This window comes from Synechococcus sp. MU1617 (assembly GCF_020514235.1).
Taxonomy (GTDB): Bacteria; Cyanobacteriota; Cyanobacteriia; order PCC-6307; family Cyanobiaceae; genus Parasynechococcus.
Genome location: NZ_VTLB01000005.1, coordinates 56,802 through 114,472, shown reverse-complemented (window position 1 = coordinate 114,472; position 57,671 = coordinate 56,802). Strand labels below are relative to the sequence as shown.

The 57,671-nt window shown below is 57.6% G+C and carries 51 protein-coding genes, 2 tRNA genes and 1 pseudogene (2 of these 54 cut by a window edge); 39 read left to right on the top strand and 15 right to left on the bottom strand.

Going from position 1 to position 57,671, the window contains the following annotated elements; translation table 11 throughout:
• Positions 1 to 151 carry the 3' end of an N-acetylmuramoyl-L-alanine amidase gene (locus tag FZZ90_RS10805; RefSeq protein WP_226425806.1) on the top strand. The gene continues 695 nt to the left of window position 1, outside the view, so the window shows 151 of its 846 coding nt (coding positions 696-846); its start codon lies off the left edge, out of view; it ends in the stop codon at positions 149 to 151.
• Here the strand turns inward: FZZ90_RS10805 and hemF are convergent.
• Entirely contained in the window at positions 148 to 1,236 is a 1,089-nt protein-coding gene (gene hemF, locus FZZ90_RS10800; protein WP_226425805.1) for an oxygen-dependent coproporphyrinogen oxidase, read from the bottom strand. The genes FZZ90_RS10805 and hemF overlap by 4 nt on opposite strands.
• A 115-nt stretch (positions 1,237 to 1,351) precedes the next feature.
• Here hemF and FZZ90_RS10795 point away from each other — a divergent pair, with 115 nt between their 5' ends.
• From FZZ90_RS10795 to FZZ90_RS10760, 8 genes are all read left to right on the top strand, one after another.
• Positions 1,352 to 2,428, top strand: coding sequence for an Mrp/NBP35 family ATP-binding protein (locus FZZ90_RS10795; protein ID WP_226425804.1), 1,077 nt, complete (start codon positions 1,352 to 1,354; stop codon positions 2,426 to 2,428).
• Between the two features lie 2 nt (positions 2,429 to 2,430).
• Positions 2,431 to 3,669 (top strand): rod shape-determining protein RodA, encoded by a 1,239-nt coding sequence (gene rodA, locus FZZ90_RS10790; RefSeq protein ID WP_226425803.1) that lies wholly within the window; start codon positions 2,431 to 2,433, stop codon positions 3,667 to 3,669.
• Positions 3,666 to 5,015: a sensor histidine kinase KdpD gene (locus tag FZZ90_RS10785; RefSeq protein WP_226425802.1), complete on the top strand. Its 1,350-nt coding sequence runs from the start codon at positions 3,666 to 3,668 to the stop codon at positions 5,013 to 5,015. The genes rodA and FZZ90_RS10785 overlap by 4 nt, the downstream gene beginning before the upstream one ends.
• A 102-nt stretch (positions 5,016 to 5,117) precedes the next feature.
• On the top strand, positions 5,118 to 5,549 hold the full coding sequence (locus FZZ90_RS10780; protein WP_011363412.1) for a photosystem I reaction center subunit II PsaD: 432 nt from the start codon (positions 5,118 to 5,120) through the stop codon (positions 5,547 to 5,549).
• Positions 5,550 to 5,609: 60 nt separating this feature from the next.
• Positions 5,610 to 7,127, top strand: coding sequence for an anthranilate synthase component I family protein (locus FZZ90_RS10775; RefSeq protein WP_226425801.1), 1,518 nt, complete (start codon positions 5,610 to 5,612; stop codon positions 7,125 to 7,127).
• Positions 7,124 to 8,266 carry a glutamate--cysteine ligase gene (gene gshA, locus FZZ90_RS10770; protein ID WP_226425800.1) on the top strand — a complete coding sequence of 381 codons (1,143 nt, stop codon included), beginning with the start codon at positions 7,124 to 7,126 and terminating at the stop codon, positions 8,264 to 8,266. The genes FZZ90_RS10775 and gshA overlap by 4 nt, the downstream gene beginning before the upstream one ends.
• A gap of 32 nt (positions 8,267 to 8,298) precedes the next feature.
• Complete coding sequence (gene ppc, locus FZZ90_RS10765; RefSeq protein WP_226425799.1) at positions 8,299 to 11,292, top strand: phosphoenolpyruvate carboxylase; 2,994 nt, start codon at positions 8,299 to 8,301, stop codon at positions 11,290 to 11,292.
• A gap of 6 nt (positions 11,293 to 11,298) precedes the next feature.
• Positions 11,299 to 11,754: an N-acetyltransferase gene (locus tag FZZ90_RS10760; protein ID WP_226425798.1), complete on the top strand. Its 456-nt coding sequence runs from the start codon at positions 11,299 to 11,301 to the stop codon at positions 11,752 to 11,754.
• A 17-nt stretch (positions 11,755 to 11,771) separates the two neighbouring features.
• On the opposite strand, the gene FZZ90_RS10755 is transcribed toward FZZ90_RS10760, so the two are convergent.
• Positions 11,772 to 11,845: transfer RNA gene (locus FZZ90_RS10755), tRNA-Arg, on the bottom strand.
• Positions 11,846 to 11,927: 82 nt separating this feature from the next.
• Between FZZ90_RS10755 and recF the strand changes: the two genes are divergently transcribed.
• Together recF and speD are read left to right on the top strand one after the other, a co-directional pair.
• Positions 11,928 to 13,043 (top strand): DNA replication/repair protein RecF, encoded by a 1,116-nt coding sequence (gene recF / locus FZZ90_RS10750; RefSeq protein WP_226425863.1) that lies wholly within the window; start codon positions 11,928 to 11,930, stop codon positions 13,041 to 13,043.
• Between the two features lie 31 nt (positions 13,044 to 13,074).
• The gene (speD, locus tag FZZ90_RS10745) at positions 13,075 to 13,542 is read left to right on the top strand and encodes an adenosylmethionine decarboxylase (protein ID WP_226425797.1); all 468 of its coding nucleotides are present in this window, start codon (positions 13,075 to 13,077) and stop codon (positions 13,540 to 13,542) included.
• 16 nt (positions 13,543 to 13,558) lie between these two features.
• Here speD and larE read toward each other — a convergent pair whose 3' ends face one another.
• Positions 13,559 to 14,386 carry an ATP-dependent sacrificial sulfur transferase LarE gene (larE, locus tag FZZ90_RS10740; RefSeq protein ID WP_226425796.1) on the bottom strand — a complete coding sequence of 276 codons (828 nt, stop codon included), beginning with the start codon at positions 14,384 to 14,386 and terminating at the stop codon, positions 13,559 to 13,561.
• A gap of 53 nt (positions 14,387 to 14,439) precedes the next feature.
• On the opposite strand from larE, the gene FZZ90_RS10735 reads away from it, so the two are divergent.
• The 3 genes and pseudogenes from FZZ90_RS10735 to FZZ90_RS12895 form a co-directional block, all read left to right on the top strand.
• Positions 14,440 to 15,588 carry a cob(I)yrinic acid a,c-diamide adenosyltransferase gene (locus tag FZZ90_RS10735; RefSeq protein ID WP_226425795.1) on the top strand — a complete coding sequence of 383 codons (1,149 nt, stop codon included), beginning with the start codon at positions 14,440 to 14,442 and terminating at the stop codon, positions 15,586 to 15,588.
• Between the two features lie 173 nt (positions 15,589 to 15,761).
• On the top strand, positions 15,762 to 19,073 hold the full coding sequence (locus tag FZZ90_RS10730; protein ID WP_226425794.1) for a hypothetical protein: 3,312 nt from the start codon (positions 15,762 to 15,764) through the stop codon (positions 19,071 to 19,073).
• 1,649 nt (positions 19,074 to 20,722) lie between these two features.
• Positions 20,723 to 21,436, top strand: a pseudogene (locus FZZ90_RS12895) (putative Ig domain-containing protein); the annotation flags it as partial.
• Positions 21,437 to 21,526: 90 nt separating this feature from the next.
• Here the strand turns inward: FZZ90_RS12895 and FZZ90_RS10720 are convergent.
• Together FZZ90_RS10720 and FZZ90_RS10715 are read right to left on the bottom strand one after the other, a co-directional pair.
• Positions 21,527 to 21,832, bottom strand: coding sequence for a hypothetical protein (locus tag FZZ90_RS10720; protein WP_226425872.1), 306 nt, complete (start codon positions 21,830 to 21,832; stop codon positions 21,527 to 21,529).
• A 474-nt stretch (positions 21,833 to 22,306) separates the two neighbouring features.
• Complete coding sequence (locus tag FZZ90_RS10715) at positions 22,307 to 22,573, bottom strand: hypothetical protein (RefSeq protein ID WP_226425871.1); 267 nt, start codon at positions 22,571 to 22,573, stop codon at positions 22,307 to 22,309.
• Positions 22,574 to 22,585: 12 nt separating this feature from the next.
• Here FZZ90_RS10715 and FZZ90_RS12890 point away from each other — a divergent pair, with 12 nt between their 5' ends.
• The 4 genes from FZZ90_RS12890 to FZZ90_RS10695 are packed head-to-tail and all read left to right on the top strand — an operon-like array spanning position 22,586 to position 36,943.
• The gene (locus FZZ90_RS12890; protein WP_226425862.1) at positions 22,586 to 32,092 is read left to right on the top strand and encodes a putative Ig domain-containing protein; all 9,507 of its coding nucleotides are present in this window, start codon (positions 22,586 to 22,588) and stop codon (positions 32,090 to 32,092) included.
• A gap of 5 nt (positions 32,093 to 32,097) precedes the next feature.
• Complete coding sequence (locus tag FZZ90_RS10705) at positions 32,098 to 32,859, top strand: peptidyl-prolyl cis-trans isomerase (protein WP_226425792.1); 762 nt, start codon at positions 32,098 to 32,100, stop codon at positions 32,857 to 32,859.
• A complete protein-coding gene (locus FZZ90_RS10700; protein WP_226425791.1) occupies positions 32,859 to 35,813 on the top strand; it encodes a peptidase domain-containing ABC transporter in 2,955 nt (984 codons plus the stop codon). Before FZZ90_RS10705 ends, FZZ90_RS10700 begins: the two co-directional genes overlap by 1 nt.
• Complete coding sequence (locus tag FZZ90_RS10695) at positions 35,810 to 36,943, top strand: HlyD family secretion protein (RefSeq protein ID WP_226425789.1); 1,134 nt, start codon at positions 35,810 to 35,812, stop codon at positions 36,941 to 36,943. Before FZZ90_RS10700 ends, FZZ90_RS10695 begins: the two co-directional genes overlap by 4 nt.
• Positions 36,944 to 36,948: 5 nt before the next feature.
• Here FZZ90_RS10695 and moeB read toward each other — a convergent pair whose 3' ends face one another.
• Both moeB and FZZ90_RS10685 read right to left on the bottom strand, forming a co-directional pair.
• Positions 36,949 to 38,085, bottom strand: coding sequence for a molybdopterin-synthase adenylyltransferase MoeB (gene moeB, locus FZZ90_RS10690; protein ID WP_226425787.1), 1,137 nt, complete (start codon positions 38,083 to 38,085; stop codon positions 36,949 to 36,951).
• The gene (locus tag FZZ90_RS10685; protein ID WP_255613813.1) at positions 38,078 to 38,497 is read right to left on the bottom strand and encodes a M67 family metallopeptidase; all 420 of its coding nucleotides are present in this window, start codon (positions 38,495 to 38,497) and stop codon (positions 38,078 to 38,080) included. Before FZZ90_RS10685 ends, moeB begins: the two co-directional genes overlap by 8 nt.
• Before the next feature lie 97 nt (positions 38,498 to 38,594).
• On the opposite strand from FZZ90_RS10685, the gene FZZ90_RS10680 reads away from it, so the two are divergent.
• Complete coding sequence (locus tag FZZ90_RS10680) at positions 38,595 to 38,981, top strand: CAAD domain-containing protein (protein ID WP_226425784.1); 387 nt, start codon at positions 38,595 to 38,597, stop codon at positions 38,979 to 38,981.
• Between the two features lie 3 nt (positions 38,982 to 38,984).
• Here FZZ90_RS10680 and FZZ90_RS10675 read toward each other — a convergent pair whose 3' ends face one another.
• Positions 38,985 to 39,872, bottom strand: coding sequence for a fructosamine kinase family protein (locus FZZ90_RS10675; protein ID WP_226425783.1), 888 nt, complete (start codon positions 39,870 to 39,872; stop codon positions 38,985 to 38,987).
• A gap of 51 nt (positions 39,873 to 39,923) precedes the next feature.
• Between FZZ90_RS10675 and crtD the strand changes: the two genes are divergently transcribed.
• On the top strand, positions 39,924 to 41,426 hold the full coding sequence (gene crtD / locus FZZ90_RS10670; RefSeq protein WP_226425782.1) for a C-3',4' desaturase CrtD: 1,503 nt from the start codon (positions 39,924 to 39,926) through the stop codon (positions 41,424 to 41,426).
• Here crtD and FZZ90_RS10665 read toward each other — a convergent pair.
• Positions 41,410 to 42,291: a prephenate/arogenate dehydrogenase gene (locus tag FZZ90_RS10665; protein WP_226425781.1), complete on the bottom strand. Its 882-nt coding sequence runs from the start codon at positions 42,289 to 42,291 to the stop codon at positions 41,410 to 41,412. The two genes, crtD and FZZ90_RS10665, sit on opposite strands and share 17 nt — an antisense overlap.
• An 83-nt stretch (positions 42,292 to 42,374) precedes the next feature.
• Here FZZ90_RS10665 and FZZ90_RS10660 point away from each other — a divergent pair, with 83 nt between their 5' ends.
• From FZZ90_RS10660 to FZZ90_RS10650, 3 genes are all read left to right on the top strand, one after another.
• Entirely contained in the window at positions 42,375 to 43,820 is a 1,446-nt protein-coding gene (locus FZZ90_RS10660; RefSeq protein ID WP_226425780.1) for a helicase, read from the top strand.
• A 35-nt stretch (positions 43,821 to 43,855) separates the two neighbouring features.
• On the top strand, positions 43,856 to 44,104 hold the full coding sequence (locus FZZ90_RS10655; protein ID WP_226425779.1) for a DUF2839 domain-containing protein: 249 nt from the start codon (positions 43,856 to 43,858) through the stop codon (positions 44,102 to 44,104).
• Positions 44,105 to 44,171: 67 nt separating this feature from the next.
• The gene (locus FZZ90_RS10650; protein ID WP_226425777.1) at positions 44,172 to 44,516 is read left to right on the top strand and encodes a DUF1815 family protein; all 345 of its coding nucleotides are present in this window, start codon (positions 44,172 to 44,174) and stop codon (positions 44,514 to 44,516) included.
• 2 nt (positions 44,517 to 44,518) lie between these two features.
• Here FZZ90_RS10650 and recA read toward each other — a convergent pair whose 3' ends face one another.
• The 6 genes from recA to FZZ90_RS10620 all read right to left on the bottom strand — a co-directional run bounded on the left by recA (position 44,519) and on the right by FZZ90_RS10620 (position 49,770).
• A complete protein-coding gene (recA, locus tag FZZ90_RS10645) occupies positions 44,519 to 45,640 on the bottom strand; it encodes a recombinase RecA (protein ID WP_226425775.1) in 1,122 nt (373 codons plus the stop codon).
• An 86-nt stretch (positions 45,641 to 45,726) separates the two neighbouring features.
• Complete coding sequence (locus FZZ90_RS10640) at positions 45,727 to 46,476, bottom strand: HAD family hydrolase (RefSeq protein WP_226425770.1); 750 nt, start codon at positions 46,474 to 46,476, stop codon at positions 45,727 to 45,729.
• 9 nt (positions 46,477 to 46,485) lie between these two features.
• Positions 46,486 to 46,557 (bottom strand) — tRNA-Gln (locus tag FZZ90_RS10635).
• A gap of 90 nt (positions 46,558 to 46,647) precedes the next feature.
• Complete coding sequence (locus FZZ90_RS10630; RefSeq protein ID WP_226425769.1) at positions 46,648 to 48,288, bottom strand: AAA family ATPase; 1,641 nt, start codon at positions 48,286 to 48,288, stop codon at positions 46,648 to 46,650.
• A 22-nt stretch (positions 48,289 to 48,310) separates the two neighbouring features.
• Positions 48,311 to 49,342, bottom strand: a complete 1,032-nt coding sequence (locus tag FZZ90_RS10625; protein WP_226425767.1) for an LdpA C-terminal domain-containing domain — start codon at positions 49,340 to 49,342, stop codon at positions 48,311 to 48,313.
• Entirely contained in the window at positions 49,309 to 49,770 is a 462-nt protein-coding gene (locus FZZ90_RS10620; protein WP_006850745.1) for an NAD(P)H-quinone oxidoreductase subunit N, read from the bottom strand. Before FZZ90_RS10620 ends, FZZ90_RS10625 begins: the two co-directional genes overlap by 34 nt.
• Before the next feature lie 381 nt (positions 49,771 to 50,151).
• Here FZZ90_RS10620 and rplC point away from each other — a divergent pair, with 381 nt between their 5' ends.
• The 16 genes in view from rplC to rplR are tightly spaced (at most 40 nt apart) and all read left to right on the top strand, a layout consistent with a single transcriptional unit that may run on beyond the window.
• On the top strand, positions 50,152 to 50,808 hold the full coding sequence (gene rplC / locus FZZ90_RS10615; protein ID WP_226425766.1) for a 50S ribosomal protein L3: 657 nt from the start codon (positions 50,152 to 50,154) through the stop codon (positions 50,806 to 50,808).
• Positions 50,808 to 51,443 (top strand): 50S ribosomal protein L4, encoded by a 636-nt coding sequence (gene rplD / locus FZZ90_RS10610; RefSeq protein WP_226425765.1) that lies wholly within the window; start codon positions 50,808 to 50,810, stop codon positions 51,441 to 51,443. The genes rplC and rplD overlap by 1 nt, the downstream gene beginning before the upstream one ends.
• Entirely contained in the window at positions 51,436 to 51,738 is a 303-nt protein-coding gene (locus tag FZZ90_RS10605; protein WP_006850625.1) for a 50S ribosomal protein L23, read from the top strand. The genes rplD and FZZ90_RS10605 overlap by 8 nt, the downstream gene beginning before the upstream one ends.
• A 15-nt stretch (positions 51,739 to 51,753) precedes the next feature.
• Positions 51,754 to 52,617, top strand: a complete 864-nt coding sequence (gene rplB, locus FZZ90_RS10600; protein ID WP_226425763.1) for a 50S ribosomal protein L2 — start codon at positions 51,754 to 51,756, stop codon at positions 52,615 to 52,617.
• A gap of 35 nt (positions 52,618 to 52,652) precedes the next feature.
• Complete coding sequence (gene rpsS, locus FZZ90_RS10595) at positions 52,653 to 52,928, top strand: 30S ribosomal protein S19 (RefSeq protein WP_006849645.1); 276 nt, start codon at positions 52,653 to 52,655, stop codon at positions 52,926 to 52,928.
• A gap of 3 nt (positions 52,929 to 52,931) precedes the next feature.
• Positions 52,932 to 53,297, top strand: coding sequence for a 50S ribosomal protein L22 (gene rplV, locus FZZ90_RS10590; protein WP_226425761.1), 366 nt, complete (start codon positions 52,932 to 52,934; stop codon positions 53,295 to 53,297).
• Between the two features lie 20 nt (positions 53,298 to 53,317).
• Complete coding sequence (gene rpsC / locus FZZ90_RS10585; protein ID WP_226402143.1) at positions 53,318 to 54,046, top strand: 30S ribosomal protein S3; 729 nt, start codon at positions 53,318 to 53,320, stop codon at positions 54,044 to 54,046.
• Between the two features lie 16 nt (positions 54,047 to 54,062).
• The gene (gene rplP / locus FZZ90_RS10580; RefSeq protein WP_006851743.1) at positions 54,063 to 54,539 is read left to right on the top strand and encodes a 50S ribosomal protein L16; all 477 of its coding nucleotides are present in this window, start codon (positions 54,063 to 54,065) and stop codon (positions 54,537 to 54,539) included.
• Between the two features lie 2 nt (positions 54,540 to 54,541).
• Entirely contained in the window at positions 54,542 to 54,751 is a 210-nt protein-coding gene (rpmC, locus tag FZZ90_RS10575; RefSeq protein ID WP_006850073.1) for a 50S ribosomal protein L29, read from the top strand.
• Between the two features lie 17 nt (positions 54,752 to 54,768).
• The gene (rpsQ, locus tag FZZ90_RS10570) at positions 54,769 to 55,065 is read left to right on the top strand and encodes a 30S ribosomal protein S17 (RefSeq protein WP_006850241.1); all 297 of its coding nucleotides are present in this window, start codon (positions 54,769 to 54,771) and stop codon (positions 55,063 to 55,065) included.
• Positions 55,062 to 55,427: a 50S ribosomal protein L14 gene (gene rplN, locus FZZ90_RS10565; protein ID WP_006851211.1), complete on the top strand. Its 366-nt coding sequence runs from the start codon at positions 55,062 to 55,064 to the stop codon at positions 55,425 to 55,427. Before rpsQ ends, rplN begins: the two co-directional genes overlap by 4 nt.
• Before the next feature lie 2 nt (positions 55,428 to 55,429).
• Positions 55,430 to 55,786: a 50S ribosomal protein L24 gene (gene rplX / locus FZZ90_RS10560; RefSeq protein ID WP_226425760.1), complete on the top strand. Its 357-nt coding sequence runs from the start codon at positions 55,430 to 55,432 to the stop codon at positions 55,784 to 55,786.
• A gap of 40 nt (positions 55,787 to 55,826) precedes the next feature.
• Entirely contained in the window at positions 55,827 to 56,366 is a 540-nt protein-coding gene (gene rplE / locus FZZ90_RS10555; RefSeq protein WP_011363383.1) for a 50S ribosomal protein L5, read from the top strand.
• A gap of 19 nt (positions 56,367 to 56,385) precedes the next feature.
• On the top strand, positions 56,386 to 56,787 hold the full coding sequence (gene rpsH, locus FZZ90_RS10550; RefSeq protein ID WP_006850769.1) for a 30S ribosomal protein S8: 402 nt from the start codon (positions 56,386 to 56,388) through the stop codon (positions 56,785 to 56,787).
• A 14-nt stretch (positions 56,788 to 56,801) separates the two neighbouring features.
• Positions 56,802 to 57,341 carry a 50S ribosomal protein L6 gene (rplF, locus tag FZZ90_RS10545; RefSeq protein ID WP_226425759.1) on the top strand — a complete coding sequence of 180 codons (540 nt, stop codon included), beginning with the start codon at positions 56,802 to 56,804 and terminating at the stop codon, positions 57,339 to 57,341.
• A gap of 33 nt (positions 57,342 to 57,374) precedes the next feature.
• A protein-coding gene (gene rplR, locus FZZ90_RS10540; protein ID WP_114987264.1) for a 50S ribosomal protein L18 crosses the window boundary here: on the top strand, positions 57,375 to 57,671 show its 5' portion. The gene runs 72 nt beyond the window's last position; only the first 297 of its 369 coding nucleotides appear in the window; the start codon lies at positions 57,375 to 57,377; its stop codon lies off the right edge, out of view.

Here is a 57,671-nt window from a genome sequence, read left to right as displayed (position 1 = left end):
TGGCGGTCCGCGTCGCGGCATCGGAATTCTTGAAATCGCCATGCTTGAGCCCCCCCTGGAGACGAAACTGAGGGATCCGAGCTCAAGGGAGCACACGGTGAACTGCCTTGCCGAGCGCGTGGTGAATGCGCTCGTCCAAGGCGTCAGTTAGTTGATCGCGCCATGGGGGCGGCAGCGCTCATCGAGCGAGGCATCACCGAGCCAATCCTGAGGCTTGGTGAACAGTTCAGTTAGCAGGGCCTCCCGTGATCCAGCCTCTGCGGTGTAGCCGTACTCCCAACGCACCAGCGGGGGCAGAGACATCAAGATCGACTCCGTCCGTCCATTGGTCTGCAGGCCAAAGATCGTGCCGCGGTCCCAAACCAGGTTGAACTCCACATAACGGCCCCGGCGATAGAGCTGAAAGTCCCTCTCGCGATCGCCATAGGCCATCGGATGACGCTTCTCGACGATGGGGGCATAGGCGGGCAAGAAGGCTCTGCCATTTGCCTGCCCCAAGGAGAACAGCTGCTCCCAACTCAACGGCCGAGCTCCCAAACGGGCTGACACCTGAGCCGCAGGACCGGAGGGATCCTGGCCCTTGTAGAGCGTGCCGTTGGCATCTTGGTAGTCGTAAAAGATGCCGCCAACGCCGCGGGTTTCATCGCGGTGCTTCAAATAGAAGTACTCATCGCACCAGGGCTTGAAGACCTTGTGCAGATCCGGGTGAACCGAATCACAGGCCGCCTGATGGGTGCGATGGAAGTGACGGGCGTCGTCGAGGAAGGGGTAGTAGGGGGTCAGGTCGGCACCCCCGCCAAACCACCACACTGGGCCAGCCTCGAAGTAGCGGTAGTTGAGGTGAACCGTCGGGATGTAGGGATTGCGCGGATGCAGCACCATCGAGGTTCCCGTGGCGAACCAGGGATGTCCCTTCGCTTCCGGACGCTGCTTGAGGATCGACGGGGGCAGTTCTTCCCCTTGAACCTCGGAGAAATTCACGCCGCCTTGTTCGAAGACGCGGCCCTCACGCATCACCCGGGAGCGCCCACCACCCCCTTCAGGCCTGACCCAACTTTCCTCAACGAAGCGGCCTTCACCATCAAGCGCTTCAAGGCCCGCACAGATTTCGTCCTGAAGCCCCATCACCATCGCCCGGGCCCGTTCTCTGGAATCGCTGGGGGGCAGTTCAAGGGGAGGCTTGCTGACACCCACGTCCTGGCGTCCGAGGACGCGGCGAATCAGGGAGCGAACCATGTGTCAGAGACTGGAGACATCGAAACCTAACCAGGTCACCCCAGACCTGGACAAGCATCCGTCAGGGACTGTCACGGGCGGCGCCCCTAGGATCCGGCTTGCCTTGATGAAACGGATGACCCCGGTCGAGCAGGCCAACCAAGCCCTCCAGCAAGTCAAAGATGCCGGCAGTGGCAAAACGGCCCTGGAGCTCGGCTGGATCGAACAGATTCGTATCACCCCTCCTCGGGCAGTGTTTCGCCTCAGCCTTCCAGGCTTCGCCCAAAGCCAGCGTGACCGCATCGTGGCTGAGGCACGGGGCGCTCTGATGGCGCTCGATGGCATTGATGACGTGCAGATCGAGATCGGCCAACCGCCAAGCCAGGGGGGCATTGGCCAAGCCGGCCATGGTCAGCCGGCTGAACGCCAGTCGATCCCCGGCGTCCGCCAGGTGATTGCAGTGAGCAGCGGCAAGGGCGGCGTCGGCAAGAGCACCGTCGCCGTCAATCTGGCCTGCGCCCTCGCCCAGTCCGGCCTGCGGGTGGGACTCCTTGACGCCGATATCTACGGGCCGAACGCACCCACCATGCTGGGCGTCGCAGACCAAACGCCGGAGGTACAGGGCAGCGGCGATCAGCAGCGGATCGTCCCGATCGAGACCTGCGGCATCGCCATGGTGTCGATGGGTCTGCTGATCGACGATCACCAACCTGTGATCTGGCGCGGCCCGATGCTCAACGGCATCATTCGGCAGTTCCTGTATCAGGCCGAATGGGGTGAGCGGGACGTTCTCATCGTTGATCTGCCGCCCGGCACCGGTGATGCGCAGCTCTCCCTGTCCCAAGCAGTGCCGATGGCCGGTGTTGTGATCGTGACCACCCCCCAACAGGTTTCGCTGCAAGATGCCCGACGGGGTCTCGCCATGTTCCGGCAGATGGGCATTCCCGTCCTCGGCGTGGTGGAGAACATGAGCGCCTTCATCCCTCCGGACCGTCCCGACTGCCGCTATGCCCTCTTCGGCAGTGGCGGCGGCGCCCAACTCGCCGCGGACTACGACGTTCCCCTACTGGCTCAGATCCCCATGGAAATGCCTGTGCAGGAAGGCGGTGACACGGGACGACCGATCGTGATCAACCGCAGCGACTCCGCCAGCGCCGCTGAGTTCAAGGGCCTCGCTGAAGCTGTGCTCCAGGCCGTCACTCAGCCCGTCTGACGATGTTCAGCCGACGTGACCGCCGCAGATCGCACCGGGAGTGGGTGCTCTGGGGTGTTCCGCTCGGGATGATCACCATCGCAGGGGTGCTGATCGCCAGCACCCAACGCCAGGCGGACTATGCCGACTGGTATCACCACTGGATCACCGCGGCCTTCGGAGTGCTGCTGGCGCTGGGACTGGAACGGCTGCCGCTGCAGCGTCTCCAGCCTCTTTTGGTTCCCGTCTACGCCCTAACAGTGATCAGCCTTGTGGCGGTGCGCGTCATTGGAACTACAGCGCTGGGCGCCCAACGCTGGATCAGCATTGGCGGGGTTCATGTTCAACCATCGGAATTCGCCAAGATCGCAGCGATCCTGCTCGTGGCAGCGGTGTTGTCGCGACACCCAGTGGAACGACCGATTGATCTAATGCGCCCGCTCGGGGTAATCGCGGTGCCTTGGCTGCTGGTGTTCATCCAGCCTGATCTCGGCACATCGCTCGTGTTCGGCGCCCTGATGCTCACGATGCTGTATTGGTCGGGGATGCCAATCGAGTGGGTAATTCTGTTGTTATCACCCCTGGTGACGGCCCTGCTCTCAGGCCTTCTCCCGTGGGCCATGGGCCTCTGGATCCCGCTGATGGTGGTTCTTGCCTACCGCTCCCTGCCCTGGAAACGGCTGGCGGCGACAGCAACCCTGGCCGTCCACGGCGCCATGGCGGCTGTGACGCCATGGCTCTGGATGCATGGTCTAAAGGACTATCAACGGGACCGTTTGGTGCTTTTCCTCGACCCCAGTCAGGATCCATTGGGCGGGGGCTATCACCTGCTCCAGAGCACCGTGGGCATTGGTTCAGGCGGCGTCTTGGGCACAGGTCTTCTTCAAGGACAACTGACCAAACTTCGTTTCATCCCTGAACAGCACACCGATTTCATCTTCAGCGCCCTGGGCGAGGAAACCGGTTTTGTTGGCTGTCTTCTGGTGGTTCTTGGCTTTGCAGCCTTGATGGCTCGATTGCTCCAGATCGCGCGCAATGCCCGCACCGACTTCGAATCACTCGTGGTGATCGGGATCGGCACGATGCTGATGTTCCAGGTGGTGGTCAACATCTTTATGACCATCGGCCTGGGCCCCGTCACAGGGATCCCCCTGCCCTTCCTCAGCTATGGACGCTCAGCCATGGTGGTGAACTTCATCGCGCTCGGCCTCTGCCTGTCGGTGGTCCGGCAAAGCCGTCGCTCCTTGGCGCAACTCCGTTGACCGGGCCATCCTTCACCGACCTGCGGCAACGACTTGCGCAGGACGTGCCCCAGGGCCGCTGCGATGAGATTGGTGTCCGGCGGCTTTGGTGGGCTGCTCTGGAAACCCTGCAACAGAACCTGCTCGAGCAGGGCATTGAAGGCGGAATCTGGCTGGCTGCCCCCCTGCCGGCTCTCTATGAACCGGAGTTGCTCAAACATCTGCAGGGATGGGTGTGGGCTCCAGATCAACTGGATCAACTGAGTCCGCATCCAACGGCACTGCCGGGACGGTCCAGCAGCGATGAGCACGGCCCCCTGCGGGGATTCCAACGCTTGTCCCTGCGCTCCGACGACGGGGATGACCCCCTGCTGCTGGTGATCACGCCCGAGGTCCAGGTGGCCCTTGCCCTGCATGGACAAGCCCAGAAGCGTCAGCTGCTGATGCGTTGCGACCCGGCAACGCTCAGTGACATTCTGGTTCTCCTGGGGCGGCGGTTGGAGCACCAGTCACCAGCGCAGGCCGAGCAGCTGCGCAAAGCGCTCGAATCGATCGGCTCCCTGCAGAGCAATGGAGCCTGGTCAGAACAGTTCTGGCCACGTCTCACCGAGCGGCTCACCGCCACAGCCCCCGGGCTGATGCTGCAACCCATCCAGGCTGAGCGCCCACCGGAAACTCCCAGCCATGGCGATCTGAATTTGCTGGAAGCGATCACCCATGAGGTGCGAACACCTCTAGCAACGATCAGAACACTGATCCGCTCTCTGCTGCGGCGAAAGGATCTGGCTGATGTCGTTGTGAATCGCTTGCGGCAGATCGATGTGGAATGCAGCGAGCAGATCGACCGATTTGGCCTGATCTTCCATGCCGCTGAACTGCAACGGGAACCCAATGAAGCCAATCTGGCCCGCACGGATTTGCAGGCCATGCTGAGCGCCCTTGCGCCCAGCTGGACGGAGCAGCTGGATCGTCGCGGGATCGCCCTGGAGCTGGATCTCACCGTTGACCTGCCGGCAATCCTCAGTGACTCCCGGCGACTGGAACCGATGCTCGGGGGTCTGATCGACCGCAGCACTAGGGGGCTCCCCTCCGGCAGTCAGCTCACCCTTCACCTCCAGGCAGCGGGTCCGCGGGTGAAGCTTCAGCTGCATGTGGAGCATCCCGACAGGAGCCAAACCGCGGAGGCCGGCCCGGCTCCCCAGCGCGAAGACGTGGGGACCGTCCTGAGCTGGGATCCGAGCACCGGAAGCCTGCAACTAAGCCAGGATGCGACCCGCCAGATGATGGCCAGCCTGGGGGGGCGCTATCAGCCCAGGCGAGACCGCGACATCACCGTTTTCTTCCCGGTGCACACCCCCGGAGAGTGATTGGTTTGTTGACGGGTGTGAAGCTTGCTTTCGGAGGTCAAAACAGGCCCCAATGACGGTGCTACTTTCCAGCCATAACGGCTCTTGTGGATTCTTTCAGCCATGGCAGCAACGGCGTTGAACGGTCAACTTCCTCAGCACATCGCCAGCACGGGCGGCCTTCTGAACTCTGCGGAGACCGAAGAGAAATACGCGATCACCTGGACCAGCAAGACAGAACAGGCTTTTGAGCTCCCCACCGGTGGCGCCGCTCTGATGAATTCAGGTGAAAACCTGATGTATTTCGCTCGCAAGGAACAGTGCCTCGCCCTCGGCACCCAGCTGCGCACGAAGTTCAAGCCCCGGATCGAGGACTACAAGATCTACCGGATCTACCCCGGTGGTGACACCGAGTTCCTGCATCCCAAGGATGGTGTGTTCTCCGAGAAGGTGAACGAAGGTCGTCCCATGGTGGGCCACAACCCCCGTCGCATTGGCCAAAACGTCAACCCCGCCAATATCAAGTTCAGCGGCCGCAACACCTTCGACGCCTGATTCCTCAAAATCAAGACCCGGAGGTCATGATCACCGGGTCTGGGCTGCGATGATCAGGTCATGTTCAGTCCCGATCGCGACGCCTTTCATCAGGCTGTTTGCAGTGGTGCCAACCTGATTCCTCTGGCTCAGAGTTGGCCCGCCGATCTTGAAACACCCCTCACCACCTGGATCAAGGTGGGCGATGGAAGACCTCCAGGCGTGCTGCTGGAGTCTGTCGAGGGTGGTGAAACCCTGGGGCGATGGAGTGTGATCGCCTGTGATCCTCTCTGGACGGCGTCGGCCCGGAAGGATCGTCTGACGCGCACCTGGCGCGACGGTCGTGAAGAGACGTTGAACGGCAATCCATTCGAATCCCTGCGCGACTGCCTCACGCCTTACTCCTGCGTCAACCTGCCGGGCCTCCCTCCGCTTGGACAGCTCTATGGCGTTTGGGGCTACGAACTGATCCAGTGGATCGAACCCACCGTCGCTGTTCACCCTCGAGCTGCTGCCGATCCCCCGGATGGGATCTGGATGTTGATGGACGCGATCCTGATTTTTGATCAGGTGAAACGACAGATCACCGCCGTCGCCTTCGGCGACCTCTCCAACGGGGCGGATGAGGAGCAGGCCTGGCAAACCGCTATCGGACGGATCGAAGCCCTGCGCCAGCGGATGGACGCACCTCTGCCCGCCGTCAAACCACTGACCTGGGACGCAAGCAGCAAAGAGCTTCCCGCAGTGCGCTCCAACCGCAGCCGCGATGAATTCGAAGCCGCCGTCGACACCGCCAAGGAACACATTGCAGCAGGCGATGTGTTCCAACTGGTGATCAGTCAGCGCCTGGAAACCGAGGTACCTCAATCACCCCTGGAGCTTTACCGAAGTCTGCGGATGGTGAATCCATCCCCTTACATGGCGTTCTTCGACTTTGGGGACTGGCAACTGATTGGCTCCAGTCCAGAGGTGATGGTTCAAGCCGAACCGGCTGCTGATGGCATCCACGCCAGCCTGCGGCCCATCGCCGGAACTCGGCCCCGCGGCGCCACGCCCCTGGAGGACCGCGAGCTGGAAGCTGACCTGCTGGCCGATCCCAAGGAACGGGCAGAGCACGTGATGCTGGTTGATCTGGGCCGCAATGACCTCGGCAGGGTTTGCCAGCCCGGAAGCGTGGCGGTGCAAGACCTGATGGTGATCGAGCGCTACTCCCACGTGATGCACATCGTCAGCCAAGTCGAAGGACGCCTGGGCCCGACGCACGATGTGTGGGATCTGCTGATGGCGGCTTTTCCCGCCGGCACCGTCAGCGGCGCACCGAAAATCCGTGCGATGCAACTCATCCACGATCTTGAGCCCGATGCGCGTGGCCCCTATTCCGGGGTCTACGGATCCGTTGATCTGGCCGGGGCCCTCAACACGGCGATCACGATCCGCACCATGGTGGTACAACCCCGCGATGGCGGAGGATGCCAGGTCAAAGTGCAGGCCGGTGCCGGCGTTGTTGCCGATTCACAGCCGACGGCAGAGTTTGAGGAAACCCTGAACAAGGCCCGGGGAATGCTGACCGCACTGGCGTGCCTGAATCCACCGGAATGACAGCGCACCCCCTTCTTCTGAAAGGCTTCGAGGTGGAACTGTTTACCGGTCAAACCAACGGAGCCAATGTGGGCGTCGCCACCGACGTGGCCAGGGAACTGCCTGGCTTCGTGACAGAACCGGACTGTCGCAATCTCGAATACGTCACCGACCCGATCCGGGATTACGCCGAACTGCCCGAGGCGTTGCTTGCTCCCCGGCGGACGCTGCGGCGGTGGCTACAGGAAAGGGAGCTGACGCTTCTCCCCGGCAGCACCATGAGCCTGGGTAACAGCAGCCGATTCGAACGATCTGACCCCGACAACGCCTACCACGCTCTGATTGAACAGCTGTACGGCACCAGAGTCGTGACAGCCAGCATTCACATCAACCTCGGGATCACAGATCTCGACTGGTTGTTTGCAGCGGTCCGGCTCGTGCGCTGCGAAGCGGCTCTGCTGCTCGCCCTCAGTGCCAGTTCTCCCTTCTTGGATGGGCGCAGCACCAACAACCACTCCCAGCGATGGCACCAATTCCCCATAACGCCGCCTGCGGTTCCTCTCTTTAGGGATCACGAGCACTACATCCAGTGGGTGGAGGAGCAACTGGCCACGGGTGCCATGCGCAACGAACGTCACCTGTGGACATCCGTTCGGCCCAATGGTCCACGGCGCCCCTACGACCTCAACCGGTTGGAGTTACGGATCTGTGATCTGGTCACCAATCCCCATGAGCTGCTAGCGATCACCTGTCTGCTGGAGCTGAGGCTGCTGGCCCTCAAAAACAACATCGAAAGCCTCGATCCCCTCTGCAGCAGCTCCCTATCCGCCGACGAACTGGTTCAACTGGCCGACAGCAATGACGCCGCCGTCGCCCGATCCAGCCTGAACGCTGAACTCCGGCATTGGCAGGATGGTCGTGCCATCAGTTGCAGGGACTGGCTGCTGGAGCTGATTGATCAGATGGCTCCCCTGGCCGAATCACTCCAGCTCAGCGCCTGCTTGAAGCCTTTGCATGGCCTGCTCGCCGATGGGAATCAGGCCATGCGCTGGGAAACGGCGCATAGCCAAGGCCAATCCATCGAAGACCTGCTTCAAAAAGGTATCCAGCGGATGGAGAAGGAGGAAGGGATCTCCACCGGGGAAGCCTGTTTGGGATGATCATGTCGAGTTCGTCGCAGCGTGGAGACTTCATGCCCGAGTCCACCACCCCTGTCTCCGAGCAAGAGACTGCACGCATAAGCGGTGGCGGATCCGGCGCAGGGCAGCTTCTTCAGCACCGTCTTGATCTGATTGAAGACCTCTGGAAGTCGGTGCTGCGCAGTGAGTGCCCACCAGAGCAGAGCGAACGTCTGCTGAGGCTCAAACAACTCAGTGACCCCGTCTCTCTGGAAGGGCGGGACGGCGACAGCACGAGCGAGGCGATCGTCGAGCTGATCAAGGCCATGGACCTTTCGGAGGCCATCTCAGCGGCCCGTGCCTTTTCGCTGTATTTCCAGCTCATCAACATCCTTGAGCAACGGATCGAGGAAGACAGCTACCTCGAGAGCCTCAGGCCCAATCCCAGTACTGACACGGCCCAACGGGATGCCTTTGATCCCTTTGCTCCGCCCCTCGCCAACCAAACCGATCCAGCCACCTTTGGAGAAGTGTTCGAGCGGCTGCGTCGCATGAACGTCCCCCCCGCACAGGTGGAGCACCTGCTGCGGGAGCTGGATATCCGTCTGGTGTTCACCGCCCATCCCACGGAGATCGTTCGGCACACAGTGCGTCACAAGCAACGACGTGTGGCCAACTTGCTCCAGCAACTTCAATCAGACACCCCTCTCGCGCATCAGCTGCGCGAGGACTGTCGCGACCAACTGGAAGAGGAAATCCGACTGTGGTGGCGGACCGATGAACTCCACCAGTTCAAACCCACCGTGATCGATGAGGTGGATTCAACCCTGCACTACTTCCAGCAGGTGTTGTTTGAAGCGATGCCGAAACTGCGCAAGAGGCTGATTACTGCCCTGCATCGCCACTACCCCGATGTCCAGGTCCCCCAGGCGTCGTTCTGCACCTTCGGCTCCTGGGTGGGCTCCGATCGGGACGGCAATCCCTCGGTGACACCCGACATCACCTGGCGAACAGCCTGTTACCAGCGTCAGCTGATGCTGGAGCTGTACATCCACTCCGTCCAGTCACTCCGGCAGCAGCTGAGCATCTCCATGCAATGGAGTCAGGTGGCACCATCACTGCTGGAGTCGCTGGAGATGGATCGACTCCGGTTCCCAGAGATCTACGAGCGCAGAGCAGCGCGATACCGACTGGAGCCCTACCGGCTGAAGCTCTGCTACGTGCTCGAAAAGCTTGAGAGGACGCTTGCCCGCAACAACCAGTTGTCGGAGGCAGGCTGGCAGATGCCCTGTGAAGCCCTGGCCGATCCCCAGGACGGACTCGGCGGAGCCGATGTTCTCCACTACACCTCGGTGGATCAGTTCCGCAGTGACTTGGAGTTGGTCCGCAACAGCCTTGTGAGCACCGAATTGAGCTGCGAACAGCTCGACACGCTGCTGCACCAGGTGCACATCTTTGGGTTCTCGCTGGCCAGCCTTGATATCCGTCAGGAGAGCACCCGCCACAGCGATGCGATCGATGAACTCACCCGCAACTTGGAACTGCCCCAGGCCTACGGGGACATGGACGAAACGGAGCGGATGGCATGGCTCCTCCAGGAGCTGCAGACCCGCAGACCCCTGATTCCGCCAGCCGCAAGTTGGTCGGAGCCAACAGCAGAGACTTTGGCGGTGTTCCGAATGCTGCAGCGCCTCCAGGAGGAGTTCGGTCCACGGATCTGCAACTCCTATGTAATTTCGATGAGCCACACGGCATCGGATCTCTTGGAGGTTCTGCTGCTGGCGAAAGAGGCGGGCCTGGTGGACCCGCCGAACAAACGTGCTTCCTTACTGGTGGTGCCGCTGTTCGAAACCGTGGAGGATCTCCAACGGGCCCCTGCGGTGATGGAAGGGTTGTTTAAAACGCCGCTCTACCGCGAACTCCTACCGGTTGCAGGCCAACAGAAACAGCCGCTGCAGGAGCTGATGCTGGGCTACTCAGACAGCAACAAGGATTCCGGCTTTCTCTCCAGCAACTGGGAGATTCACCAGGCTCAGATCGCACTTCAGGAGCTCGCCAGCCGCCAGGATGTGGCGCTTCGCCTCTTCCACGGCCGCGGTGGGTCTGTCAGTCGAGGCGGAGGGCCGGCTTACCAGGCGATCCTGGCCCAACCCAGCGGCACGCTGCAGGGCCGGATCAAAATCACCGAACAGGGTGAAGTACTGAACTCCAAGTACAGCCTGCCCGAGTTGGCGCTGTACAACCTGGAGACCGTGACCACCGCCGTGGTTCAGAACAGCCTCGTAACCAACCAGCTGGATGCGACACCAAGCTGGAATCAGCTGATGAGTCGCCTCTCCACCCGTTCAAGGGAGCATTACCGGGCGTTGGTTCACGACAATCCTGATCTGGTGGCGTTTTTCCAGCAGGTCACACCGATCGAGGAAATCAGCAAGCTGCAGATCTCCAGCCGACCGGCCCGACGCAAAACCGGTGCAAAGGACCTGTCCAGTCTGCGGGCGATTCCCTGGGTCTTCGGTTGGACCCAGAGTCGGTTCCTGCTGCCGAGCTGGTTTGGCTTCGGCACGGCGCTGTCGGAAGAAGTGGGCAGTGATTCCGAACAGCTCGACCTGCTGCGGCGCCTCCATCAACGTTGGCCGTTCTTCCGGATGCTCATTTCCAAAGTGGAAATGACCCTCTCCAAGGTGGATCTCGACCTGGCCCATCACTACATGAACAGCCTGGGGCACCCCGAACAACGGGAGGCCTTTGAAGCGATCTTCCAGGTGATCGCCAAGGAATATGAACTCACCCGCAAACTGGTTCTGGGAATCACAGGACAGAACCGACTGCTGGGCGCTGATCAAGGGCTGCAGTTGTCTGTTGATCTGCGCAACCGCACCATCGTTCCCCTGGGCTTTCTTCAGGTTGCACTTCTGAAGCGGCTGCGGGATCAGAACCGGCAACCGCCCATGAGCGAAACACCGGGTGCACCGGAAGACACCCGCACCTACAGCCGCAGTGAACTACTTCGAGGTGCGCTACTCACCCTCAACGGCATCGCAGCCGGCATGCGAAACACCGGTTGACCCACTGTGCTGTCGTTCCTTCAACAACCCTCGATTCCGCCCTTGCCTGAGGGAACGCGACTCGAAACATCGACCCCTCCCACTTCTCATCAGCTCAACACCCTGCTGATGTCCTGCGGGGAATCAACCCACCCTGAGGAACGCTGGGAGCTCGCCCTTAAGCGCAGCCTGTGGCAAATCAGCATCCTGGATGAGGCGAATGGGGAACTGATCGGGTTTGTGCGGGCCACCAGTGATCTGGCCCTCAACGCCAATCTTTGGAACCTGGCCGCAAAACCCGGGCCGAACCAAGGGGCCCTTTTTGCCGTTCTTGTGCACCGTGCCCTGCAGATCCTGCGCCGGGATCTGCCGGGCTGCAGCCTTTCGATCTCGGCCCCTGCAGATGCATTGGAGGCTCTCAAACAGCAGGGTTTCCTGATTGATCCCAATGGCATCCGCGCCATGGGACTCAGCCTGAGCTGAGACGTAAGGATCAAACACGAGCATGGAGGGACTCGAACCCCCGACCCTCAGAACCGGAATCTGATGCTCTATCCAACTGAGCTACATGCCCACTGATCGGCGTTAAGCCGCAGTGATATCGAGCGGCAACCGTCCCGATACAAGTACCTTACTCACTGGTCGCCCCAGCACCCATCCGGCTCCACAGGCTCCAACTGCAGGGCTTCCGGAACCACACCGTTCTGCAGCTGGAACTGACGCAGCCACGTCTGCTGGTGATCGGACCCAATGGCATTGGCAAGTCCAACCTGCTCGAGGCGGTTGAGCTGCTTGGCAGCCTGCGCTCCCATCGCTGCAGCAATGATCGGGACCTGATTCAGTGGGACACACCCCAGGCCCTGATCCGGGCCGACGTGGGAGATGGGGATCGCCTGGAACTGGAACTGCGGCGCCAGGGAGGCCGTCAGGCCAGACGAAACGGAAAGCTGCTGGATCGCCAGCTCGACCTGATTGGACCACTGCGCTGCATCGGCTTCAGCGCCCTCGATCTTGATCTGGTGCGGGGCGAACCCGCCCTACGCCGCCAGTGGCTGGACCGGGTGGTGCTGCAGCTTGAACCGGTGTATGCCGATCTGATGGCACGGCTGAACCGGTTGTTGCGACAGCGCAGCCAGCTCTGGCGCCAAAGGCAGATCTCCAGTGCCGAACGCCATGCACTTCTCGACGCGTTTGACGTTCAGATGGCGCTGGTGAGCACCAGGATTCACAGGCGACGGCAACGGGCCCTGCATCGGCTGGAACCGATCGCCCAGCGCTGGCAGACCCACCTCAGCGGGGGAACTGAAGTCTTGGAACTGCACTACAAACCCGGCAGCCGGCTCGATGGGGAGGATGCCGAAGAACCCTGGCGACTGGCCATCGAGGAGCAACTGCGCCAGCAGCGGGAGGAGGAGGAACGTCTTGGCAGCTGCCGTGTGGGCCCCCACAGGGATGAGATCGCCCTGTTGCTGGGAGGCAGCCCGGCGCGACGGTTTGGTTCAGCCGGCCAGCAGCGGTCGCTGGTGCTGGGCCTGAAGCTCGCCGAACTGGAGCTGGTGACCCAGCTGTGTGGGGAGCCTCCCCTGCTGCTTCTCGATGACGTGCTTGCCGAACTGGATCCCACCCGCCAGCAGCTCCTGCTCGAAGCTGTGGGCGAATCGCATCAATGCCTGGTGAGCGCCACGCACCTTGAAGGCTTTGGCGGCGGGTGGCAGCAGCAGGCCCAGATTCTCGGAGCAAGAGAGCTGAGACCCGACCTGAAGATCGGATAGGGTGGCGAACCTATTTTTCTCTCATCGCCTGATGGAGCAGACCCTCTCTGAACTGCATCCCAACCCGGGATGGGGGGCACCTGAGATTCATGCCACCGACATGGTCGGCAAACACTGCATTCTCGAGCTCTACGACTGCGACCCGAGCCGGCTCGATGACGAAGCATTCATCCGCACAACGATCACCTCAGCAGCCAAAGGCGCTGGTGCGACGCTGCTGAACCTGATCACCCATCAATTTCAACCCCAGGGCGTCACGGGGCTGGCCCTGCTGGCGGAATCCCACATTTCCATCCACACCTGGCCGGAATCCGGCTACGCCGCTGTTGATGTGTTCACTTGTGGTGACCACACCATGCCGGAGCAAGCCTGCGCCATTCTCTGCAGTGAGCTTCAAGCCAAACGGCACGCGCTGAAAAGCTTTCTGCGAGAAACCCCTACGGCCATTGCCACTGGAGTGAGAGAACCTGTGGAAACGCCAAGCCAGCTCCCCAGCTGAACCGGCCCAGGCAAAATCAGCGGCGGTTCAACTTGCCGCTGACCAGACCTTCAAGATCCAGGTTGACGGAGGTGAAACCAAGGGAACGAAAAGCCTCGACCAGAGGTTCACTCTCCGCGAGCGCGAGCACAGCGCGAATCTGCTCGCTTGGCACCTCAATCCGTGCGGCGAGACCATGGGATCGCACACGGACGGTGCTGAACCCCCTAGCAATCAACCAAGCTTCCGCCTGGCCTACCCGCTTCAACCGCTCAGCGCTGATGCTTTCGCCATAAGGGAAGCGAGAGGCCAAGCAGGGCTGCGCCGGCTTGTCCCACCAGGGAAAACCAAGGGCCCGAGACAAAGCCCGGATCGCTGCTTTGTCGATCAACAGTTCAGCCAGGGGGGAGCGAACCCCTGCCTGTCGGGCCGCGTCAATACCGGGCCGGTGATCGCCGAGGTCATCGAGGTTGACCCCATCAATCACCAAGGCATCACCCGCCGCCGCGGCGATTGGCTGAAGGTGGTGATGCAGCTCACGCTTGCAGGCAAAGCAGCGATCCACGGGGTTGCTGCTGTAGTCGGGGTCGTTCAACTCGGCCGTTGCACACTCCCGATGCGGAATGCCGATCCAGGAGGCCTGATCACGGGCTTCCCGCAACAGATGCGGCGCCAGGGCCGGAGAGACCCCTGTTACTGCCAGAGCGGTATCGCCCTTGGCCTCGTAGGCCATCGCCGCCACCAGGGTGCTATCGACACCACCGGAATAGGCCACACACAGGGAAGACTGCGAAGCCATCCAGTGCCGCAGGTCCGCCAGCTGCTGCTGCTCTCGATCCGCCAAAGGCTCCTGCAACCGAAACATCAGCGGGGAAAACCAGTTGAGCTAGGTAGGCTCCAACGGTAAGAGCTGTCCCTATGCCTCGAAGCATCGGCATTGTCACCGCAGCGGACAGCCGCGAGCGCAGCCACGGACAGCTGCACATTTATGACGGCGAGGGCAAGGGCAAAAGCCAGGCGGCTCTCGGCGTTGTGCTGCGCACCATTGGACTCGGCATCTGCGAGCAAAGGCAGACCCGGGTGCTGCTGCTGCGGTTCCTCAAAGGCCCAGGACGGGCCTACGACGAAGATGCGGCCATAGAAGCCCTGCAGCAGGGATTCCCCCATCTGATCGACCACCTGCGCACCGGACGGGCCGATCACTTCACCGCCGACGAAGCCACCCGATTCGACCGGGACGAAGCCCAGCGGGGCTGGGTGATTGCCAAGGGGGCAATCGCTAGCGCCCTTTATTCAGTGGTAGTTCTGGACGAATTGAATCCTGTACTGGACCTCGGCCTGCTGGATCTAGAGGATGTGGTCCGCACCCTCAGCAACCGGCCAGAGGGGATGGAGATCATCGTCACCGGCCGGGCCGCGCCAGCCCCGTTGGTGCGTGTAGCCGACCTCCACTCCGAGATGCGAGCCCATCGCCGTCCGGGCATGAACGACAACCGGGTGGTGCCTCTCAATGTGAGCAGCGGCATCGAGATCTACACCGGGGAAGGCAAAGGCAAATCAACCAGTGCACTAGGGAAAGGGCTGCAGGCGATCGGCCGGGGCATCAGCCAGGACAAGAGCCATCGGGTCTTGATCCTGCAGTGGCTCAAAGGCGGCAGCGGCTACACCGAAGATGCGGCGATCGCCGCTCTGCGCGAGAGCTATCCCCACCTGGTGGACCACCTCCGCTCCGGCCGCGATGCCATCGTTTGGCGTGGCCAGCAGGAGCCGATTGATTACGTGGAGGCCGAACGGGCCTGGGAGATCGCACGGGCTGCCATCTCCAGCGGCCTCTACAAAACCGTGATCCTCGATGAGTTGAACCCCACAGTCGACCTGGAGCTGCTGCCCGTTGAACCGATCCTGCAGACCCTGCTGCGCAAACCTGCGGAAACCGAGGTGATCATTACGGGGCGGTGCAAAAACCCGCCCGCCTACTTCGATTTGGCCAGCATCCATTCAGAGATGGTGTGCCACAAGCACTACGCCGAACAGGGCGTCGACCTGAAGCGTGGGGTGGATTACTAAAACAGCCTCTTAATGAGGAAGCCACACAATATGTGGCGTACAAACAACCAAGTCGGCACCACGTCCAGCCCCTAAGAGACCTTTTGTATTTTTTGCGGATATCGCATAAAGAGAGGATTAAATTCCCAACTCCTGAAGCCGTGATGGTATAAAGGTCAAAATTAGGCCCCGGCATGGACAGCGCTGCCAATAACTCCGGCATTGACACGATTAGCTTTAGCGCCGGGGGTGATATTCCCTATCAGAGCGGAGGAATTATTTCGCAAAACGCTGATGAAGTTAATTTCAACAGTGCAGGGACTTTATGGGGCAATGGGGACGGACTCAACGGAGACGTTCTTCGCCCAGAAGACGGTGATTCATTATTAGACATCCTCGATAATCTAGAGATTGATACATCAATATATTCCAATGATTACCTTAGGTATTCCTCAGTTAATTCAACTCTAGTTGCCTTTAGACAAAACGGTGAATACCTTTTTGAGAAAAGTATCGGCGGTCATGCCGACTCACGAGTGTGGAACTTTTCCGGCGGCCCCATCGAGAAAAGCATAACAAATAGCGCTGACACAATTGATGTCGAATATTCGACAGATTTCGACTATGTAGGGACTCAAAGGGATATAGTACAACAGATTAGTAACAGAACCAATCCAGGCGATTCTGTTGTCCTTTTCGTGCGGCCTGACAATATAATTAACCATGGTATTTTCTGGACCGATAACAGCCGTAGCAACGGCACATCAGAAAACCCAGAACCTAACGATTATCAAACCCTGTCCGAAAATTCCCCCTTAGCGATTGAAATTAAAAGCGAAATAGTTGAGGATATCCGTTACGCATTAACCAATCCCGCGACTCTTGAAAACGATGACCTGAGATCCCTCTCAACTGAGAGCGGAAACGGAACAAATATCACCATCAAATTAGCTGATTACGCAGATTCCGACGGCAATATTGACTTTCAGAAACTCAATGAAGAACAAAGATTTAATTTAGAGATTGCAAATGATGCTAGCGATCGTTTAACAAGGTTAGATGAAGTTTGGGCTGATGCGCGCTTCAGGGCAGGCGAGGAACACGGTGGCGCTTTTTTATCTCTAAGAGAGGCTGATCACGATACTGATGGTTCTATCCCGACCTATTCAGGTGGTCAGCTTGAGAGGCAGGCAGTAGAAGACCTTGTTGAGACTACTTTTGAGGGAAACACAGAGGTAGAACTGGGACTCTCACCTGATAACTTTTATATTCCAGTTGAATCTGACGGAAATCTGCCCTCTTCTATAACATACTTTTACGAAAATATCAACGCAGGATTCAGATTAACTGGAAACCATTCACCAAGTGCATATGTAAATCAATTTCATGGGAACTTAGTCGATAGCATTCAATCTATTACACTTGATTTAACTGATTACACAGTTAAGACCCATCAAGACCCGCTCGAAGATACAAGCCTTGAATTCACTACAGCACCGATTCTAACCACAATAGATTTTGGAACATTTACGAATGAGACTGAATTCATAAGTGTCAATAACGGAAACTTAACCTCTGGAAACTTTGAGGCTCATTATAACCTTTATAATGCCGATCCCTTATTAAATATCAGTAGCATAGGGGGATTAACACTAGGTTCAGTTGTCAGCCAAGATTCAGATCAAAATTACGCTGTTGGCAATGTACATCACGAACTCCCTGATTACAGCCAAGTCAAATCACATTTAAACTCACTATACATTTACGGGGAAATAGGCGACCGCCAAGGCAATCTTTCTGTAAACATCGATTATGACATTGCCAACGATTCATATACCGTAAACCAAGTCAATGGCTGGGGCTGGGGATCGGATTACGACAGCCCATCCTCCTTATTCTCGGATTCAAATATTCAGCTCAATTGGGAACAATTTGCTGATTTAAATTTAGTTAATTTGCAGGCCGGAATATCTGACGATTTTACTAAATTTGAAATAGAGACTTATTTGGATGATTGCGATGAAGCTATAGAACTCACCTACAACCTATACAGACAATCAGATTATCTTGACGATGAAGCTGTTGATGGAGTAAATCCACTAAATCAGCTTGCCGTCTTGGGCGACTCAGTAGACAATAATTCAAGATTTGTTCTTGACATAGATGCTGTATCACTTGAATCTGGCTGGAACATTGAATCCACCGATATAACCATTCAGTTTGACCCCAACCTATTCGGAAGCATACATGCCTCTGACATCAAGATTGGTGGAGCCCTACCAATTGCCAATGCAGTGCACATTGACAATGAAAATGGGTCAATCAGGATTGCTGCAGCAAGCCTATCTGACCTTTCAAATGGTACAGGCATCTACGACAAAGAAGCTTTAGCTTCAATCTCCCTTGATTTCTCAGAAGATCACATCGAGCTTCTTGACAAGAATTCTGATGGCAGCTTGACGATTAATCCTCTGACCTTCGATATCTCCGTGGATCAGCATGAAACAAACCTCTCCTATGAATTCATTGATGAAGATGGATTGATTAATCGTGAAATTCTTTCCCTAGACCAGTTAGGTGGTGACATAGCGGTATGGGGACAAGAGGTGACTCTTTATGAAGCAAAGATCAACCTCGAACAACAGGGTGACGGCCTAGTTTTGGGTACCAATAGAGTTATTGGTTCAGATGCCTCCTACACAAATTTGGTGAGAAAGGGAGACACCCTCACTACCAGTGCAACCTGGTTGAACGTTGGCAACATTGAGGCTAACAACCTAGCCTATTCAGGTATGCTGAACGAAAATGCAGAACTAACAAGCGGCTCATTTTCCAAAACCAGTCTTGCAAGTGGTTCATTCGTCGATGGACACTTTGAAGAAGACGCCAGAGAAGAAACAAGATTCACTGGAAATATTGAAATCACTGGAGAAGCTGGAAATGTTGTTAATTTGTCAGAAGGTATTGTATCGATACGAGCCGATGGAACACAAGAAGTGTTTAACAACAAAGGCAAAGGGTCGTCCAACCTCATTACTTTCCAAGGTGACTTGAATTACGACGGACGTGTCTCCATGAAAGACCTTGCATATCTAAATGCAGGTGCGGCACGTCAGGTTGATGTTACTCAGGGTGGAGAAGGTGATTTCGATAACAATGGAACCCTTGATGAATCGGTTGCCCGAGATGTTGACGCCGATTTCAATGGGAAGATCGATATATCCGATCTCTCTGTACTAGACAAGGACTGGGGCAAAACACTACATACGGGCGATCAAGATTTCCAGGGCTCTTCTCACATGTCATGGGAACAACTTGACTTCCAAGGGGAGTACACACGGTGGGACAATGATTCGTTTAAGGATCAAAACTCCACTGAAGCTGATCCTGACTATGCAGGATCTCTTGAATCTCCAACATCCAATGCTATTGGAGCTGACGACAATCAAAGCGTCGGAGATGGTGGCATCGATGGAGAAGCTTTTCAAGACCCCTTAGCCGTATAAGGCACATCAACAATATTATTTGATTAATAGAAAATGCGTTTCTGACTCCCTGAGCAATCAGGGTTAGGCCCGCATATTCAGCCACTCCTTTTCACAACAAAGAGCACTCATGCAGAAAAAGCATGATTTCTCTTTATGTTCTCTTTGGGTTTAAAATAAGGGAGTACTGAGGTCTCAAACTGAGCAACACGGGAAGCTTCATTGATGTTGCCTCTCCAGCTCTGGACGTTGCACTCGAGCTGACCATCTCCCCTGCCGCAGAGCCGGAGCTTTCCTACGGCAACTTGGAGGACTCCTCGAGTCCCACCAGTATTGACGCCATCCTCAGCGAGGATCGCCCTTCCTTATCGGTGACATGGGACAACAGCGTCAGCCTCAGTCTTGAAAACGACGCACTCGATCAATCCGTTGCCGAGCTGGCCGGAACGCAGCCAGGACTGACATCAGCTGATCCATCCTCTAACACTCCCTGGAATGCACAGCGGGTCCTAGAGGGCAGTGCCGGTGACGATCAATTTATCGTTGAACGTGAGCCGCTAAAAGAACAAGGCAGCTTCGAAGTCACCTACGTCGCCACTGCAGGGTCCGATCGTTACGAAGGATCGTCAGGACAAGACCTGGCCTACTACGGCGCGCTCAACAACGACGCTCTCTCTGGCTTGTACCTCAGCAATGAGCCAGAGCATTTACCTCTGGTTTCAAATAACTTGCCTCCCCTTATTGCCGAGGCATTTGAAGCCGATGACGTACTGGTTTATAAAAATCACGAGTCAAACAGCGATACTGCGTCAGTCGAAATCGATCGCCTCAGGAACATTGAAGCGATCAGCCTGAACCAGGGGGACGATATTGCCTATCTCAGCGAACAACAGACCCCTCTCCTTATCAATTTTGGCGAGGGGAATGATCAACTGACTCTTGCTTCCAAAGGGAACAAACCTGATGTCAGCTTATACAAAAATCTAGAAAAGCTTCGTTGGAATCCTCTGAACTCTGATGGAGATGCTTTACAGATCGATGCCATCGAGTTCGATGTTCATGAATTCGAAGAAGACCAAATTAACCTGCTGGCGGTGGAAGATTATCCACCACTTTCTGGAGCAAGCAACGAATCCATCCCGTGGCAGATCACCACCTTTGCGCTTCCAGGGACAACAGCGGAGCCTTTTCCGGAATGGGCGGAGCTGCAGGAACTTCCCCCCACTCCTGAGCTTGTCGGAGAAGGACGTGTAGTAGTCGACCACAACTTCATCACCGATGAAGAGGATTCATCGCTGCTTTGGCTTGAACTCTCGGTGCAAGACATGCGCGCCGATGGACAAGGCCTCGTAGGCCTCGAACTCGACATGGATTGGAATGCATCGGCACTGGAACTTGTCGACGAACTGAACACAAAAGACCAGGTGTTCAACGCGGATCATCTGCCCTTGTTCCAAGACCTTGGCAAAAGCACATCAAGCGAGGGGCGTGAGCAGATCAAAGGGCTGGGTGCTGCAGCCCTGCCCCGTGGTGGGCAAGGTGTTGCCCTGGGGCTCAAGGAAGAGAAAGGAGGCCAAACACTTTTCGCGCGGCTGGGGTTCCGGCAACAAAATGCCGATGCAGCCATCGATCTGCGTCTAACACCAACCCTCACGCCACCAGCGGGTGGCATGACACTTAAGAGCGATGAACTGCTTGTTCTTGACGATCGCAGTCCGTCCGTCTGGGTTCTCAAGGCAACGCCCGACCAAGCCCATGTGGGCAGCCATGCCTTCACGCTGAGCCGTGGCAGTGGCGAACAAACAGAGGTGAGGCACATCGCCATTGCCGTCAGGGAAGTGAATGATGCTCCAGTCGCTGTTGAAGCAACTGCAGAAGATTTGGAGATGAGCGTCGATCAAGACATCGCTCTCACCAAAAACATCAGCACCTTGTTCACCGATCAAGACGATGCTGATCTGACCTACAGCTTTGTTGAGGCTCCCAGCTGGATGCTGCTTGATGCCGTCAGCGGCGCCATTACGGGCCGTCCTGGCAATGCTCAGGTGGGTGAATTCAGCGTCACAGTTCAAGCCGCCGATGGCAGGGGAGGCACAGCGCTTCAAACCTTGCGCTTCACCGTTCAAAACGTGAATGACCGGCCTGTGCTGGGTTCCGTTGCCCTCCAACCTCCTGAACTCAGTCAAGGCGAAAGCTTCACCTACCGCATCCCATCCGGAGCATTTAGTGATCCCGATCTCCTGGTCGATCCCGACGAGCAGCTCACCTACTCCCTGGAAGCTGCCCAAACCGGCGATCAGATTCCCGACTGGGTCGAGCTGGATGCCGAAACAGGCACCCTGAGTGGCACTGCAGGCCCCACCAATGTGGGCGAAAGCCGCTTTCTGGTGAGGGCCACGGATCAGGCAGGGCTGTACGTGGAGCAAGCCGTCGTGATCTCGGTGGCCAATGTGAATGACGCTCCGACGCGCACCTCATCGCTGGACGCATTTCTCGCCCTGCAACAACCCACTGCAGAGGGCAGCGCACCACCCAGTGAAGATGATCCCTTCGCACTCTTCAGTGGCCTGAACCGCAGCATCGACCTCAAACCCTGGTTCACCGACCAGGATCTCGGCATCGATGACAACGAACAGCTGAACCTGGCCGTCAGCCTCGATCCCGGGACGGGGGAGATCATCGACCTTGCAGAGGGAGACGAAGCTCCTCCCTGGTTGCAATGGGATGCCCAAACGGGGGTGCTCACCCTGGCGCCCTCGGTGGAGGAGATCGGCCAGCACTTCCTGCGGGTGCGCGCTGCCGATGTGGAAGGGCTCACCGCATCAGCCCTTGTTCCACTCCTGGTGCGCCATCGCAACAGCGCCCCGTTCCAGCAGATCACCTCCGGCGTTGACCTCATCAACGCATCAGTTCTTGGGGGGGTGATTTCGGCAACACCACAAACCCAGAACACAAAACTCTCCGGTGTTCAATTCGAACTGGCTGAGGATTCAGCCATCGAGATCGAGCTGCCCGCGAGCCTCTTCAGCGACATCGATCTGAGCATCGATCCAGCCGAGCAGCTCACCTATTCCCTCAACACCGAAGAAGACCTTCCCTTCAGTTTTGATGCTGAACGGCTCAAACTCACAGGGGACACCACTGGGCTTGGCCTTGATGAAGAGGGAGGCCGCGCCACGTGGTCAGCCCCGCTGACCGTTACCGATGCTGCTGGAGAAACAGCATCCATCGACATCCAGCTTGTGTTGCAACGCTCAGCGGCATCGCCGAGCCTGACAGCTGTTCTGGAACCGGGAGCAGCCCACTGGGATGAAGGCAGCAAGGTGCCCTTTAAAGAACTCCTGAGCCTCAGCCTTCCCCCCCGTAGTGGAGAAGTCGTTGAGCTGGTGATTGAACGAACCGACCAGAGCCCAGAGAGCCTGAGCTTGAGCAATGGCCTCGATCAAGACCTCGCCCCAAGAACCGACGGCACTTGGCTCTTGCGCGGAACCGCTGAAGAGATCAATGCGCAGCTGGACCAACTGACGCTGCGAGTGCCCGGCAATGACCATGCCATCGGCACCTTCGGGCTTCGAACCACCGCCACCTCCGAACTCGGAAACACGGGGCTGCGCTCCGAAGCCGTCAGCACGGCCATCGAATTCAGCCTCGATCCCATTGCCACCGCACCTCGGTGGTCGCAATTGACCAATGAGGGCGCCGATGAAGCTCTCGCCCTCAGCCGCTTTACGGACTACCTCGCCGCCGAACCCGTCGATCCACGGGAACAACTGGTGTACGCGATTCAGCTGCCCGACACCGATCAGGAGCTCCTGGTTACGGATCGCTCAGGGGAACTGATCGGAACCCGAGAAGGCAATCAGGTGCTGCTGAGCAAAGAGCAGTGGGCCATGGCGATGCTGCGCACCGACGCGGCATCGCCACAACCGGTGGAGCTGCAGGTCTTGGCCTTCAGCAGCGAACCCTCCACTGGCCTGCAGGCGGCCAGCAGCTCCCAAAGCCTGAGCTGGCAGCCCACACCACTGCTCAACGAGGAACCACAGGCTGTCCTCATCACGCCTGATGGCGTCCAGCGATCTACGGACATCACCACCATGCGTGTGGCCCTGGCCTGGCCCGAGGTCGCCCGCAGCGGTCAGCTTCAGATCGATCTGCCCCTGGGCAGCGCCGTAACGCTGGACGGAGTTGATCCTCAGACCAGTGAGGTGGACGGCAAACAACGCTTCGTCTTCAGCTTGCAGGCGGATGAAGCTCAGCCACTCCCAGCCCAGATTGATCTCAAGGTCGCCAGCCCGGAAATTTTCCGCGGCAGCTTTGAAGGCAGCCTCGAACTGCTCAGTTCCATCCGAGCAGAACTACCAGACGCTGGCCTCAGTGCGGAGGACTATGCCGCCGATCAAGCCACAGCCCTTGCCCGCCGACTGGCTCCCCTCGACTTCAGTTGGGATGTGGCCCAGGTGGCGCAACAACCAGAGTTCGGCACCGATGCTGATCTCCGCTTCAACCCCAGCACGGGTGCGATTCAGATTGATCTACGCCGCGGCAGCAGCAGTTCCGGTTACCGCAACCCTGCCGAGGCACTCACCCTTTCAGTGCGGAACATTCCCGCGGGATACACCCTCGCCGAACGGGTGAATGGGGAATACAGGGCAGTCGGCGCCACGGATGCCTTCGGCACCATGACGCTGTTCACCCTTCCAGCAGCAGAGACTGATGCCAGCGCGGAAGACATGGGAACCTTCCAACAGCTGAACGAAGACAACCTCTATTTGGTGAGCCTGGACGACGATCCACCCCCACTCACCAGTGCCCAATCGCTGAACCTGGCCTTAACGGCCCGCATCAGTGATCAGCCCGGTGGGGACTCCAGATCCGTCGCCGCAAGCCGTCAGCTCAGCCTTGCCGCATTCAGCAATGGTCAACCACCCAAGCTCACCAACGTGCAACGGGTGGACCCGGTCATTCTTGACCTTGGCGGCACTGGGCTAGACCTCACAACCCTGGATGAGGGTGTGAGCTTCGCCATGCTTCCCCAGGCGGAGGCCATCCCGACCGCATGGTTGAGTGCCGACGCCAATCAAGGCGATCAACGCTCTGCCGCATTCCTCGTGCTGAACGACACGAGCAACGATGCCAGCAGCGGTGATGTGCAGATCAGTTCCATCACCGAACTGCTCTCGGAATACTTTCAGGCGGATGGACGTCAGCGCAGCTTCGCTTCAGGCAGTGACGCGTTGGCGAGCCTGAACACCAATGGCGATCAGCGTCTTGATGCCAATGATCAAGCCTGGAGTGACCTTCAACTCTGGTTTGACGATGGCGATGCCGTCAGCGAAGACGGCGAATTGGTCGCCCTGGGCGAGGTGCTCAATTCTGTTGATCTCGGCTCGCTCGAAACCCTGAGCGAGCAGCCGTCATGGGCAGCCGGCAATGCCGTGCTGCGCCGCCTCAGCGGCGTGAATCTGGATGCTCCCCCGAGTGATCTCGCCCTCTATGACGTGGGGCTGCAAGTGGCGCCAGCGGGTTCGGCACCCCTTGCCCTCAGCGTGACCGGACCGCTGACACTGCAGGAGAATGGCGATCCCACCGCCCTGAAGCTCACCAGTGCGGGAAGTGATCTCTGGCAAGAAGGACAAGACGCTCTAACCCTCGTCCGCTTATCAGGAGTCCCCGATGAGCTGGTGCCCTCCCTCGGGGTGAAAGATTCGCGTGGTGACTGGCTGTTCACCTGGGCTGATCTCAATGCCAACGGTGGGAAGGTGGAGATCCTCACCGGCCCCGACTGGAGCGGAGGGGCCAACCTGCAGCTGCTCATCAGTCAGCTGCAAAACGACGGCACCCTCAAAAGCTCAGCCCTCACAAGCCTGGCGCTGGATGTGGAAGCCATCGCCGATAGCCCCATCCTTCAGGTCAACTCAACGACGATCCGTGAAGATGCCCCCCTAGCACTGTCCAAGCTTCTGGGGAGAGCCGAGACCACCGATCCCGACGGATCAGAAGTCCTCAGCTTCGAGCTTCATGGACTGCCCAACGGTGCCCAGATCCAACGGCGCCGAGAAGGCGTTATCAGTGTGCTGGAGCCTCAAGACGATGGCGTCTATCGGATCCAACCGGATGACGTTGAGGATTTGCTCTTCATCCCACCAGGCGACCTGGATGGACAGCTGAGCTTTCAGTGGCACGCTGTCGCCACTGAGCAAGCCAACGCCTCGACTGCGTCCACGGTCGCCAAAGTGTTGATCAATGTGCGCGCGGTTGCCGATGCGCCACTCGCCCCCATCCAAGCCGAAACAGCACCGGCTCTGGTGGAGCGAGAAAGCGTGGCCCTGTCAGAACTAATCCAGCAGCCCCTCGCCACCAGCGGGCTCATCGACAGCGATGGGTCTGAGCAACTTCGCCTGGAATTCAGCCTGCCCACTGGTCTCGATTTACAAAGCCAGAGCGACTCCAATTGGACACCCCTGAGTGCCCAGATCCAGGCCGATGGCCGCCAAGTCGTTGTGATCAACGCCAGTGATTTCGCAGATTTACAACTCGCAGATCGGGGAGTGAGGCAAAGCAGCGAGGCTCCAGCCAGCCTCGAGTTGGCGGTGACCAGAATCAGTCGTGAAAGCAAAACAGGAGACCAAGCTCGCAGCGCAACACTCGACTTCGACCTGCTTTTTGATCGTCAAGCACGGCCAGCCACATTCACGCTGCCCGATGCTCCGAGCACTCTTGAAGACGGCGGTGGCATCTCCCTAACGGAATTGCTCCAGGCCAAAGCCTCTCAAGCAGGAGATCAACTCACTTACAAAATCTCTGGCCTCGCCGAAGGCCTCAGCTTGGTGGATTCCGACGGGGCTGTGCAGGTGGTCCCAGAAGGCACACCGCTCACTCTGGCCAGCCTCGAGGGCTGGCGTTTGCAGGCAGCCGAACACAACGCAGGGCAGTTCAGCGTTGATCTCCAGGTGATCAGCACCCCTCCTGGGCAAGGAGCCAGTGCCCAAACCAACGTGCAGCGGATTGAATTCGACATCACCGCTGTCGCAGACACACCGGAACTCAATTTCATTTCCGCGCCGGAGGGTCCCCTCAGCATTGCCAGCAATGGTTGGCTGAATCTGGGTGCCTTGGGATTGAAACTCACAAGCCCTGATCAAGACGGCTCGGAACGTCTCAGCCTCGTCATCACGGCAGTGGATGACGCCGGCGACGCAAAAGAGCTTCCATCACAGGCACAGTTCAATGTGTCGACGCAAAAGCTGAACGAAGGCGGTTGGGTCGTCCAACAAGCAGATCTGGACGGCGTCAGCCTCTACCTGGGCGAAATTGCCGATGATCTGGCACTCCGCATGACCGCGCGATCCAGTGACGGGGAATCGATCATGGATGGAGAACCCACCATGCTCACCGTGAAGGCCAACGCCGTCGTGCGGGTGCCGCTGCTCGAGGTGCGTGGTGTTCTAGAGGGTCTTGAAGACCAGCCGATTCCACTTCTGAGCCAACTGGAAGGAGTCATCAACGCCCAACTTCGGGGCAATGGCGCTGGCCAGACGCTGGAGCTGGAACTCACCAATCTTCCCGAGGGTTCACAGCTGGTGAAATCCCAGAGCGACCCAGACGACCAAGAACGTTCAACATTTACGGCCGCTCTCAATCGCAACGAAGAAGCCGAACTCACACCAAGATTGCGGCTCCCATACAACCAGTGGAGCAATGTTTACTGGCAGGCACCCGCCGATCAATCAGGCGCCTTCAACTTTCAGGTACAAGCCTTCAGTATTGGCAGCAACGGAAAAACGCTGAGCAGCGAAGTCAGCGAGGTGCAGGCACTGATCACAGCAGTGAACGATGCCCCACGGCTGATCAATCTTCGGGACTTAGACGCAGTCGATGAGGGTTCAACCGGAACATGGGATCTGCGTTCCCGCTTTCTGGATGTCGATAACGAGACTACAGATCTTGTCATCTCAGCACGACAAGTTGCCAACGACGGAAGCATCAGCGACCTTCCCGAATGGCTGAGTCTTGATGCTGATGGCGTCCTGAGCGGAACACCATCCAACACCGATGTAGGGGTACTAAAACTGGAGCTCACAGCGGTTGACCCGTTGGGTCAACTCACCAGCCAACAGATCAGTTTGGCCGTGGGAGATGTCAATGCTTCACCAGTTTTTAACCCAGATGCACTTCAAGGCTGGACGCAACAAATTCAAGATGGAATCACAACTTACCTACGCAACCTGAATCTACGCGATGTCGTTCAAGTTGACCTGAAAACAGCATTTAGCGACGAAGATCTGATCAACAATGATCAACTGAGTTACACCGTCAGTCGAGACGGGGTCAGTTGGAGTGACGCCATTACGGGTGTAGCAGTGATCAACGAGGGAACACTCACCTTGAAACCAGAAGGGAAAGACAACGTTGGCATCAAAACCATCCAACTGCGAGCCACCGACCTCCAGGGAGCATCCAACATTCAAAACCTGCAGCTCACCGTACGCAATATCAATGACCCACCCATTGTGAACCGCGATAGTGCAGCGCTGATCAGGGCAGGCGTATGGCAGGAGACGGTTCAGCTCAAGCAAGAACAAGCCAATTGGCAACTCGATCTTGAAGGGTTATTCAAGGATGCTGACGCCGGAGATCGCGTGGACCAGATCGTACCCACCGATTTGCCTGCCTGGCTGACATACACCGCTTCGACAAGCAGCACAGGCGGAGTGCTGAGTGGAAAACCCGGAAATAGCGATGTTGGGGTAAAAACAATGCAATGGCAGGCGCTCGACGACGCAGGATCAACAGCAACCTATCGATTGAGACTTGATGTTCAGAACATCAACGATGCACCGGAAAGACGAAACAATCCCGACCTAAGCGAATTGGGTGAACTCATTAACGGTGCTCCGGCAGTTAACCAGGATGCATATGGAAGGCTTGACCTAAATGAGCTTTTCCTTGATCCCGATAGTCCCTATGGCGATGCTTTGCGCTACTCCATCGCGGAAGTCAGCAAAGATGGCGATGTTCTTGAGACGGTGCCAGATTGGATTGGCCTGAGCTACCGAAGTACGGCAGCACCGGATGCCACCGACAAGTTTCTTTTGGAGCCTGTTCTCTACAGAATCAACAGCAACGGATCGACGGGCGATCAGCTGGCACCCGGAGAAATCAATCAGCTCGAAGCCGGAACTACATTACGTGTACAGGTGGAAGCCAGTGATGACCGAAATGTAGAACTGAAAGGCCTGATCACAGCTGATCTTGATATATCCCTGAGTGAAGCTATTAATCTTTTAGAAGACAGCACCGGGATCAGCGATAATTTACCTCTGTTCAGAAGTATCGAGAGCGATGCATCTAGTCTATTAATTAAAGCTGGTGCCATCCCGGATGCTGGCGTTGGTTCTCCTGTTGGTGCCGATGGCATCGAAACCCTGCTGAGCTTCGATGTACAGGTGAAAGATCCCAGCCAACGGGTAGTGATTGACCTCAACCCAGGGACAGGAGATCAGCGCGATGGATTAATTGGTCGAAATTTGGATGTCTTCGACCAAAGCAACAGCGTGATTCATAGTTTTGCCAGCAAAATCTATCTGGAAGCCTTAGAGCCTGAAAACGATTCGGTAGGACGCTACGACATCGTTATGCAGGCCACGGATTTATCAGGCGAGCAGGTCAGCCAGACGTTGAGCCTCGTGATTGCCAACCGCAATGATGCACCTTTGATCAATGACGATGGCGAGGCACAATCTAAAATGCTGATGCAATGGCTGACAGAAAAACGATTTGAGGGTGAACGAGAAGAAAAATCATTCTCTTTGTTCAGCGATCCCGATCTGAAATTCGACGACAACCTCACCTATCGACTAATCCCTGGTTCAGGAGAGCAGGAAACAGAAAGCTTAGCTTTACCAAACAGCATCAAGATTGAGCAAGGCGAAGACGGAGTAGTGGTGCTCGACATAATCCCGCCCCGTGGCATTACATCTGTAATTGAGCAGCAATTCAAATTATTGGCCAGCGATCGTGATGGCCTCTCAACGGAATCCGATTGGTTCACCGTAGCCTTTACACCGATCGCTGAGGCAACCTTACTCACACGCGGGAATCAAGAGAAGCCACTCGAGGCCTCACAAATCAGCAACGCAGCAAAGAAAAATACAGCCCTCGATCTTCAATCGGCTCTTGATCTGAATGCCGTCACCCTTGCCGATCCAGCAGGAGACGAGGTGGTGTTCAAACTCCTCGTGCAGCAACGGCAAGCAGAGCTTTCCCTGGCCAATTCAAACCAAAATAATGGGTCGTTTTTAAAGAGGGAAAGTATCAACGAAGGCACTCTCTTCACCATTGACCTTCAAGAACTTACCCAAGCATCAGGCAAACCAACAGGCAGCCTGGAAGGCCTAGAACTGTCAATTCCGGACAACCAACTGCAAGTTCTTCCACGAGGGCTGAGTCCAGAAATCAAAACGGGCATCCCCTTGCAAATATGGTCAGAAACAAGGGTTCAAGGAGATAGCGAAGAAAACTTCAATGTTGCGGAATCAGATCGATCAACATTGTGGGTACCGATCGAGAACGCCCGACCTGTTTATACCCAGCCCGCACTGGCCAAGATCGACGAAAGTTTTTTTGCAGCGGAAAGTTTTGACCCCAAAACCCCTCTTGTCAAACTTCCAGAATTATTCAGTGATGTAGACCCCGCCGAAACACTTCAGTGGGAGCTGGAAACACCTAAATCACTCAAAAGCCTCGTAAAATTGGATAGTGCATCAGGCCAGATCAAATTGGCCAGTGGAATTGACAAAATCACAGATTTACCAGCCGGCTCCCACCGTTTACTCGTACGAGCAAAAGACACATCGGGTGCTCTTGGCGATGCATCTGGAATTGCATCAGGTTCCATACGACTATTCATTGCGGCAGAAGAAGAATCCCCAGCGATCGTGAAAGGCCTAAACCTATTAACACAACTTGCTGCTGACGACGTCAACGACCTTTACGATAAAAAAGAAAGCGAGCGAACAGAAAGTGAACAGCAGGTTGTCACAATCCTGAAAACACTCAATGTAGAAGAAAATAATAGAACAACATTCCTCGAAAAACTCGAAAAAGGCTCCCTCGCAGTTCTCTCCAACAACACAGCAGACAAACCGATGGTGCTAATTGACGCATCTCAAAATGAAGGTGCTCTTCTAATGGATGCCGCAATTGATGAAGCGGAAACGGGAGTAATCGCAGCCTCAAAAGAATTGCTCGAGAGCCGTGAGATTATTGATACGCCACTTGGCGAAATTGAATTCACTATCGACACACAAGGACGCGATTTCAGCATCGTACAGCTGCAGATGGAGGATGGTGGAGTCGATATGGATACCTTGTTTAAGACGGATGAAGACGGTAATCCCCATGTATTTGAAAGCGAAATCATCACCTACTCCGAGGATGATGGACCTCTGGAAGATTGGCTTTCCACACTGACCTATGGGGTTTACAACTACAACTTAAATACAGATGGAACACAGGAAGTAATCACAACAATCAACAGTAATGACTCCAGCCTTGCCACCAACTTACTTACAGCCGACCCTCTGTTTGACTTCAATGAGCTAGAAAAAATTGATGGCTCAGCCTTTTTGATCGATCTCGATCAGAACAACACGGTTGATCTCATCAACATGTTATTGGTTGATCAAGGCTGGTTCGACACTCGGCCTGATGTGGTGGGCCTGATCGGCGACCCGCTCATCCCAGCATCCACCGTTCAAGTTATTGCACCACAGCGTGGTGGTGGTGGTGAGCCAGAAAATAATTTGGAAAAACCACCTACCGATGAAATCGACACAATCACAGACGAGCCAGACCAGTCAGATGACGTCAATCAACCTGAAATACCTGACGACGAAAACTTAGATAATCCGGAAGGAATCAAGCAACCTAATCCAGTCAATCGACCTAACCGGCCAGATAGAAAAGGTTCAGACGACCAGTTAGCGCCAACCAATCCTGGTGCTGATAACAGCCAAATAAACTTTGGCTCCCCAACTTTAAGCTTTAACCGTGGCCCTAAACCAACTTCACAATCCAAGATCGTGGAATCAGGAGAACGCCCCGAACTCGACGAAACATCGAACCTCGTCGTCTCCTCCTCTGCAGCGGTAAACACCAGCCAAAACGGAGCACTTGGATCCTCATCACCAAACTCAAATCAGGCAAATAACAGCAAAAATAGAAATCAGATTGAAAAAACTAACAACGAAATAATCGAAAGCTCATTCAACAGACTTCTGAATGGCGCACAAAACTGGTTGTCAACGGTACAAGAGCAAACATCTGAAGCACTTCGTTCCATTATTTCACCCTTAGCAACAGCTGAAGACACATCAATCGCCGCTGCACTTGGCATGATTGCACTTCCATTACTTACAGAGCGAAGCACCACACGTTTGCTCAAGGCATCCAACAAAGATCTAAACCTCAAACTGGCAAGGCGAGACCCTTTGTTCAATGGCTACTGGATAACTAACAACCGCAAGGGTGAACCCATCTTGATCGAGAGAAAAAATGGAAAAATCTCACTGAAGTCATTCAAGCCAGAGACTAATGAGTCGGCACAGCCTCGCGGCTTCAATCCGGCAAGCCATGCGCTCTTAAGTCAATCATTAAAGCTTTGCAGAAAGCCGGGTGCATTCATTCGCTCACTACAGACCTTGCAGATGGAACTTACACATACACAAACAACCGATATTAATTGGGACTCTTGGTTTGATCATCACTTTAAGAACGACAATGCATCAAGATCAAATCAACAGGATGCTGCAGCTTCCCTCGATCAATTACGGTCACTCATTGATAAAGCAACAGATTATGAGCCTGCATTTGCCGATGTTCTGATGCTTCGACAGCTGATTGATTGCAACGAGATATTGGGACTGGAGACAACACTCGATGAAGAAGATTTAGTGACAAATGAGGTCCTTGATTATTCAGATGCTTTCGCAAGGAAAGACACTCCGTCCAAAGACTCCCAAAACATCACTGCCGCTTAAGTATCATGAAATCAGATTCAATGCAGGCCCAACCAAAAGAAGACTCACAACAAGTAATTAGGCAGCTAGCCCTTTACGAACTGCTAGAGCCTCTTTGCAAAATGCAAGGGGAAAAAGCTTATGTGGCGAGTCATAACATAGAAAATGATGCCCCTGAGTTCAGCAATGAACAAGCCATTAATGCCTTACACCAAGACTTAGGGACTCAGGACATTGATCAAGTTCAAGAATGGGGTAGAGCCCATGGCCTAAGTGACGATAAAGACTTAATTGCACATGCGCATGAAAAACAAAAAAGAAAGGCAGTGATTAATGATTTACTCAAGGGATGCGGTGAATCATTGTTCCTCCGATACAAGGACAGGCTTGATCGAGTTCTCTACAGCTTAATTCGAGTCGAATCATCAGAACAAGCCCACCATCTCTATTACTCGATCGAAGCCGACGAAATTGAGTTTGGAGATGCTGCTGCACAATTCAGTATCGGCCCAGAATCCAAAACACAAGGAATTATTGGCCCCGTAGACTTAACAACTCCTCACCCAGAGATTGCAGCACGACTTCGCACAGCAAAACCTCGTCAGATTTTTCCACCATTCCAAGCTGATCAGTGGCACGTCTTAATACGGCTTGAATATAGATTTGATAGCGAGTATGATGAAAAAACCAAGCAGTTTCTTGGGTCTCTTGTGCTATCCGCCAAAGCAAAAGAGATGACCAAGCAAATAAAGATGGACTACCTAAATCAATACCTTAAAAAGGGATAATGAACGATTATTCTTATCAAGCATGGCTTGAAGCACTAGCAAACGAGATCGAAGAAGATGCTGAAAAGCTTTCAGTAGATGCGGGGGCACTCATTTACTCGAAAGATCAATCATCCGATCAATACTTGCTACTTCTATCAGGCTCAGTACGCCTGATAGACAACAATCGTACTTTCGGCGGCCTGACAGCAGGAACACTTGATAGCCCGCAGATCTTCGGGATAGAGCAACTTCTTTCCCTTACATTAGCGATCGAAGTGAGATGCAGATCCAAATGTGAATATATTCTTATAGACCCAAAGACATCAAATCAAAAGCAGATCAAGCAAATCCAAACAATCCTGAAAAGCAGAGTCAACCCAACAGAAGCAATATCAATTGCCTCATTAATTTCCAACAACTTCCCGAATCAAGAGCAGCTTTGGAAACATCTAGATGAGGCCACTGGATCAACACAACTCCTTGAACATCAAAGCGAGGCTGCCAATCATGAGATCATTTTATTCTTAGACAAAGAACGCGATGGATTTGTCTACGGACAAGTAATTACCCCTGAAATCTGCTCCTCATTTTTTACAGTTGATAACTGGCCAAGGATTGCTGGAATAGATCTTAAGACCAAGGTTGAGCCAGCAGAAAGAGACGAAGCTGCCCTAGCCATGACCGCGACCGAACAGAAGCACGAAGAAGCGGAAGATTTGTCAAAACTACAATTTAGTGAGCCATCTGATGAGACAGAGGCAGTTGAACACTTAGAAAGCGATGGCTTCCGTGTGATCAGAGCTGAGACTCAGGAAGAATCATTTGCCAGTTGCTTAAGAATGCTGGCAAATTTTTATCAATTACCAACGAGACGAGACACCGTCGCTCGTGCCGCAGAGATCCTCGCAAACTGCAAACCGCGGGAAAGGCAGCAGAACCACAAGTCCAATCACCCAGTTAAGACTCCATGGATGACGCGAATGCTCTCAATCCTTGATGAAATTGGGCTTGCTGTGCGATGGATCAATGTTGACCCTTGTCAGCCATTTCGGATTCCAACACCATCGGTGTGGATCGATCATTCAGGCAACCCAGTACTGCTTTCACGGAGCACAGGCAATAAACTAACCATCATCGACCCTAGGGAAGGAAGGATCCAACTAAATAAGGATCAAGCCCACAAGAAATTCAATTCACAGCCCATCATCATCTCAACTGATGTTGGGTTGCATACACCCAAGAAGCAATTCGGCATTCACTGGCTATTCCCTTACATCAAGCGCTATCGCCTACAACTAATTGAAGTTTTTTCCGCGAGCTTTCTTAATCAGCTTTTTGCGCTTGCTACACCGTTGCTGTTCCAGCAAATCATTGATCGCGTCATCAGCAAAGGTGCATTTGATGCATTAGCACCTCTTGTGATATTGATGCTGATTTTTGTCGTCCTCGAGGCAGTCTTTAGCTCCCTACGAACCTTTCAGTTCGTTGAAGTATCAAACAGAATTGATATCAGTGTTGGAGCTTCAATTGTTTCACGGCTTTTGAGACTGAATGCTCGATTTTTTGATCGACGCCCCGTCGGCGAGCTCGCCAGCCGCTTGGGAGAGTTGGAGAATATCAGACGTTTTTTGACCGGCACAGCATTGACAGTTGTACTTGATGCCTTCTTTGCGACTCTTTATTTCGCAGTGATGTTTTTCTACAGCCCACTGCTAACAATGATCATTTTACTAACAGTACCTTTACTTTTTGGAATTTCTCTGGGTATCACACCCATCACACAACGATTGATTCGGGCACGTGCAGAGGCATCATCACGCACACAATCCCTTCTTGTAGAAATCTTAGGCGGCATCCAAACAGTTAAGTTGCAAAATGCGGAATTAACTGCTCGGCGCCAATGGGAAGACCGACATCTACAATCCATCAACAAAGGATTCCAGGCTGTTCTCGCCAACACATCCAGTTCCAATGCACTACAGCTGATCAACAAAGTCAGCGGCATCCTTGTGATCGGAGTCGGGGCATGGCTGGTCCTCCGCAATGAATTGACGCTGGGCCAACTGATTGCGTTCCGCATTATAAGTAATTATGTAACCCAGCCAATGCTGCGGCTTGCATCAACATGGCAGCAATTCCAAGAGCTTTCTCTCTCCCTGGAAAGAGTTGGGGATGTGGTCAATCAACCGCTGGAAATCGGAGCTGAAGAAGAATTAAGCATCGTCATGCCAAAACTTGAAGGAAACATATCTGCAAGATCTTTGAGTTACTCATATAGCTCTTCTGGCCCCCCAATTCTCTCATCTGTTGACCTTGACATTACTGCCGGATCTTTTGTTGGATTGGTCGGAGAAAGTGGCTGCGGGAAGAGCACATTACTCAAGATGGTGCCAAGACTTTACAGACCAACTTCTGGCAAGTTACTAATCGATCAGCTTGATATTTCAAAAGTCGATCTTTATTCACTCAGATCTCAAATCGGCTTTGTTCCTCAAGACTGCCTTTTGTTTGAAGGCACTGTTTTCTCCAATATTGCCCTGGGTGATCCACAAGCGGAGAGTAGTCGTGTGATCGAGATGGCGACGATTGCCTGTGCCCATGAATTCATCATGAATCTCCCCCTCGGATACAGCACGCCGGTAGGAGAGAAGGGATCGGGTTTATCAGGAGGGCAGCGACAGAGAATCGCATTGGCGAGGATGCTGATGGAGAATCCAAAACTGATTGTCTTAGACGAGGCCACATCCGCACTCGATGTGAACACAGAGCGGCAGGTTGTGAGAAATCTGCGAAGTCATCTTAAAGATCAGACCGTCTTGATGATCACCCATCGATTGTCAACACTCACAGAAGCAGATCAAATCGTATTAATGCATGCAGGCCGAATCGATGAAAAAGGAACGCATCAACAATTAATGGAGTTGAGAGGAAGATACTTCGCTCTTTATCAATCACAGTTTGGTGAATCATGAAACACATAATCCAGAAAAGTTACAGGAAATTCCAAGACTTCATCGCTCAATTCACATCATCCAAAAATAAACAGCCACCGACAGCTGATCTTGCACTGCTACCACCACCAGCAATCTGGTCGAGAGTTTTGATTTGGACGTTAGGAACAGGCTCTCTTGGAATCATCACCTGGGCAACTTTCACCAAGGTTGAAGAAACAATCGTTTTGGCTGGGGAAATTACCACCGAGAAACCGGGAGTTCAAGTCACTGCTGTTGACCCCGGCATGGTGACAGGAGTCCATGTACAAATGCACCAAAGGGTTAATGCAGGGGAACTCCTAATCAGCTACAACGACGATGAAACCGATAAACGACTCGAAAGCCAGTTACGACAAAAAAAGGAACTCGAAACCCAACAAAAAGAAAACCAGATCATTCTCTCGCTTCGCCGCAGGCAGGCTGAAAAAAGACTAACTTTGGATCGAGATCTTCTTCACAGACTCGAAAAACTTGTAGCTGTTGGAGCCATCGAAGAAACGCAAATCCTCGAAAAAAAGGCTGAAATCGATGAGCTTGAGATTTCCCTTGAAAGCCTTGAAAGTGAACAAAATCGAACGCAAGCCCAATCCAATCAAAAAATCCTAGAAATCAAGCAAGTCATCCGAGAACTTGAAGCCAAGAAAGAGCGATTTGAAGTGAAATCTCCAATCGCAGGGTTTGTGCAGGAGTTACGCCATCAAACGATTGGGGAACGCATTAAAGCGTCTGACACCATCAGCGTGGTTGTTCCAGTGCAAGGCATCAAAGCCATTGTCAGAGTGCCCTCAAAGTTGAGCGCTCCATTGGAACTCAACACACCTGCAGATATCGATATCGATGCCTTCCCATCATCAGATTATGGTTCGGTACGAGCAGTGGTGAGTTCTATTTCTCCCACAACTCGCCAATCCACCAATCAATCCAGCGAGAAAGCCTATGAAGCAGATTTGAAACTGATGAGCCCGGTGAACCCTAAAAAATTAAGCCTCGATGATTTACGACCGGGAATGGCCATTACCGCAAAGGTACGCCTCAGGGAAAAACCGATTATCTCCACTGTATTTAACTTTTTAGACGACTTATTCGAGCCAATTAACGAGCAAAGATAAAGCTATCAATAGCGCGCCAGTGAGGGATCAATCTCATCAGACCAAGCCTCGATACCACCACTGACATTCACTGCTTCAATTCCACTTTGTTTAAGCAAAGATACCGCCTTGGCCGAACGCCCTCCAAGCTTGCAGTGGACAAATATTTGCTTAGAGGTCGACAAATCACGCAAACGCTCCATGGCTTCACCACTCTCAATCGATGCCAGGGGGATCAATTCAGATCCCACAATTGATGCAACTTGCGCCTCTTCTGGAGTGCGAACATCAATAAGAGCCATGTCGGTAGCACCGCTCTCCAGCAATGCCTTCAGCTCAATCACGCTGATGCTGTTCATGGCGGGGGCTGTTGGCTTACAAAACTCTCGGTAGTCAATCAGGCTCTCAACCTTCGGTCTGTCCGGATCAACGCGGAGGGTGAGTTCCCGAAATCGCATCGCCAGGGCGTCAACCACCAGCAGCCGACCATCCAGGCAGTCACCGATGCCGGTGATCAGTTTGATCGCTTCGGTGGCCTGGAGCAGACCGATCAGCCCCGGCATCACACCCATCACACCAGCCTCCGAGCAGGACGGAACAGCGTCCGGCGGAGGTGGTTCCGGCAGCAGATCGCGGTAGTTGGGGCTCGTCGGCGTGCGATTGAACAGGCTGACCTGCCCGTCAAAGCGCTGCACGGAGCCATAGACAAGGGGCTTGCCGAGCAACACACAGGCGTCGTTGATCAGATAACGGCTGGGGAAGTTGTCGGTACCGTCACAGACCAGGTCGTAGTCACCGATGAGGTCCAGGGCATTGCCCACAGTCAGCATGTGTTCATGCACCTCCACCTGACAGTGGGGATTGAGATCGTGGATCCGCGCTGCGGCTGAGCGGGCCTTGGAGCCGCCAACCCCGCTGGAGCTGTGGATCACCTGCCGCTGGAGATTGGAGAGCTCCACCACATCTCCATCCACGATTCCGATGCGGCCCACGCCTGCCGCAGCCAAGTACAGCAGCAGTGGAGATCCCAGCCCACCGCTGCCAACACAGAGCACCGAAGCAGACTTCAACCGCAGCTGACCGGCAAGGCCAACCTCGGGAAGGATCAGATGGCGGGCGTAGCGCCCCCGCTCATCAGCACTCAGCATCGGTTGGTCATGCATGGTTGTGAGTGTCCCAGAGCTGAATCGGGATTTCATCCACGCTGCGGTCACCATGCAGCCACCAGGCCCGCAGGCCGAACGAGGCAGAGAGAATCAGCATCAGACTTTCAGCCTTCCCCCAGCGGCGATCGTGGGGCGAGGGCACAGGCTCGGAGGCCGGATGGGAGTGGGCCACGCCAAGACAACGTTGATGGCGATCCCGTGCCCATCGCTGTGCTGCCAACTGCTCCCTCGGATCCACCAGAAACCTTCTGCGACGGTCATGGACAGGCCGCTGACCGGATGCCCCTCGTCCCCAGACATTGCAACAGGGCCAGGTCGTGGTCAGCCTCAAACAGCCTGCATTCGTCCGTTGTCCCAGCAGCAGGGCACAGCCTTCTTCGGGGTGGGGCGCCAACAAAATGCGGCGCAAATCCGTGTGGCAACGGTGATCAATTTGCAGCACGGATGGCGTAGACCCCGTCGCACCGATACGCTCAGCTGAAATTGTGAAGGATTTAGTCGTTCTCATGAGTGACGCCCCCACTGAAGTAAAGGATGCCGCCACAACCGTGACGACACCCGTCGACGCTCCTACTCAGGACGACACCACCTCCTTTGCTGAGCGCTACAGCGACGTTCTCGGCAAGGTGAACGACACCCTCGATGGGGTCGACTGGAGTCAGATGGGCCGCATCGGCAAGATCGTCGGCATCTTTGCGGCGGTGATCATTGCCCAGATCCTGATCAAGGGAATCCTCGACACGATCAATCTGCTGCCGATCGTTCCGGGGCTGCTTGAACTTCTCGGTGTGGTCGTTGTGGGCCAATGGAGCTGGAAGAACCTGACCACGAGCGAAAAGCGCAATGCTCTAGTGCAGCGTGTTCAAACCCTCCGGAAGGAGTACCTGGGCTGATCCTCAAAGCCGCCGAGCCAGATCCCTGAGACTGGCTCGGCATTGGCTCAGATAACTCCCCCCAAACAAATTGGCGTGGTTGAGCAGGTGGTACAGGTTGTAGATCTCCACCCGACCGTCAGCGCCTGGAGCATCGGGGAGCACATCCCGATAACCCGATCGGAAAGCTTCCCCGAAGCCACCGAACAGCCGGGTCATGGCCAAATCAACTTCCCGATCAGCCCACCAGCTGGCGGGATCAAAAATGCTCCCCCGTCCATCACTCAGGCTGGCGGCATTCCCACCCCAGAGATCGCCGTGCACCAAGGCCGGACGCGGTTGATGCTCGTTCAGATGCTCTGCGAGGCGCATTAACAACGGGTTGAGGTCTGTTGAATCCTGCTTCAACCCATCAAGGGCTTCCAGTTGAGGGCGCAGCCTGAGCTCCACGAAGGCCAATCCCCAGTCATCGCGCCACCCCCCCGGTTGAGGTCCAGCGCCAATGAAGCCGTCACGGTGCCAGCCGAAACGACCTGGGCTGGAGGCCATCGACGCCTGATGCAGCAGTGCCAAACCCCGGCCGAGGGCTGTTTGGTCGCTGCCGCCGCAATCCAACCAAGGCAACAGCAGCACCGCACCATGGGGCAGTGCCGCCAGAGCGATGGGCTGCGGCACAACAAGAAAGGAGGCATCGGCTTGAGCATGCAAGGCCTCAAGGGCCTCCGCCTCCACCTCAAACAGGGGCAGCGCACGAGCGCCACCGCTTTTAGCAAACAACACCTGACCATCACGGAGGCGCAGTTTCCAGGCCTGATGAATGCAACCACCCCCGACGGGGGAGACATCCGTGATGTCAGCCCCCGCCAACGGGCCGTCTTCGGCGGTGAGATCCCGGCGCAGTTCGCTGTTCATCCTCAGCAAGCCCCCCTGTCTTGCCAGCATGGCTCGATTCATCAGAACGTCGTGAACGATTCCAGCGTGATCGTGGTGGGCGGTGGGATCGCTGGATTAACCGCCGCGGCACTGCTGGCCCGCGATGGCGTCGACGTCACGCTGCTGGAAGCGCATCAACAACCGGGGGGATGTGCCGGAACGTTCCGGCGTGGTCCATGGGTGTTCGATGTTGGGGCGACCCAGGTCGCCGGGTTGGAGCCCGGTGGCAGTCATGCGCGACTGCTCAAGCATCTGGACATGCCTTTGCCCACGGCAGAGCTGCTGAACCCAGGTTGTGTGGTTGACCTGGGCGATGGCTCGCCTCCCATTTCGCTCTGGCATGACCCGGAAGCCTGGGCCGCCGAGCGTGAGCGTCAATTCCCCGGCAGCCAACGCTTCTGGAGCCTTTGCCATCAGTTGCATTCCAGCAACTGGCAGTTCGCCAACCAAGACCCCGTGGTGACCCCGCGCTCCCTCTGGGATCTCGGCACATTGCTGCGGGCCCTGCGTCCCGCAACGCTGGTATCGGGACTGTTCACAGGTCTGACCATCGCCGATCTGTTGCAGCTGTGTGGGTGCGGTGACGATCAACGGCTGCGGCGCTTTCTCGACCTCCAGCTGAAGCTGTACTCCCAGGAACCGGCCAATCGCACGGCGGCGCTGTACGGCGCAACCGTCCTGCAAATGGCCCAAGCACCCCTAGGGCTCTGGCATCTGGAGGGATCGATGCAGGTGCTGAGCAATCAGCTGGTGGCCGCCATTGAGCGCGACGGCGGAACGGTGCTGATGAAGCATCGGGTCACCAAGCTGCAGCCCAGCTCATCCGGCTGGCAGGTGACGATCAGCACCGGCAAAGGCGCGGAACAACAACTCAGCAGCCGCGATGTGGTCTGCAGCCTGCCCCCCCAGTGCCTGCTGGAGCTGATCGAACCGGATCGACTGCCCAAGGGCTACTGCAAGCGACTGGAAAACCTGCATGAACCCAGTGGTGCAGTGGTGCTCTACGGAGCGGTGCAGCGTGATGCACTGCCGAATCCCTGTCCAGGCCATCTCCAGCGGAGCTGTGGATCCCCGGGATCCCTGTTCGTCTCTGTCAGCCGCGAGGGAGATGGACGGGCGCCCCAGGGGCAGGCCACCTTGATTGCCAGCGTGTTCACCCCAACAGGCGACTGGTGCCGCTTGCCGGAGCCGGAGTACCAACAGCGCAAAACAGAGACGCTGAACCTGATCCAAGCCGAACTGAACCGCTGGCTTTCACTTGAAGACGACGCCTGGTTACACGCTGAACTGGCAACACCACGGGGCTTCGCCGGCTGGACAGGCCGTCCCAATGGCATGGTCGGAGGCCTTGGACAGCATCCAAGCCGGTTCGGCCCCTTCGGCTTGGCAGGACGAACGCCCATGCCTGGTCTTTGGCTCTGCGGCGACAGCCTCCATCCGGGAGAGGGCACAGCAGGCGTGAGCCTGTCAGCCCTGAATGCCTGCCGTCAGCTCAGAGCCGAGCGGGGACAACCCCTCAGCTTTCGGAGCTGACCTCCCCTGACGCCCTCAAAAAATCCGGGCGCAGGGTCTGCGTTCGGCGCAGTTCCAACTCGAGCTGAGGCCAGTTTTGCTGGAGAACAGCATCTTCGAGCTGCTCAAGGCTCCAGCGGTAGGCCGCCAAGCCGCGCAACACCGCTTCCCGGTTGGTGGAAGCCATCGCCACCCCCAGCTGGGGATTCCCTCCGCCCACACGACTGGTGTCGGCAAAGCCGCTGGACGCCAGCACCATCGCCAACTGCCGGATCTCCGGATCCCGTTCATCCCCCACCGCCCGCAGCAGTGCAGCACTCACCAACACCGGCATGTGGGAAATCAGAGCAACCGCCTGGTCGTGCTGCGACGCGGTGGATGTCAGCCAATGACCGCCCACGCTGACGGCAAGATCACGAACCTGGGCCAGGGCAGCGGAGTCTGTTTCTTGATCCGGAGTTGCAATCCAAGGGCGACCGCGGAACAGATCCGTCACCCCAGCCTCAACGCCCGCCTGAGCTGTGCCTGCCATGGGGTGACTGGCCACAAAGCGGGGATGCCGCTGGCGCCAAACCTCCAACACAGGCTGTTTGACCGAACCGACATCGGTGACCACCGCTGCCTCAGGTAGGGCGGCAATGAGCTCATCCGGTGGGCTCAACAGCAAGGGGATTGGCAACGCCAGGATCACCAGATCGCAATCCGAGAGGCAACCGGGATCGGTCGACACCGCTCCCACCAGCCCTCGTGCCATGGCGCGATCCGCCGTGGCCTGACGATGCACCAGGCCCTGCACACTCCAGCCCCGTGCCTGGAGATCCAGACCAAGGGATCCCCCAATCAATCCAAGGCCAACGATCCCTACACGTCCCGGTTGCACCGCCATCCCTCCCGCAGGGTCGTGAAGCCATGTTGATGGATGGATTGCCATGAACCAATCGCCGGGGGAACCCTGCTTAGGGTTTGAGGATGTTGGAAGCTCAGGCCCACCATCAGATCAAAACCCTGCTTCGCCAGGAGGAATCGGACTGGCCCCACCACCTGACCCTGAGCCGGCTGGTGGCAAGAAGCCTGAGGCGTCGCGATACGACGCTCGTTCAGCTCCCCCCCAGCAGCAGCGAACGATGGTGGCTCGGTCTGCTGGTACCGCTGTGCCTGGCTCCCGAAGCAGGAGCGCTGGTGCTGACAGCCCCACAGCGCCGGCGCCTGCTCCAGTTGGAATTGCCCCGTCTCCGCAACCAGGGCCTGCGGCTTCCCTGCTGGCAGGGACCAAAGCCTCCGGAAGGTGCACAGCTCTGGCTGATGGATGTTGGCGAGCTGATTCAGGCCCATCGGGACGGGCACTTGGGGCAACGGCAACTGCTGATCCCCGAGATGGATCAATTGAGCCGGCGGATGCGCAACGCTCTCAGCTTGGAGATCGAGCATCAGCACTGGGATGAGCTGCGCCAGGCCTGTCCCCAGGCTGAATCCGGATTGCTGGAGCTGCATGACCGCATGAGCCGGCAGCTGTTCGCTGATGCCACGAGGCCCGGTGGCGCTGTGCGACTCGAAGGCTCAGCCGGGCAGGCCCTGCGGGATCTGCTCCAGCTGTTGCCAGCCAGCCCTGAGCCGTGGAACACCCTCCGCAGCATCAACCCGGCGGAGTGGAGTCAATGGGCTGAACTGGATCACCGGCTGCTCCAATGGTGCTGGAAGCTGGCCCCCCTCGAACCGCACCAACTGATGCGGGGGGTGCTGCTGGATCACCCCTGCCTGATGTTCAGCAGCAATGGAGACGACGCCAGGCTGGATCTGGAATTTGAACAGGCCGGCGTGGTCCCCGACGTGCGGGCAACACTGCGTGAACGGGAGCTGAATGAACCGCTCCCCCTCTATGCCCCGCGTCGCCAGCCGCTGCCGAACACACGGATATACGCCCAACATCTCCTGGAGGAGAGCAGACGGCTCATCCTTGGCCAGGCGGGGCTCACCATCGTTCTGATCAATGACGACCAGCTGCGTCGGCAGCTGACCAGCGCGCTGGCTGCGGAATTCGGACGCCGTGTGGGACAGGAGTCGACAGCACCCGAAAGCAATGGCGTGGTGACCTGCAGCTGGGACTGGTGGCTGGAGCATCAGGAGCAGCTGCCGGCCCCAGCACAGCTGATTGTCGGCATGCTCCCCATCGCCAGCCTGGACAACCCGCTCACCTCGGCTCGGGTGGAACGGTTGAAACAACAGGGAGATGACTGGTTCCGCACCTTGCTGCTGCCGGAAGCCCTGAGCCTGATCCCTGCCGCAATTGCGCCGATTCGACGCAGTGGTGGTCGCCTGGCCATCCTCGACGGTCGCCTCCGAGGGCGCAGCTGGGGTGATCAGGTGCTGCATCGACTGGAACCTTGGATTCCATTGCAGCGACTGCTGCCGGAGTGAACAACGCCTAACCTCCCTTCAACGCTCAGAAGTGCATGGGAGAAGCACGCCGCCGGGCTGCCCAGGGCTTACCCCCCCGTCAGCCCAAGGCCAGCACCAAATCTGTGGACACCTCCCCACGGGTGGTGTCCTGGCTTCCGCTGACCCGCAACCAGACGCAGCAGTTCATGGCGGTGACCACCCGCGGCGCCTGGATCGGCATCGGAGGGATGGTGGTGCTTTGGATCACGGTGCGCTTCATCGGCCCAGCGGCCGGTTGGTGGACGCTTGCGGACACCCCCTGAGCAACCTCAACCCAACCAACAAAAACAAAAGAAAACCTTTAGGCTGGGTCTCAATGGAGACTCAATCATGTTTCCGCGTTTAGCCGAGCACTACAGATCCGTCGTTGAAGACCTGGTGATGAGCCTGCAGGCCCTCGCCACCAGCCTTCAAAGCGCCGGCCTAACAGCCACCTGTTACTCCTGTGGCGACGGTCGCGATGGCCATGGGGCTTCGTTTGTGGCGGACATCGGCGATGGCCACATGGTGCGCTTTCTTGTCTCCGACTTCGGCATCAGCTGGGTGGAATCCCGCAACGGCCGAGAACTGGTGAAGCTGGAAGGGGCTGAAGCCATCCAGGAACTGCAGCGGATGGCAGATCTGGCTCAAGAGGGCCAAGTCCGCACCATGCAGCCCTTGGCCCAAGCCGCCTGATTTCAGGCGGCTTCTGAGACCTTCGCCGAAGCCGACTTGTCGGCAGCAGCCGTTTTTGCAGCGGCGGCCAAGGGCCGCATGGAGTTCGACTTGACCTCTGAACCCTCGGTCAATTTCTGACGCACCAGTGTTTCGATGGTGGCTGTTGCATCCGGGTTCTCCTCCATCCAGGTGATGGTGTTGTCGCGACCCTGGCCAATGTTGTCTGCCTCGTAGCTGTACCAAGCGCCCTTGCGAACAACAACGCCCGTCTCCTCAGCGAGATCAAGCAGACAACCCAAGGTGCTGATGCCGCGGCCAAAGAGAATGTCGAATTCGGCAATGCGGAAGGGTGGCGCAACCTTGTTTTTCGCCACTTTCACCTTGGCCCTGATACCGAATTCCTCGGTTCCCCTCTTGAGCGTCTGAATTCGACGGATGTCGAGGCGAACCGAGGCATAGAACTTGAGCGCGTTACCTCCAGTGGTGGTCTCTGGGTTGCCGTAGGTCACACCAATCTTGAGACGCAGCTGGTTGAGGAAGATGACGGTGCAACCCGACTTGCCGATATTGCCTGTGATCTTCCGCATCGCCTGACTCATCAGACGCGCCTGGGCGCCAACCGCCAGGTCTCCCATCTCACCTTCGATCTCAGCACGGGGGGTGAGGGCAGCCACCGAGTCGACGACGACGAGGTCCACCGCCGCGGATCGCACCAACTGGTCAACAATCTCCAGCGCCATCTCACCGGTGTCGGGCTGAGAAACCAGCAGGTTCTCAACATCAACACCCAGAGAAGCGGCATAGACGGGATCCAGGGCATGCTCCGCATCCACGAAGGCCGCCACACCACCACGCTTTTGCACTTCAGCAATCGCGTGCAGGGTGAGCGTGGTTTTACCGGAACTTTCCGGGCCATAAATCTCCACCACACGACCCTTCGGGTAACCACCACCCAAAGCGAGATCGAGGGTCAGCGCACCGGTGGAAATCGTCTCCACCCGCATGCGGGAGGCATCCCCCAGCCGCATGATCGATCCCTTGCCGAAGTTGCGTTCGATCTGACCCAAAACCAGATTCAGCGCCTTGTCCCTCTCACCGGAGGAACGGGGATCGGAAGCGCCGGATTTCATATCTGCAGGCATGAGAAGGACCTGAAACTAAGGAACGAGAGATCCAATGCCACAGAAGCGCCGAATCGTCTCAGGTAGTACAAGCGTACCGTAGCGAATCAGGGCCATTGCGCCAGGGGGGCCCGAAAGCGATCCGGATGGAGCAACGCAATTCCAGGCGGAAGACCGCTCTGATCCTTCGGGCGAAGATAGCCCCAACTCACCAGAAAACAGGGCAGTTGATCCAACCCTGGCGTTGAGCGCACCGCCTCAAGCGTCGCCCGGCGGTCTTCCACGAAGCCGCACAGGCTTCGCTGCCGCTGGAGCTGGAGCAGAACCTGAGGCTTAGCGCCAGCCTCACGACCATCCAGACGCCAAGGATGCAGGCCAAGGCTGTTCAGCAGCTCAGCGGTGAAGGCCTGGGTTTTTGTCGTCAGAACAGCCCAGTCCACCCCCTCTGCTTCCAACTGCTTCAGCCGCTCCACCAGACCGGGGAAAGGTCGATGCAACGCCAACCACGCGGAACGGTTCTGCCGCACCGCTTCGTCTCTGGAGGCATCAAGTGCCGCCTGCAGCTGCTCCGGCTGCCATCCACGCCGTTGCAGTGCCAAGGCCTGCGCTTCCCCATAGGACTGCAGCCAAACCTGAAGGTTCAGCGCCGGCAGTTCCGCGGCCAGCAGCACCATTTCCCAACCGTGATGCACCCACGGCCGCAGCTGACGGAAGGCGTCAGGCACCTGATCAGGCGTAAAGCCCTCTGGAGCAGCCTCAAGACGACGACAGGCATGCCAAGCACTCCACCAGTACTCGGCCATTCCATCGACGATGACCCCGTCGAAATCGAAGACGAGCAGTGGGCGAAGGTTCATGGACAAAAACTGGGCCGCTAGGATTCGAACCTAGGAATGGCGAGACCAAAACCCGCTGCCTTACCGCTTGGCGACGGCCCACTGAACCGGAAAAGACCGCGACTTGCGGCTCACCGGAGCACTAATAGTTACTCATAGCAGCCAACCGTTCGTCAATCCACGAACAAACGATCAGGGAGGAAAAACCCGCAAGCGGGACAGTTCAGCCTCGCCGAAGACATCGCTGCGTAGCCGGTAACGGCGCACAAGATCGGCTTGCATCCGGAGAACACGCTCACTTCGCGGCAGCAACTCCACCGGCCTGCCTTGCGGCATCACCACCTGTTCCACTGCAAGACGGCATTCCTCGAGAGCAGCCAATTCATCGTCCTGAGACTCCCGGTCCGGCGGGGTGACCTCTGCGGACGATTCGGTGGCCTGACGGCGGAGAAGACGGGCCATGGCACGGGTCACCTGGGGCAGGGTGTCGGACTTAATCACCAGGATCGGGATCCCCAGATCCCTGGCCTGACGGCGCAGCGACGGTTGACGACTGAGGCCGAGCCGAATGCTCAACACCACATCAGCCTCACTCAAATCATCCACAACCTGAGCCTTCCAGCCGTGAGAACGGATAGCCTCCTCCACAACACGGGGAAGAACCCCGCAACAGAGAACCTGCAGAGGCTCGGCGCTGGTCTCCGGTGAAGATTGTTCGTCTGCTGCACTTTCCTTGCGAACACTGACCGCAGGCATGGGCACGGGAACTGAGACGGGCTGTTCCGCAAACGGCCGTTGGGACGGAGGGCGCAGCAAACCCGAAGACTGCGGCGGGTCCACCAGCTGAACGCCCCCCTCAGGCGTCAGCTCGCGCTCCTGAACCCTGGGCTTCAGACCCCGAAGCAGTTGGTCCACAGTGGCGGCAACGTCAGTGTGTACGGCCCAGCGCTGCCGGCTATGCATTTCAACTGCAACCGGAAAAGTCGGTTCGGCGGCACGCTCCAACACCGTTTTCTGACTGCGACGCCGCCGGGCCTCCTCATCCCCGAGGGTGACCGTCTGAATCCCGCCCACCAGATCGCTGAGGGTGGGGTTCTTGATCAGGTTGGCCAAAGCATTGCCGTGAGCTGTGGCGACAAGCACCACGCCACGTTCGGCGATGGTGCGCGCGGCTTGCGCCTCCAGCTCCGTGCCGATCTCATCAATCACGATGACTTCTGGCATGTGGTTTTCCACCGCCTCGATCATGGTTTGGTGCTGCAGCTCAGGCCTGGCCACCTGCATGCGGCGGGCCCGACCGATCGCGGGATGGGGGATGTCGCCATCACCGGCGATCTCATTGCTCGTGTCGATCACAACAACGCGCCGCTCCAACTCATCCGAAAGCACCCGGGCGATCTCACGCAACGCCGTTGTCTTGCCCACACCCGGGCGCCCCATCAACAGCAGGGACTGCCCTCCATCCAGGAGGTCCCGCACCATCGCAACGGTGCCGAACACGGCTCGCCCCACCCGGCAGGTCAGACCGACAACATCGCCCTGACGGTTGCGGATCGCGCTAATCCGGTGAAGCGTTCGTTCGATTCCCGCCCGGTTATCGCCACCGAACTGACCAAGCCTGGCCACCACGGCCGCCAGATCCTCCCGGGACAAGGGCGTGGAACCCAGCGCCAGGGCACGGCCTGGATAACGCGCTTCCGGAACCCGACCGAGATCGAGCACCACCTCAAGCAACTGCTGTCGTGCCTCTTCCGGCTGCAACTGCTCCTGCACGGCGTCCGGCAGGAGCTCAAGAAGGCGATCCAGATCGTCGGTGACCCGTTGCGTGCCCATGGGATCTGCGCGTTTCAGCCTTCTAGCAAGAGCGCTGCAGCCATGGCGTAACCAATGGACGCGCGAGCGAGAGGGCACGGTTCCAACCCTCGGGCCATTGCCACAAGGCAAGTCCACGGGTTTGCGCCTCATCCAGCACAGGCATCAGCAAGCGACGGGCCACACCACCAAAGGCGATGCCAGCCGGGCGCTCCGTCGGGTGCAAGAACTCCAGCGTTGCGGCGTTGGTGCCACCGGCAAGCTGCAGCGGACCCGGTGGTGCCAGACCACGCATGGCACGCCAGAGCAGAACCGCGGCCCGCGCGGTGCCAGCACCCACATCGCCGCTCATCGGACGCCCATCCAGCTGCCAGAGGGGTCTGTAACCGGCTTGGCGCAGGCGGGAGTAGCGACGCCAAAGCAAACCAGCCAACTGATCGGCCTTCACGCCGTGGGCCTCCAATCCGGAGCTCACGGCCAAACGCCGCAAAGGAACGTGGTGCTGCTGAAGGCTTTGGATCAGCGTCGAGAAGCCCTCGTCATGCCCAGATGCCGTGTGAATCTCCACAGCATCGGGCTGAGTCGATTTCAGCAAGGAGATCACCTGCTCGGGTTCCAGTCGGTGGTCGCGTTCCTCAATCAAGCCATGGGGGCAAGCCGGCAAGCAGCGGCCGCAGCCATAGCAACGCTGCTGGTCGATCCCAGCAGCGGGCGAAATCGCTGCCGCAGGACAAATCCTTTCGCAGGGCCGCGGGCAGTCCGCAGGGCAGTGATCAGGATCGAACCAGGCCTTGCGGAAGTGAGCATCGATCCCATCGCTAAGGCTGACCATCAGCCAGGGGCGACGCCCTGTTTGCGCCTCAGCCCAGTCCAGACCGCGACGCGCTGCAATGGCGACCGCTGGATCTGCAGCCACATCAACGCAATGAACACCGACAGCCGCAAAAACAGCGGTCAGATCGGCAATGGCAGGCAAATCCTGGTTGCTTGCTCCACAGATCAGCTTGACCCAACGGCCCTGATCGAGGGCCTCATCAGGCGTCAGGCCTTCAGATATGTGGTCATCGGTTCCCACTTCAGGCTGCGAGCACCACCCATCTCCACGATGATGCGTAAACGTGGTTCGCGCTTGCACAGATCGCAGAGCGAAAGAAGTTCGGAGCGCGACAGCACCTGGCCTTCCAACAGCCACAGGGCCACAGGAGCATCACCTTCAAACAGATCGCCGAGCTGGGGAGCCACCTCCTGCACTTCTCCCACAGCAGCACCACGACCAACGCTTTGATGACCGAGATGGGGCGGACGGATGCCGTGCTTCTGGGTGAGGAACACCTCCGGGTCACCGAGGCCGCGGGCTGATGTCATGCGGGTGCTGTAACCGGCACCGCGCAGACGTCTTAATAGACGGGTTTCTGCACCGCCTTCGAGCGGAGCCTGAACCGCCAGACAGCCATTGGCTTCGAGATCACGGCGAAATGCCTGACCGGTGAGAAGCAGAGGCATGGCAGCTACAGGGATTGAAGGGGATTCTGGCAGCAGGCAGATGGATCAGAGGAGCAGGTAGGTCGGTGTTGTAGGTTCGATGTTTGTTCTGTGTTTCTGTGCCCGTCCGCTAGCCGGGCCTCCAGTCGGCAGAACAGATTCGGCGATTGCGTCGAATCTCCAGGCCAGTACGGAAGCTTTCTTCGGAGATCTCCGTCGGGAAACTGCAACCGCACATTGTGCAGATGCAAGTCCCAGCCTCGCTGAATCGTTCGCTAGCCCATTCGAATCCACTCCTTCGGGAGTTCCGCTTCGAACCACGTCTGCGTCCAATCGATCAGCACCTGACCCCATGCGGTTCTCCGCTTGGTGGTTGTCCACGCTGGCGCTTCCTCCCCATCCATGTCCATCGGCATCCTCGGGAAGAAGCTGGGTATGTCCCAGTTCTTCGACGAGCAGGGCAGAGCTGTTCCGGTCACCTTGATCGAAGCCGGCCCCTGCCGCATCACCCAACTCAAAAACGACGACACTGACGGATATTCCGCAGTGCAGATCGGCTTTGGCGAAACCCGCGAGAAGCTGATCAACAAGCCCGCCCAGGGTCACCTCAACAAATCCGGAGAGGGACTTCTGCGTCATCTGCGCGAATACCGCGTCGACAGCGTTGAAGGTCTCGAACTCGGTGGAGACATCACCGTCGGCGATTTCGAAGCCGGCCAGAAGGTGGATGTCAGCGGTGACACTGTCGGCCGCGGCTTCTCTGGCTACCAGAAGCGCCACGGCTTCAGCCGGGGTCCGATGACCCACGGTTCGAAGAACCACCGCGAGCCCGGTTCGACCGGTGCCGGTACGACCCCTGGCCGGATCTATCCCGGTAAGCGGATGGCCGGTCGCTATGGCGGCAAGAAAATCACCACCCGCGGTCTGACCATCCTCAAGGTGGACAGCGAGCACAACCTGCTGGTGGTGAAGGGATCCGTGCCCGGCAAGCCTGGTGCGCTGCTCAACATCCGCCCGGCCTTGCGCGTGGGCGCCAAGCCCGCCAAAGGAGGTAAGTGATGGCCAGTTGTGTCGTTCGTGATTGGCAGGGCAAGGAAGCCGGTAAGGCAACCCTGGACCTGAAGGTGGCCAAAGAGACCACCGCCGTTGATCTCATGCATCGGGCTGTTCTGCGTCAGCAGGCCCATGCACGCCAAGGAACCGCCAGCACCCTCACCCGCTCAGAAGTGCGCGGTGGTGGTCGCAAGCCCTACAAGCAGAAAGGAACTGGTCGGGCCCGTCAGGGATCGATCCGGACTCCCCTGAAGCCCGGCGGCGGCATCATCTTTGGACCCAAGCCCCGCACGTACAACCTTGCGATGAACCGCAAGGAGCGTCGTCTGGCCCTGCGCACTGCGCTGATGGCTCGCATTGACGATGTGACCGTCGTGAAGGACTTCGCTACTGCGCTGGAGGCCCCCAAGACCCGTGAGATCACGGACGCCTTGGGACGCCTCGGTGTCGCGGCCGGCTCCAAAGTGCTCATCGTTCTGACGAACCCCTCCGATGTTGTCCGCCGTTCCGTGCGCAACCTGGAGAAAGTCAAGTTGATCTCCGCAGATCAGCTGAACGTCTTCGACCTGCTCCACGCCAATGCATTGGTGCTGGGCGAGGAAGCTCTCGCAACCATCCAGGAGGTCTACGGCGATGACTGAACGTTTCCAAGGACGCCTGGCGGATGTGATCCGCCGTCCCCTGATCACCGAGAAGGCCACCCGCGCCCTCGAAATCAACCAGTACACCTTCGAGGTAGACCACCGCGCCGCGAAGCCCGACATCAAGGCCGCCATTGAGCAGCTCTTCGATGTGAAGGTCACCGGCATCAGCACCATGAATCCCCCGCGACGCTCCCGTCGCATGGGTCGCTTCGCCGGCAAACGTGCCCAGGTGAAGAAAGCCGTGGTGCGCCTGGCGGAGGGCAACTCGATCCAACTCTTCCCTGAGTCCTGAGGGGTCTGAATCGTCATGGCAATCCGTAATTTCCGCCCCTACACCCCCGGTACCCGCACCCGGGTGGTCACTGATTTCAGTGAGATCACCAGCCGCAAGCCGGAGCGGACCCTGGTGGTGGCTAAACACCGCCGCAAGGGTCGCAACAACCGCGGTGTGATCACCTGCCGCCATCGCGGTGGTGGCCACAAGCGCCTCTACCGCGTGGTTGATTTCCGTCGCAACAAGCACGGTGTCACCGCCAAGGTGGCCGCAATTCACTACGACCCGCACCGCAACGCGCGTCTGGCACTGCTCTTCTACGCCGATGGCGAGAAGCGCTACATCCTGGCTCCCGCAGGAGTTCAGGTGGGTCAGACCGTGGTCTCCGGCCCTGATGCCCCGATCGAGAACGGCAACGCCATGCCGTTGTCCTCGGTGCCCCTCGGTTCGGCTGTTCACTGCGTTGAGCTCTACGCCGGTCGAGGCGGCCAGATGGTCCGGACAGCCGGTGCCAGCGCCCAGGTGATGGCAAAAGAAGGCGACTACGTCGCTCTGAAGCTGCCCTCCACCGAGGTTCGCCTGGTTCGCCGCGAGTGCTACGCCACCCTCGGCGAGGTCGGCAACTCCGAAATGCGCAACACCAGCCTGGGTAAGGCCGGTCGTCGCCGCTGGCTCGGACGTCGTCCTCAGGTTCGAGGCAGTGTGATGAACCCCTGCGATCACCCCCACGGTGGTGGTGAGGGTCGTGCACCGATCGGCCGTTCCGGCCCGGTGACCCCCTGGGGCAAACCCGCCCTCGGTCTCAAGACCCGCAAGCGGAACAAACCCAGCAACCAATACGTGCTCCGGAAGCGTCGCAAGACCTCCAAGCGGAGCCGTGGCGGACGCGATTCCTGATGCAATCCATCACTTTGCCGCTTGCTTAAACCGTTATGGGACGTTCACTCAAAAAAGGTCCGTTTATTGCCGACAGCCTGCTTCGCAAGGTTGAAAAGCAGAACGACAACGACGACAAGTCTGTGATCAAGACCTGGTCACGGGCCTCCACGATCCTGCCGATGATGATCGGCCACACGATCGCGGTTCACAACGGCCGCACCCATGTGCCGGTGTTCATCACCGAGCAAATGGTGGGTCACAAGCTGGGAGAGTTCGCTCCCACCCGCACCTTCAAGGGCCACATCAGAGACAAGAAAGGAGGCCGCTAATCCATGACATCGTCAACCCCAACGGCACCCACTGCCCAGGCTCACGGACGCTTCATCCGAGGCTCTGTGTCCAAGGTGCGTCGTGTGCTCGACCAAATCCGTGGCCGCACCTACCGCGACGCGCTGATCATGCTCGAGTTCATGCCCTACCGCTCCACCGGCCCGATCACCAAGGTGCTCCGGTCTGCGGTGGCCAACGCTGAGCACAACCTCGGTCTTGACCCCTCTTCTCTGGTGATCTCGAGCGCCAGCGCTGACATGGGCCCTTCCATGAAGCGCTATCGCCCCCGCGCCCAAGGCCGGGCTTTCCAGATCAAGAAACAGACCTGCCACATCAGCATTGCTGTGGCGGCTCAGACCGATTCCTGACCCTCGAGGACTCTGACCCAATGGGACACAAAATCAACCCAACCGGTCTGCGCCTGGGGATCACCCAGGAACACCGGTCACGCTGGTACGCCTCCAGCAAAAACTATCCGGCCCTCCTTCAGGAGGATGACCGGATTCGCAAGTTCATCCACAAGAAGTACGGCTCAGCCGGCATCAGCGATGTGCTGATCGCCCGTAAGGCCGATCAACTTGAAGTTGAACTCAAGACCGCACGCCCTGGTGTGCTGGTCGGCCGTCAAGGCAGCGGCATCGAAGACCTTCGTTCCGGCATTCAGAAGACCGTCGGCGACTCCAGTCGTCAGGTGCGGATCAATGTTGTCGAGGTCGAACGCGTCGACGGTGATGCCTTCCTCCTCGCCGAATACATCGCCCAGCAGCTTGAGAAGCGTGTGGCCTTCCGCCGCACCATCCGCATGGCTGTGCAGCGCGCTCAGCGTGCCGGTGTTCTGGGTCTGAAGATCCAGGTGTCCGGTCGCCTGAACGGTGCTGAGATCGCTCGGACGGAATGGACCCGTGAGGGTCGGGTGCCCCTGCACACCCTGCGTGCCGACATCGACTACGCCACCAAGGTGGCCAGCACGACCTACGGCGTGCTCGGCATCAAGGTGTGGGTGTTCAAGGGCGAGGTGCTGAGCGAACAAGCTCAGCCCATGCCGGTGGGGGCCGCCCCCCGGCGCCGGGCCAGCCGTCGGCCCCAACAGTTCGAAGACCGCTCCAACGAGGGTTGAACAGGAGGCCTGAACCATGCTGAGTCCAAAACGCGTCAAATTCCGTAAGCAGCAGCGAGGCCGCATGCGCGGCGTCGCCACCCGGGGCAACACCATTGCCTTCGGACAGTTCGCGCTGCAGGCACAGGAATGTGGCTGGATCACCTCGCGCCAGATCGAGGCCAGCCGTCGTGCCATGACCCGCTACGTCAAGCGTGGCGGAAAAATCTGGATCCGGATCTTCCCCGACAAGCCGGTCACCATGCGCGCTGCCGAAACCCGGATGGGTTCCGGTAAGGGCAACCCAGAATTCTGGGTGGCGGTGATCAAGCCCGGCCGGATCCTGTTCGAGATGGGCGGTGACGAAATCACCCCCGAAATCGCCAAGGAAGCCATGCGCCTCGCGCAATACAAGCTTCCCGTGAAGACCAAGTTCATCCAGCTGGATGAGCAGGAGAAGTCAGCTGGTGCCAAGGCTCCGGCAGCTTCTGAAGCCGTCACCGTGGAGTCCTGACCATGGCCCGTCCTAACGCCGCCGATGTGCGCAGCCTGTCCGATTCGGACATCAACGAACAGATCGACGGCCTGCGCCGCGAACTGTTCCAACTCCGTTTCGAGCAGGCCACGCGCCAGCTCGCCAACACGCACCGTTTCAAAGAGGTCCGCATCAAGCTGGCCCAGCTGCTGACGGTGCAGTCGGAGCGCCAGCGCTCCACCGCCTCCTGATCCCCCACTCCGTAACCATGGCAGTCAAGGAAAGGATCGGCACCGTCGTCAGCGACAAGATGGAAAAAACGGTGGTGGTCGCGGTGGAAAGCCGCTTCCCACACCCCATCTATCAAAAGACGGTCAGCCGTACCACCCGTTACAAGGCTCACGACGAAGACAACACCTGTCGCGTCGGTGACCGCGTTCGCATCACTGAAACCCGTCCGATGAGCCGCCAGAAGCGGTGGGCCATCGCCGAGGTTCTCAGCCACAGCCCCAAGGCTGCAGCTGAAGAAGCCAACAAGGCTGAAGCTCAGGAGGTGAAGCAGTGATCCAGCAGGAGTCCTATCTCACCGTTGCCGACAACAGCGGCGCCAAGCGCATCCAGTGCATTCGCGTCCTCGGCACCAACCGTCGCTACGCCCACGTTGGCGACGTGATCGTTGCCGCCGTCAAGGATGCCGCCCCCAACATGGGTGTCAAAAAGTCCGACGTGGTGAAGGCCGTTGTGGTGCGCACCAAAGCCACCATGCGTCGTGAGACCGGAAACTCAATCCGGTTCGACGACAACGCCGCCGTCATCATCAACGACGACAAAAACCCGAAAGGCACTCGCGTCTTCGGACCGGTGGCCCGTGAGCTGCGTGAGCGCAGCTTCACCAAAATCGTGTCCCTCGCTCCGGAGGTGATCTGACCATGGCGACTGCAACCACCAAGGCCAAGGCCACCGAGCGCATCAAAATGCGCATCCGTAAGGGCGACACCGTTCAGGTAATCGCCGGCAAAGACAAGGGCAAGACCGGTGCCGTTCTGCGCACTCTGCCCAACGAGAACCGTGTCGTCGTGGAGGGCGTAAACATGCGCACCCGCCATGAAAAGCCCACCCAAGAGGGCGAGACCGGCCGCATCGTGACGGAGGAAGCTTCCCTGCATGCCTCCAACGTGATGCTGTATTCCACCGACAAAAAGGTGGCAAGCCGCGTTGAAATCGTCGTCGACAAGGACGGCACCAAGAAGCGCCGGCTCAAGAAAACCGGTGAAGTCCTCGACTGATCCCGACTTCTGACCACGCCCAGAAGCACCCCAACCCGTTATGTCACTCAAGAAGCGCTACCGGGAGACCATCCAGCCCAAGCTGCAGAAGGATCTCTCCCTCACCAACATCCACGAAGTCCCCAAGGTGCTGAAAGTCACCGTTAACCGGGGTCTCGGCGAAGCCGCCGCCAATGCCAAGTCCCTCGAGGCTTCGGTGAATGAGCTGGCGCAGATCACCGGCCAAAAGGTCGTTGTGACCCGTGCCAAAAAAGCCATCGCCGGCTTCAAGATTCGGCAGGGCATGCCGATCGGCTGTGCCGTCACCCTCCGTGGTGATCGGATGTATGCCTTCCTCGAGCGCCTGATCAACCTGGCGCTGCCCCGCATCCGCGACTTCCGCGGGGTCAGCCCCAAGAGTTTCGATGGCCGCGGCAATTACACCCTTGGGGTGCGCGAACAGATCATCTTCCCTGAGATCTCCTTCGACAAGATCGATGCGATCCGGGGCATGGACATCACCATCGTGACCACTGCCCGTTCGGACGAAGAGGGCCGGGCCCTCCTCCGCGAGATGGGAATGCCGTTCCAGAGCAACTGAGCCCTCCCCGTCGACACCTATGGCCAACCACGACCCCATTTCCGACATGCTCACCCGCATTCGCAATGCGAGTGAGAAACGTCACGAAACCACCAAGATCCCCGCTTCGCGGATGACCCGCAGCATCGCCAAGGTGCTGCAACAGGAGGGCTTCATCTCCGAGATCAGCGAGCAGGGTGAAGGCGTTCGCACCGAACTGGTGCTCGCCCTCAAGTACAGCGGCAAGCACAGGCTGCCCACTATCCGCTCCATGCAGCGGGTCAGCAAGCCCGGTCTCCGCATCTACAAAAACACTCGCGGCCTGCCCAAAGTCCTCGGAGGACTGGGCGTGGCGATCATCTCCACCTCCAAGGGTGTGATGAGCGACCGCGACGCCCGCCGTGAGGGCGTCGGTGGCGAAGTGCTCTGTTACGTCTACTGATCCGGAGCTGAACCATGTCACGAATCGGCAAAAACCCCGTTCCCGTCCCTGAAAAGGTCACCGTTTCCCTCGACGGGCTCACCGTCAAGGTGAAAGGGCCCAAAGGCGAACTGGAGCGCACCCTTCCTGATGGCGTCAGCGTCAGCCAGGACAACAACACCATCGTGGTCTCACCCACGAGCACCAAGCGCATCTCCCGTGAGCGCCACGGCCTGAGCCGCACCCTCGTCGCCAACATGATCGAGGGTGTCAACAACGGCTATAGCAAGGCCCTGGAGATCGTCGGTGTGGGCTCCCGTGCCCAGGTCAAAGGCAAAACCCTCGTGGTGAGTGCTGGCTACAGCCACCCCGTCGAGATGGAAGCGCCTGAGGGCATCACCTTCAAGGTGGAGAACAACACCAGGGTGATTGTCTCCGGAATCGATAAGGAGCTGGTGGGCAACGAAGCCGCCAAGGTCCGCGCCATCCGCCCCCCCGAGCCCTACAAGGGCAAGGGAATCAAGTACGAGGGCGAGCGCATCCTGCGCAAGGCAGGCAAGTCCGGCAAGAAATAAGCCTTGTCCTGACGTTCCTACCCTTCCCCCACCATGTCCCAACTGTCCCGCAAACAGCAGACGCAGAAACGCCACCGGCGTCTGCGTCGTCACATCACCGGAACCTCAGACCGTCCGCGGCTGGCCGTGTTCCGCTCCAACAACCACATCTACGCCCAGGTCATCGACGACGCGGCCCAGAGCACACTCTGCTCCGCCTCCACCGTTGACAAGGAACTGCGTGCCGGCCTCAAGGCTCCGGCTGGCAGCTGCGACGCCTCTGTCGCCGTCGGCGAACTGGTCGCCAAGCGCGCCATTGCCAAAGGCATCCAGCAGGTAGTGTTCGACCGC

Excerpts from the sequence above, each read along its gene's own strand:
- FZZ90_RS10700 (WP_226425791.1), top strand. The coding sequence starts at position 32,859 with ATGAACGATTATTCTTATCAAGCATGGCTTGAAGCACTAGCAAACGAG.
- FZZ90_RS10660 (WP_226425780.1), top strand. The coding sequence starts at position 42,375 with ATGTTGGAAGCTCAGGCCCACCATCAGATCAAAACCCTGCTTCGCCAG.
- moeB (WP_226425787.1), bottom strand. The coding sequence starts at position 38,085 with ATGCATGACCAACCGATGCTGAGTGCTGATGAGCGGGGGCGCTACGCC.
- recA (WP_226425775.1), bottom strand. The coding sequence starts at position 45,640 with ATGCCTGCAGATATGAAATCCGGCGCTTCCGATCCCCGTTCCTCCGGT.
- rplC (WP_226425766.1), top strand. The coding sequence starts at position 50,152 with ATGTCCATCGGCATCCTCGGGAAGAAGCTGGGTATGTCCCAGTTCTTC.
- rplP (WP_006851743.1), top strand. The coding sequence starts at position 54,063 with ATGCTGAGTCCAAAACGCGTCAAATTCCGTAAGCAGCAGCGAGGCCGC.
- FZZ90_RS10730 (WP_226425794.1), top strand. The coding sequence starts at position 15,762 with ATGGACAGCGCTGCCAATAACTCCGGCATTGACACGATTAGCTTTAGC.
- FZZ90_RS10795 (WP_226425804.1), top strand. The coding sequence starts at position 1,352 with ATGACCCCGGTCGAGCAGGCCAACCAAGCCCTCCAGCAAGTCAAAGAT.
- FZZ90_RS10665 (WP_226425781.1), bottom strand. The coding sequence starts at position 42,291 with ATGGCGGTGCAACCGGGACGTGTAGGGATCGTTGGCCTTGGATTGATT.
- rpsC (WP_226402143.1), top strand. The coding sequence starts at position 53,318 with ATGGGACACAAAATCAACCCAACCGGTCTGCGCCTGGGGATCACCCAG.
- FZZ90_RS10605 (WP_006850625.1), top strand. The coding sequence starts at position 51,436 with ATGACTGAACGTTTCCAAGGACGCCTGGCGGATGTGATCCGCCGTCCC.
- FZZ90_RS10675 (WP_226425783.1), bottom strand. The coding sequence starts at position 39,872 with ATGAACAGCGAACTGCGCCGGGATCTCACCGCCGAAGACGGCCCGTTG.
- gshA (WP_226425800.1), top strand. The coding sequence starts at position 7,124 with ATGACAGCGCACCCCCTTCTTCTGAAAGGCTTCGAGGTGGAACTGTTT.
- larE (WP_226425796.1), bottom strand. The coding sequence starts at position 14,386 with ATGTTTCGGTTGCAGGAGCCTTTGGCGGATCGAGAGCAGCAGCAGCTG.
- FZZ90_RS10620 (WP_006850745.1), bottom strand. The coding sequence starts at position 49,770 with ATGCCTCTGCTTCTCACCGGTCAGGCATTTCGCCGTGATCTCGAAGCC.
- FZZ90_RS10640 (WP_226425770.1), bottom strand. The coding sequence starts at position 46,476 with ATGAACCTTCGCCCACTGCTCGTCTTCGATTTCGACGGGGTCATCGTC.
- FZZ90_RS10680 (WP_226425784.1), top strand. The coding sequence starts at position 38,595 with ATGAGTGACGCCCCCACTGAAGTAAAGGATGCCGCCACAACCGTGACG.
- FZZ90_RS10705 (WP_226425792.1), top strand. The coding sequence starts at position 32,098 with ATGAAATCAGATTCAATGCAGGCCCAACCAAAAGAAGACTCACAACAA.
- rplD (WP_226425765.1), top strand. The coding sequence starts at position 50,808 with ATGGCCAGTTGTGTCGTTCGTGATTGGCAGGGCAAGGAAGCCGGTAAG.
- FZZ90_RS10655 (WP_226425779.1), top strand. The coding sequence starts at position 43,856 with ATGGGAGAAGCACGCCGCCGGGCTGCCCAGGGCTTACCCCCCCGTCAG.
- FZZ90_RS10775 (WP_226425801.1), top strand. The coding sequence starts at position 5,610 with ATGTTCAGTCCCGATCGCGACGCCTTTCATCAGGCTGTTTGCAGTGGT.
- rpsQ (WP_006850241.1), top strand. The coding sequence starts at position 54,769 with ATGGCAGTCAAGGAAAGGATCGGCACCGTCGTCAGCGACAAGATGGAA.
- rplV (WP_226425761.1), top strand. The coding sequence starts at position 52,932 with ATGACATCGTCAACCCCAACGGCACCCACTGCCCAGGCTCACGGACGC.
- FZZ90_RS10630 (WP_226425769.1), bottom strand. The coding sequence starts at position 48,288 with ATGGGCACGCAACGGGTCACCGACGATCTGGATCGCCTTCTTGAGCTC.
- ppc (WP_226425799.1), top strand. The coding sequence starts at position 8,299 with ATGCCCGAGTCCACCACCCCTGTCTCCGAGCAAGAGACTGCACGCATA.
- rodA (WP_226425803.1), top strand. The coding sequence starts at position 2,431 with ATGTTCAGCCGACGTGACCGCCGCAGATCGCACCGGGAGTGGGTGCTC.
- FZZ90_RS10780 (WP_011363412.1), top strand. The coding sequence starts at position 5,118 with ATGGCAGCAACGGCGTTGAACGGTCAACTTCCTCAGCACATCGCCAGC.
- rplB (WP_226425763.1), top strand. The coding sequence starts at position 51,754 with ATGGCAATCCGTAATTTCCGCCCCTACACCCCCGGTACCCGCACCCGG.
- rpmC (WP_006850073.1), top strand. The coding sequence starts at position 54,542 with ATGGCCCGTCCTAACGCCGCCGATGTGCGCAGCCTGTCCGATTCGGAC.
- rplX (WP_226425760.1), top strand. The coding sequence starts at position 55,430 with ATGGCGACTGCAACCACCAAGGCCAAGGCCACCGAGCGCATCAAAATG.
- hemF (WP_226425805.1), bottom strand. The coding sequence starts at position 1,236 with ATGGTTCGCTCCCTGATTCGCCGCGTCCTCGGACGCCAGGACGTGGGT.
- rplF (WP_226425759.1), top strand. The coding sequence starts at position 56,802 with ATGTCACGAATCGGCAAAAACCCCGTTCCCGTCCCTGAAAAGGTCACC.
- FZZ90_RS10650 (WP_226425777.1), top strand. The coding sequence starts at position 44,172 with ATGTTTCCGCGTTTAGCCGAGCACTACAGATCCGTCGTTGAAGACCTG.
- rplE (WP_011363383.1), top strand. The coding sequence starts at position 55,827 with ATGTCACTCAAGAAGCGCTACCGGGAGACCATCCAGCCCAAGCTGCAG.
- FZZ90_RS10695 (WP_226425789.1), top strand. The coding sequence starts at position 35,810 with ATGAAACACATAATCCAGAAAAGTTACAGGAAATTCCAAGACTTCATC.
- speD (WP_226425797.1), top strand. The coding sequence starts at position 13,075 with ATGGAGCAGACCCTCTCTGAACTGCATCCCAACCCGGGATGGGGGGCA.
- rpsS (WP_006849645.1), top strand. The coding sequence starts at position 52,653 with ATGGGACGTTCACTCAAAAAAGGTCCGTTTATTGCCGACAGCCTGCTT.
- FZZ90_RS10735 (WP_226425795.1), top strand. The coding sequence starts at position 14,440 with ATGCCTCGAAGCATCGGCATTGTCACCGCAGCGGACAGCCGCGAGCGC.
- rpsH (WP_006850769.1), top strand. The coding sequence starts at position 56,386 with ATGGCCAACCACGACCCCATTTCCGACATGCTCACCCGCATTCGCAAT.